Here is a 57,671-nt window from a genome sequence, read left to right as displayed (position 1 = left end):
AATAATTTACATGATTCGCTGAATTTAAATCTAAATAATTCTTCATTTCGAAAATATATAAAAAAAAGGCAAAAGCAACTTTCTGAAGAATACGAAGATAAACTAAAAGCATTAACAAAAACGGAGGGTAAAATATTTTCTAAACTCATGTATCGTTCTACCGGTAAAACCGTGTATGAGATAATTAAAGAATTAAGGAATGGATGGTCAGCTTTCTGGTGGAATGCGAAAGCAAGAGCTTTCGATATAGATTTAAAAGAGCCCTTTGATCCCTATCATATACGAGATGATGCATTTATAGAATCCATCCTTCAAAGAGCCTTCCAACGAGGAAAATTAACACCAACTAATGAAATTCCAGAATAAAAAATTAGAAATAAATTATGTTTTAACTGTTTACATTGTAAACATTTTGAATGTAGAGGTAAGTTAATGTATTTTTGAAAGTTTATAAAATAATATATAAAACCAATGAAGAAAATTCTTAACTTATTATTTTCTACTAAAACAACAGCGATTATGTTGGGCATTTATGCCTTGACAATGGCATGGGCTACCTTGGTAGAAAATGATTACGGAACCTCAGTAGCCAAGGCACTAATATATAATTCGGAATGGTTTGAACTGATTATGATCATTTTAGTATTAAATTTTATTGGAAATATTAAAAAATATAATCTCTGGTCTTTAAAAAAATGGCCCATTTTGGTATTCCATGTATCTTTTATCCTAATATTTATTGGAGGTGCAATTACAAGATACATTAGTTTTGAAGGGCAAATGCATATTAGGGAAGGAAATGCTAGTAATGAAATCATTTCAGATGCAACTTACTTTAAAGTTCAGATATCAGATTATAACGGAGAAACTAGAGTATATAAAGATATTCCTTTTACTTTAACTTCGGAAAATATACCTACGATACTTAAGCCTTTCCAAAAAAAGTTTTCTGCTACTTACGATTTTTTAGGTAAAAAAGTAAAATTAGAATCTCTTAAATTTATTCCGAGAGCTCAGGATTCTATACAATTAAGCCATTCAGGGAAACGTATTCTAAAAGTAATTTATTCAGGGAAAGGAGGGAGAGAAACTATTTATATAGAAGAAGGAACCGCAAGACAAGTTCAAAATTCTACGATAAGTTTTAACAATTATCTACCGGAAGCAATAAATATTACTACAGATAAAGAGGAAACATTCATTTCTTCCCCTATGATGGGTAAGCGTATGATCATGACTACCCGGGATGAGATTTCTGTGGAAGGAAACCAAAAAAAACAAGTTTTACATTTTGCAAGTCTCTATCAGTTTCCCCATGTCAGTTTCGTTATACCGACTCCTCCTCAATCAGGGAAAATCATTTATTACGAAGGGGATAAAAATAAAAATTCAGATGATCCCGATCTTATATACATGAAAGCCTCGACAAATCATGAATCTAAAGAATTTTTATTTTATGGAAAAAAAGGATTAACCGGCGTTCAAAAACAAGTAACTTTAGATAATTTAATTATTTCCCTAGGCTATGGATCTAAAATATATACAACTTCTCCATTTTATCTAAAGTTGAATAAATTCATTATGGAACATTATCCGGGAAGTAACAGTCCATCTTCTTATGAATCCGATATAGTAATTTTAGACGATGGAAAAGAAACTCCTTTTAAAATTTATATGAACCACGTATTGAATTATAAAGGATATAGATTCTTTCAATCCAGTTTTGATTCCGATTTAAAAGGAACGATATTATCAGTAAATCACGATTTTTGGGGAACGACCCTAACCTATATAGGTTATGCTTTATTAATAGTGGGAATGTTTATGACTTTGTTTTGGAAAGGGACCAGATTTTCAAAATTAAATAAACAATTAAAAAAAATAGCTGCTCATAAAAAATTATCCATATTACTGCTGTTTATTTTTTTTAGTCAATATGCCTTTACACAAAATTTGGAAAAGAATAATAAGGATAGAATTAAGATAAATAAACAAATACACGATACCGATAGGGATAAAAATTCCAATTCAAAATTAATTTATAAACAGGAGCATTCCCCTAGTTACAACTCAACTTATTCACAAGAATATGAGGGAGAATCATTTAGCAAAAGTATAGTCATTCCTAAATCACATTCGGATAAATTCGGTAAACTTTTGGTTCAATCATCGGAGGGAAGAATAGAACCCATAAATACGTTAGCTTTAGAAGTTTTACGAAAGTTATATAAAAGCGAAAAATTCTATGATTTAGATGCTAACCAATTTTTTATCTCCATATCAATTAATCCGATGATTTGGGCAAATGTACCTTTGATAAAAATTGGCAATAGGGGAGGTGATCAATTAAAAAAGCTAACTCGAGCTAATAAAAAAGGTTATACCTCTTTAATGAATTTATTTACAACCCAACCGGACGGATCACCCGATTTTATTTTGGCAAATGATTTCAAAAAAGCATTTAGAAAAAAAACATCCGAAAGAACCAATTACGATAAAGAAATCATTGAACTGAATGATAAGCTTCAAGTAATGCAAGGCTTAATCAGTGGTCAATATTTAAAATTAATTCCCATACCAAACGATAATAATCATACTTGGACGTCCTGGGTTTCACCGGATTTAAAAACAGATAGTACTGCTTTGAAATTAATTGGAGGGTATTTTAGAGCAGTAGTAATTTCAGAAAAAGATAGAAATTGGAATAAGGCTGATGTAGCACTAAAAAAAATATCGGATTATCAAGTTAAATGGGGTAAAAATATTATACCTCCTCAAGCTAAGATCGATTGGGAAATTCGATATAATCATTGGAATATATTTTTCAAAATAATGATCGGGTATGCTCTGCTGGGACTTTTGTTATTGGTACTTGCTTTTACAAAATTATTTACCGATAAATATAAATTATATAGTTGGTCAGAATGTATTTTATTGGGTTTTGTAATATTAATTGCACTTTTGCATGGAGTTGGACTAGCAGTACGATGGTATATTTCGGGACATGAACCTTGGTCGAATGGATATGAGGCGGTATTATTTATAAGCTGGATAAGTGTTCTGGCCGGCTTTTTATTATATCGAAACAGAAATGGATTTATACCTGCAGCAGGCTGTTGGGTAGCTGTCATTTTAATGGGGTTTGCTCACGGAGGAGATCAGATGAATCCACAAATTACTCCTTTAGTTCCTGTTCTAAAATCTTATTGGTTAATGATCCATGTTGCGGTAATAACATCTAGTTATGGTTTTTTTGGCTTGAGTGCTTTAATAGGAGTTGTAGTATTATTTTTATTTATAATTAACCATAAAAATATTTTCCATAAGGTTGAAAATTCAATTAAAGAATTAACTATAGTAAATGAAATATCACTTACCATAGGTATCTTTTTATTAACCGTCGGAACTTTTTTGGGAGGAATCTGGGCAAATGAAAGCTGGGGACGTTACTGGAGTTGGGATCCTAAAGAAACCTGGGCGTTTATCTCAGTAATTGTTTACGCTATTGTTTTGCACTTACGATTAGTTCCTAGTTGGAGGGGTAAATACTTGTTTAATTTTTTATCATTGATTGCTTTTTCAACTATAGTAATGACTTATTTTGGTGTTAATTATTACCTATCAGGATTGCATTCTTATGCTCAAGGAGATCCAGTACCAATACCGATATGGGTATATATTGTAATTTTACTAGTTATACTATTAGGAGTAATTTCATTTTTTTCGCAAAAAAGAAAATTTCATTCCTGAAAATATGTAAAGAAGACATATAAATATAATTATAAATAACTTTTGAGAACAATTTTTAATACTTTAAATAATGAATAGTTATTAAAAACATAGGATCGTAAAAATTATAAGTATATATAGATAACTCCAACTCGATTGGTTGTATAAAAGTTTTGATTATTTACATTAATTTTAATAAAAAAATACCTATAAGTTAAATAAATAGTAAAGACAGAGAAAATATCAAGAATTATAGCTACATTTGCATCCTACAAATAGTAGATTATTTACTAAAACTATTGTTCCTTTTAAAAAATATCCGATGACATAATATGGAAATTTATTATTAAATTAGGAGTTTTACAAATAATGCTTAATAGAAATAATTATACTTTAATGGCTAAAGTAGTTGCCTACAACATAAGTGAGCAAGAAATTATTTATCTTAAAATTTTCTTCCCAGCAATTTATTTTTATTAATTTAATTATGTTTTGTTATAGATAAATCTTTAACTTATCCATAAAGAAAGTCGGATTCAAAGGAGTTTTTTCTACAGTAAATTTTACACAATATAATGTTTGTAATATTAATTTTAAAATAAAATTATGGAGTATAATACTCAAAGAAAAAAATTGATTATTCCGGAATACGGAAGACATGTTCAACAATTAGTTGATCATTGTATGACTATTACGGACGATGATGAAAGAAATAAATTTGCCAGATCAATTATTGATGTAATGGGAGATTTAAATCCTCATTTGAGAGATGTGCCCGATTTTCAGCATAAATTATGGGATCAGCTTTTTATAATGGCTAATTTTGATTTAAAAGTAGAATCTCCTTATCCAATCCCAACCCAAGCAGAAATGAATACAGCACCTAAAAAAATGGGATATCCTTCCAACGAATCAAAATACAGATACTATGGTACTAATGTGAAAAAAATGATTGAAATTGCAAAATCATGGGAAGAAGGAGATAAAAAAGAAGGACTGAAATATGTAATAGCTAATCAAATGAAAAAAAATTACTTGAAATGGAACAAAGATCAGGTAGAGGATGAAGTCATATTTAATCATTTAGAAGAGTTATCTAACGGTTTATTAAAATTAAATTCCAAAGAAGCTTTAATGAATGTTACTGTTCAGAATAATTCGAATATATCCTATAAAAACAAGAATAGAAATAATAACAACTATAGAAATCTAAAGAAGAATAATTTTTCTAAAAACAAAAACAAATAATGAATACTTTTCAGATTTGCGGTGGAAAGCCTCTTCATGGTGAATTTTATCCGCAAGGTGCCAAAAATGAAGCTCTTCAAGTTATATGTGCAACTCTTCTTACCTCAAAACCTGTTAGGATAAAAAATATACCGGAAATACAGGATGTCTTAATTCTTATTGAAATTTTAAAAACAGTAGGTGTTAAAGTTGTGCGAAATGTTAAGGGAGACTATACATTTTGTTCTGAAAAAATTGATTTTGAATTTTTGAAAAGTAAAGAATTTAGAAAAAACGGAGCTCAGCTAAGAGGTTCTATCATGCTACTTGGTCCTCTTTTAAGCAGATTTGGAGAAGCCTATATTCCTGTTCCTGGAGGTGATAAAATCGGTAGAAGAAGATTGGATACTCATTTCAAAGGATTTATCGATTTAGGAGCCCAATTTAAATATGATGATGAAGAAAAATTTTATTCCGTTAAAGCAAAAAAGCTTAATGGAAATTATTTACTTTTAGAAGAAGCTTCAGTGACAGGAACTGCAAATATCATTATGGCAGCCGTTTTGGCTGAAGGAAAGACTCAGATATATAATGCTGCTTGTGAACCATACATTCAGCAATTATGTAAGATGCTTATAAAAATGGGAGCTAAGATAGAAGGAGTCGGGTCTAATTTTTTAACCGTTTACGGAGTATCCGAGCTAAACGGAGCCGAACATACAGTCCTTCCTGATATGATTGAAATTGGCAGTATTATTGGTTTGGCTGCAATGACTAAATCAGAAATTACAATTAAAGAGGTAAGCTGGGAAAATTTAGGAAATATTCCGGACACTTTTAGAAGATTGGGTATTTTAATCGAAAAAAAAGGAGATGACCTTTATATACCTTCTCAAGAACATTATAAAATTCAAAATTTTATAGACGGATCTATATTAACCATTTCGGATGCCCCTTGGCCTGGATTTACCCCCGACTTATTAAGCATCATTTTAGTAGTAGCTACTCAAGCTAAAGGTAGTGTTTTAATTCATCAAAAAATGTTTGAAAGTAGATTATTTTTTGTTGATAAGCTTATTGATATGGGTGCCCAAATTATTCTTTGTGATCCGCACAGAGCAACAGTTATAGGTTTAAATCACGAGATTCCTCTACGTGGAACAGTAATGACTTCGCCGGATATCAGAGCCGGTATTTCATTATTAATTGCCGCTATGTCTGCAAAAGGAACCAGCCGAATACATAACATTTTTCAAATTGACAGAGGGTATGAAAACATTGATGAAAGATTGAGGGTGTTGGGTGCCGATATCGTTCGGATTGACGTGTAACCATTAAAAAAAACTATGCATGGAGATTTACATTTAAAAATATCTATTATTATAGCTGTTTATAATAGAAAAGATGAACTTCAGGAATTATTATATAGTTTAATTAATCAAACAGATAAAAACTTCGAAATTGTTATTGTCGATGACGGGTCTGAAGATAAACTTGAACCAATTGTTTCGTCTTATACTGAAAAATTAGATATTAAATATTTTTACAAAAATAATTCAGGGGCAGGATTATCAAGAAATTATGGAGCTAAGTATACCTCAGGTAATTATTTTATTTTCTTGGATTCAGATTGTATCGCTCCCGTTCATTATATTAAAAACGTACGTAAAGAATTAAATATCAATTATGTAGATGCCTTTGGAGGGGCTGATTCAGCAGATAAAAATTTTACAGATTTACAAAAAGCAATATCGTATTCCATGACATCCCTACTTACAACCGGTGGAATTCGAGGAAATAAAAAGGTTATAAATAAATTCCAACCAAGAAGTTTTAACATGGGCATATCCAAAGAGGCTTTCGAAAGTGTTGGTGGATTTTCTGAATTAAGAGTGGGAGAAGACCCTGATTTAAGCCTTACCCTTTGGGAAAAAGGATATAATACCCGGTTTTTTCCTGAATGTAAAGTTTATCATAAAAGAAGGACATCACTTAAAAAATTTGCCAATCAAGTATATCATTTTGGAATAGCACGCCCCATATTAAATCAGAGACATCCTAACTATTCAAAAGTAACTTTTTGGTTGCCTTCTCTCTTTTTGATATTTACTATTTTATCTCTATTATTATCCTTATTAAACTATAGATTTATCTTACCTTTATTGTTATATTGTTTTAGTATCATAATGGATTCCGGTTATAAAAATAAAAGTATTAAAGTCGGAATTTTATCCTTAATTTCAACTTTTACTCAATTTTTTTCCTATGGTTTAGGATTTTTACATTCCTACATAAAATTAAATATTTTTAATATTGAGCCTAAAAAGGCATTTCCATCACACTATTATTAATTTTATTTAAATGAAGCATGATTACTGGTCTTAAGTAATTTCCCTTCTCCCATTACTTCCTTTTTACCATCAAAATAATAGGTATTATAGTATAAAATGTTTTTTTCAATTTTAACAGTCTTTACTTTTATCCCCCCATTCTTATTGATAAATTTTTTGAAGTTGTCCTTTTTAGCATCTTTATTAGAGAAAAATAATGTATAATCACAATCATTCAACCACTCTATTTTTTTATATGTTTCAACCCCATTGGTAACTTCCAATTGTCTATTTCCAGCTCTAATAATTATAGAACTTAAATTTGAATTTTCATTTATATTTCTGAATTCCCCTCGATTGAAATCTAAACAGGTAAGATTCTTATCCTGGGCATTACAGGTGAAAGAAATGTATAAAAATAAAAGTATTGTCAATTTTTTCATGTCTCAAATATAATAAAATATTATATCCAACTATCAATCGTTGTTAATAACTTTAATCACTAATTGCTGATCTTACAGAGTGAAGTTCTTTATTATTTTGACTGATCCATTTTTTACAATCTTTTGATTGATAATTGATATTTATATATAAATTTAAATAATAATATCATAACAAATATTTATGTTGAAAATTAAATTTATAAATAAAAAAGCGTAGTAAAAATAAGATTATCTTTGTAATACCATATGAAGCTTATGTCTAATACATTTCAAACAACAGAAAATAATTCTGTATCAATACCTCACTAAAGTATTGATAATTCAGTAACTACATCAATTAAAATAAGCATTATATTCTTGCTTCATAATAAACATTTGATGATTGATATAACTAAACTTATCTAACTATGATTAATTAATGGTTAATTCTAACTTAGATTAAAATATTTAAATTAAACATAAAATGATTCAGACAGTTATTAAAAGAGATGGACGCATTGTCGATTTCAATAAAAATAAGATTATAAATGCGATCAGCAAAGCTATGCAAAACACAAAAAATGGAGTTGATTCTCTTTTAATACAAAAAATTACTGATGATATATCTTACAAGGGTAAATTAGAGATGACTGTTGAAGATATTCAGGACATGGTGGAAATGGAATTAATGAAAAGTCCACGTAAAGAAGTTGCAAAAAAATATATAGCTTATAGAGACCAAAGAAATATTGCAAGAAAGGCTAAAACTTGCAATATGTTTTTGGAAATTATAGAAACCAAGTCTAATGAAGTTACAAGGGAGAATGCAAACATGAATGCAGATACTCCGGCGGGAATGATGATGAAATTTGCCAGTGAAACTACTAAACCCTTTGTAGATGATTATCTTTTAAATCCTGATACCAAAGAAGCAATTCTTTCCAATTATATACATATTCATGATAAAGATTATTATCCTACTAAAAGTTTAACATGCGTACAACATCCTTTAAATAAAATATTGGAAAACGGCTTCTTTGCAGGGCATGGAGAATCTAGACCGGCCAAAAGAATTGAAACCGCAAGTATGCTGGCTTGTATATCTTTAGAAACTGCTCAAAATGAAATGCATGGAGGACAAGCTATTCCGGCATTTGATTTTTATTTAGCACCGTTTGTAAGAAAAAGTTATATCGAAGAAATAAAAATTCTTGAGAATAGTAACGGTCAAAATTATGAACATCTGTATGATTATACAATTAAAGATTACTTAAAGGAAGAACTCAATCAAAAACAAGGAGACGAAAGAATTGTACAACACGCGATTAATCGAACTGTTAGTAGAGTTCACCAATCTATGGAAGCTTTTATTCATAATATGAATACCATTCATTCAAGAGGAGGAAATCAAGTAGTTTTCAGTTCCATTAATTACGGGACTGATAGTTCTCCTGAAGGAAGATGTGTGATAAGAGAATTATTAAGATGTACCGATGAAGGTGTGGGCAGCGGAGGAACAGCTATTTTTCCTATTCAAATATGGAAGAAAAAGAGAGGAGTTAGTTATTTACCGGAAGATCCTAATTATGATCTTTACAAGTTAGCATGTAAAGTCAGTGCTCGTCGTTTTTTTCCAAATTTTCTAAACTTGGATGCCACCTTTAATTATCATGAAAAATGGAATGCAAATGACCCCAAAAGATACCAATATGAAACTGCTACTATGGGTTGCCGTACTCGTGTTTTTGAAAACAGATTTGGAGAGAAAACATCTATCGGTAGAGGAAATCTTTCTTTTACCACCATCAACTTAGTCAGAATAGCATTAGAAAATCGCCAAATTGAGAATCAAACCGAGAGAATACATCAATTTTTTAAGAAACTGGATACTACATTACAAATCGTTGCAGAGCAGCTGCATCAACGTTTTGAGTTTCAAAAAACAGCAGCTCCCAAGCAATTTCCTTTATTGATGTCTACACTATGGAACGGTTCAGAAGAACTTAAATCAGAAAACAGTATAGAAAAAGTAATTAACCAGGGAACGTTGGGAATCGGATTTATAGGACTGGCAGAAGCCTTAGTGGCATTAATAGGAAAGCATCACGGAGAAGATGAGGGAGCCCAGCAACTAGGGCTGGAAATAGTAACATTTATGAGAGATAAGTCTTTGAGCTTTTCAGAAAAATATAAACATAATTACAGTGTTCTTGCTACACCGGCAGAAGGTATTGCAGGAAGATTTACTAGGAAAGATAAAAAAGATTTCGGAAAAATTAAAGGTATTACAGACAGAGACTATTATACCAATTCTAACCATGTTCCGGTTTATTATAAATGTAGTGCTCACTTAAAAGCTAAAATTGAGGCTCCCTATCATGATTTAACCAGGGGAGGACATATTTTCTATGTTGAGATAGATGGAGATGCTACTCACAATCCGGAATCGATTATGACTGTAGTTGATATGATGGATAAATATAATATCGGTTATTCTTCCGTGAATCATACTCGTAACCGATGTTTACAATGCGGATATGAAAATGCTGCTTCTAAACTGAATCAATGTCCGAAATGTGGAAGTAACCATATAGACCGTTTACAACGAATCACAGGTTATTTAGTAGGTACAACTGACCGATGGAATAATGCAAAATTGGCGGAATTAAATGATCGAATCATTCATGACTAAAATATCCATAGTAGATATAATACATGATACAACAGTGGACGGCCCCGGTTTTAGGACGTCTATTTATGCCGCTGGTTGCATACATAAGTGTTTAAAGTGCCATAATCCGGAATCTTGGGATATACATAAAGGAAGACACTATGTTGTCGATGAACTGGTAGACCTTGTAACACTTTCAGAATTTTCAAATGTTACCTTTACCGGCGGTGACCCGTTAATACAAGTAAAAGAATTTGCTGAATTAGCCGGAAAAATTAAAACTTCTACTCAAAAAAATATTTGGTGCTACACAGGATTTACATTTGAACAAATACATAAGTCCAAAAAATTATCACAAATTTTACCTTTTATAGACGTACTGGTAGACGGTAAATACATTCATACCTTATATGATGAAAATTTACGATTTAGAGGCAGTTCCAATCAAAGAATAATTGATGTACAACAGACACTTTTGCATAAAAATATTGTATTAAGAGAGGAATATTTTACATAATCAAATACATTATCATCATGGTATTAACAAGAAATAATTAGAAAGCAAAATTAATATAAAAAATTAAAAATAAACGTCGAAGATCATTAGAAGCTATGATTATACGTCTAATTGTGTGTTCGACAAAAATTCATTATCTTTACAGTCTTATATACTAAAGAAAAAATAAACAAGTACACTTATGATAGGAGAAGGGGAAAAATTAATTCCTATTAACATTGAAGATGAAATGAAATCATCATACATTGATTATTCAATGTCTGTGATAGTTTCCAGGGCTTTACCCGATGTGAGAGATGGTTTGAAACCTGTACATAGAAGGGTTTTATATGGGATGTATGAATTAGGAGTTACTGCCAACAGCTCTTACAAAAAATCAGCAAGAATCGTTGGGGAGGTTATGGGTAAATACCACCCTCATGGAGACTCATCTGTTTATGATACTATGGTAAGACTTGCTCAGGAATGGTCTATGAGATATCAGCTCGTAGACGGACAGGGTAATTACGGATCTGTAGACGGAGACCCTCCCGCAGCAATGAGATATACAGAAGCTCGTTTAAAAAAGATTTCTGAAGAAATATTATCTGATATAGATAAAGATACCGTTGACACTCAACTTAACTTTGACGATACACTAGAAGAGCCTAGAGTGATGCCAACTCGCATACCTATTTTGTTAGTGAATGGAGCATCGGGCATAGCGGTTGGTATGGCCACCAACATGGCTCCTCATAATCTTACTGAATCAATTAGCGCTATTTGCGCCTATATTGACAATAGAAATATCACCATTGATGAATTGATGCAACACATTAAAGCTCCTGATTTCCCTACCGGGGGTATCATATATGGTTATGAAGGAGTAAGATCTGCATTTGAAACCGGAAGAGGAAGAATCATTTTACGTGGAAAAGCAAATTTTGAAGAGGTGCATGGCAGAGAAGCCATAGTAGTTACAGAAATCCCCTATCAGGTAAATAAAGCTGATATGATTGCTCGTACTGCAGAGTTGATCAAAGAGGATAAATTACAAGGTATTTCCGAAATAAGAGATGAATCCGATAGAAATGGAATGAGAGTGGTGTATGAATTAAAACATGATGCCATTCCGAATGTAGTTTTAAATCTTTTATACAAATATACCGCATTACAAACTTCCTTTAGTGTAAATAATATCGCACTTGTAAACGGAAGACCGGTTCAACTTAATTTAAAAGATATCATTCATCATTTTGTAGAGCATAGACATGATGTAGTGGTAAGACGAACTCAATACCTTCTGAAAAAAGCTCAAGAACGAGCCCATATCTTGGAAGGATTTATGAAAGTTATTGCCACTCAAGATACTTTGGATTTAGCGATAAAAATAATCCGAGAAAGTTCCAGTCCCGGTGAAGCGAAAACCGGTTTAATTCAAGAATTTGAATTAACGGAAATACAAGCCCAAGCAATTCTTGATCTTCGTTTGGCTCGTTTAACCGGAATGGAGTTGGATAAAATCCGAGACGAGTATAATTCTATCATGAAAGAGATTGATAATCTTAAAACGATTTTAAATGATGAAGGATTAAGATATTCTATTATTAAAGAAGAATTAGAAGAAATCAAGCAAAAATATGGTGACGAACGTAAGACAGAGATAAACTTTGCCGGTGGTGAAATGAGTATTGAAGATATTATTCCGGATGAAAAAGTTGTCTTAACCATATCCAAAATGGGATATATCAAGAGAACTTCACTTTCAGAATATAAGACACAGTCACGAGGCGGAGTTGGAAATCGTGCAGCTTCTACAAGAGATGAAGATTTCCTTGAATATGTTGTCTCCGCAACCGCACATCAATATATGCTTTTCTTCACGGAGAAAGGTAAATGTTTTTGGTTACGGGTATTTGAAGTTCCCGAAGGATCTAAAATCTCCAAAGGAAGACCAATTCAGAATCTAATCAATATTGAATCTGATGACAAAATCAAAGCCTATATTTTAACTCATGATTTAAAAAATGAGGAATATATAAACAATACGTTTTTAGTAATGGTTACCCAAAAAGGGACCATCAAAAAAACAACATTGGAAGCTTATTCAAGACCTAGAGCCAACGGAATCAATGCGATAAACGTTAGGGAAGAAGACACCCTTGTTAGTGCGAGTTTAACCTCCGGCAACGATGAAATAATGATCGCTACCAAATATGGTAAAGCCATTCGCTTTCCTCAAGAAAAATTAAGACCTATTGGAAGAAATGCGTCGGGTGTGAGAGGTATAACTTTAGGAGATGAGAAGGACGAAGTAATAGGAATGGTTATTATTTCAGATTCTGAAAATGACACTATTTTAGTTGTTTCTGAACAAGGATACGGCAAACGTACTCATGCAGATGCCTATCGTATCACCAATCGAGGAGGAAAAGGAGTTATTACTTTAAATATAACTGATAAGACAGGTAATTTGATCGCCATTCAAAAAGTCACCGATGATAATGATTTAATGATTATTAATAAATCTGGCGTAGCCATTAGAATGTCTGTGGAGCAACTTAGAGTGATGAGCAGAAATACACAGGGGGTTAAATTAATCAATCTTAAAAAGAACGATGAAATTGCTGCTATAACTAAAATAGAAAAAGAAGAAGGGGTTGATGAAGAAGAATACGATGAAAATGGAAACAGTATCGAAAGAGACTCCATTCAAGATGCTGTTGAAAATAATGAAAATGTAATTGATTTAACCGACACAGTAAATGATTTTACTGAATCAGATGAAGAAGATAATCCATAATTTCAGGATTAAAAAAAACATCATATGAAAAAAATATCAGTTTCTGTGTTTTTATTAGTGAGTTTGTTGTCTTTTAGTCAAGAAAAAGAAATAAAACAAGCTTTTAATGCATTTGAAAGTGGAAATAAATCACTAGCAGAATCATTAATTCAGCCAATTGAATCTACTATAAGTTTTAAGAGTACCAATATAGATCCTGATATATACGCCAAATATTTATATGTAAAAGGAAATTCCTTATTAAAACAGGGAAAAACTATTGAATCTGCTAAAGTCTTTTCAAAATTAGCCCTTTATGAAAAAGGCCCGATTTATTCTTTAAAAAATAAAACTACTAAAGAAAAAGTTTTTGTTTTAACAAAAGATGAAGCGGAAAGATATAAATTAGAAGGATTTACAGAGTTAAAAGAAACTAAATCGGGTACAAATTACATTCAGAAAATAATATCTGTTTTAGAACAAAAAAGACAAGAATTGTCAAACACAGCGACTTCTGAATATAATGCCAAACAATTTTCTAAGGCAGCGGAGCATTTTTTAGAATCTTATTATTTAACTAAAGCGGCGGGAAATGCTGATGAAGTTTTTAAATATTATGCAGCAATTTCTTACCATGCAGGCAAGAATAATACAAAAGCATTAGAACTGTATTTGGAATTACTTAATAAAGGCTATACAGGTAAAACTATTACCTATACGGCTTTACAAAATGGCAAAAGAGTTAGTTTACGCGAAGAGCAATACAACTTATTTAAATCTACCTCCAATTCAGGGTTTTCTGATTTTAAAAAAGAGGAATCTCCTTCTGTAGAAGCAGATTTATATAATTATGCAATTTCCTTATTAATTGCTGATAAGAAATATAACGAAGCAATGACATTAGTTGAAAAAGGATTACAAAAATTACCGAATGATGCTAATTTGCAATCACAGATGGGAGAATTGTATTACCAAACCGGTCAAACCGATAAGTATATTGCTAAATTAAAAGAAATTATTCAAAAAAATCCTAATGATTATGTTTCTTATTACAATTTAGGAGTTTTATACAGTAAAGACCCCAAAACTATTTCTCAAGCTAAAGATAACTATAATAAGGCCTTAAGCATTAAGCCGGATTATCCGGAAGCATATTTGAACTTGGCAGCTCTATTATTATCTCCCGATAAGGATATTGTTCTAAAAATGAAATCTTTAGGATCTTCACAATCAGATCAACAGAAATATGATGTTTTAGTTGAAAAAAGAAGGGAAATGTTTAAACAAGCTTTACCTTATTTGGAAAAAGCATACGGTTATGATAAAAAAGATAAAGGAATTATACAGACTTTAAAAGAAGCCTATAGGGTTCTGCAAATGAAAGATAAAATGGAAGAAATGAAAAAAGCGGATTCTGCTTTATAAAAAATAATTTATTAAGACATAAATTTAGGGAAGTATATAAAACTTCCCTTACTTTTTAGGAATAATATTTGATATATTGGATACTATTGTAAATTAATCGTAAATATAAATTTAAGTTAAAATTATGAAAAAAGGATGTTTAATCGGAGGTGGTATTATAGGATTAATCGCTGTGATTGTTATCGGAATATTTATGTGGGGGATCGGCATTAATAATAATATGATTGAACTCAATAACGATGTCAATTTAAAATGGGGTTCAGTAGAAAGTTCTTATCAAAGAAGATCAGACTTAGTTCCCGGGTTAGTAGCGACCGTAAATAAAGCAACCAATTATGAAAAGGAAACCTTAACCTCTGTAATTGAAGCAAGAGCCAAAGCTTCCTCAGTACAGATTGATCCTTCCAATTTATCTCCGGAAAAATTAGCTGAATATCAAAAAGCTCAGTCCGGCTTAGGTTCTGCTTTAGGCAGATTATTGGTAACTATTGAAAAATATCCGGATTTAAAAGCTAATCAGAATATTTTAGGTCTTCAAAATCAATTGGAGGGTACGGAAAACAGAATTAAAATTGACAGAGATAACTTTAATCAATCAGTAACTGCTTATAACAATTATATCCAAAAATTTCCAGCAAGCATAGTAGCAAATTTTAGAAATTTCAAAGAAAAAGGTACTTTTAAAGCAGATGCCGGTGCTGAAAAAGCTCCTAATGTTGATCAATTGTTAAATGGTAAATAATTTGAAATAAAACTTCCAGTATGCTATTTACACCCCAAGACGAAGAATATATTATTGAAGCCATAAGACAAGCCGAAGCAATGTCTACAGGAGAAATTCGTGTACATTTAGACCAAAACCTAAAGGGAGATGCATTGGCGACGGCACAATCCATCTTTACTAAGTTAGGTATGGAAAAAACTAAAGATAGAAATGGGGTCTTATTTTATGTATCGGAAAATAAGAAAAAAATTGCAATTATTGGAGATATAAATATTCATAAATACGTATATCAGAATTTTTGGGATGAGCTTTTAAAAGAAATTACCCTCTCATTTAAAGATGAAAAATACAAAGAAGGATTAATTAATGCTATTTTAAAAACAGGAACTAAATTGAAAAAATTTTTTCCTACAGATGGAAAAAATATTGAAAATGAATTATCCAATGAAATCTCCCGTTAAATTTTTTTTAGTCCTATCTGGTTTATTATTTTTAAATAATTTTTTATATAGCCAACGTGAATTCAAAATTCCGGAAAAACCCCAATTAATTTATCCCGTAAATGATTACGCTACTGTTCTTACAGAAGAACAAAAGAATAATCTAAATGCCAAATTAATATCTTATAGTGATTCAACCTCTACAGAAATTATAGTTTGCATTGTTAAAACTTTAGGAGGAGACGATATAAATTATGTGGGTGCCAAATGGGGTGAAAAATGGCAAATTGGTCAAAAATATAAAAATAATGGAGTTTTACTATTAATAGCTTCCGATGATCATAAATTAACAATACAAAATGGTAGAGGCGTTGAAGATGTCATGACAGATTACACTTCAAGTATGATCATTCATCAATATATGATTCCCTACTTAAAACAAAATGATTATTATGGAGCTATTAATTTCGGTACGGATCAAATTATAAAAGTTCTTCAAGGGAAATTTAAAGCAGATAATCAAGAAGATTCGGATGATACTACATCAGGAATAATAATAGCCGTTTTTATATTTTTCATCATACTTTTATACATCTTAATGCATAAGAATAATAAAAATAATACCTTTTACGATCGAAATGGTAAGAGAAGAAATAATGATGATGATTTTTGGGGTGGATTAGGTGGATTTGTAGGAGGAAGTATTTTTGGCAGTGGTACTAATGGCAATTCTCGAGGTGGAGGTTTTGGAGGTTTTGGAGGAGGCGGAAGCTTCGGTGGAGGTGGCGCCAGTGGTAGTTGGTAAATATATATTGATAGAACAGCGTATGTAATTTACAAATTAACTTGTAAATACTGATTAAGCTTTTATTCATATTATATTAACTCAAAAAATATTTAAAATATATTTTTATTTAAGCATTTTTTGAGCTAAATATATACCTTTTACCAATTGATCAATATCTTCTTTGGTTGTATAAATTGCAAATGAAGCACGTATTGTACCTTTTATTCCAAAACGTTTCATAATTGGTTGTGCACAATGATGTCCGGTTCTTACAGCAATTCCCTGTTTATCTAAGATAAACCCGACATCAGAAGAATGAATATTTTCAAAATTTAAATTAAATGAAATTGCTCCTGAAGTATGTTGAGCATTTTGAGCATAGATAATTATATTATCAATTTGCGAAAGGTTTTCTTTAGCATATTTCATTATATCATCCTCATGCCTAACAATAGATTTAAAACCAATGGTATGTACAAAATCAATTGCATTTTTCAAAACAATATTACCGGCAATATTAGGTGTTCCTGCTTCAAACTTAAAAGGTAAATCTGCATAAGTTGTTTTTTCAAATGTAACTTCTTTGATCATTTCTCCACCGCCTTGGTAAGGCTTCATAGATTCCAAGATTTCTTCTTTACCATATAAAACACCCACTCCGGTAGGACCATAAAGCTTATGCGCAGAGAAAACATAAAAGTCAGCATTTAAAGCTTGTACATCCACTTTCCTATGCGAAACAGCTTGAGCTCCGTCAATAAGAACATATGCACCTACCTTATGTGCTTTTATTATAATGTCTTCAATAGGATTGACCACCCCCAAAGCATTAGAAATATGATTCACTGCAACAATTTTAGTTTTATTTGAAAGGAGCCGATCATATTCATCCATGATCAATTCTCCATTGTCATCCACAGGAATAACATTTAATTTTAAATTTTTTCGTTCTGCTAAAAATTGCCAAGGAACAATATTAGAATGATGTTCTAAATTGGATATAATAATTTCATCACCTTCCTTAATTAACGGTTCAATACCCGAGGCTACTAAATTTATGCTATCGGTAGTACCTTTAGTAAAAATAATTTCGTAATTCTTTTTTGCATTTAAAAATTGTTGAACACATTTTCTGGATTCTTCCATTTCCACTGTTGCTAATTGACTAAGTGTATGAATTCCTCTATGGACATTAGAATTTATAGTTTTATAATATTTCTCTTCTGCCTGTATTACAGAAATAGGCTTTTGGGTAGTCGCAGCATTATCAAGATATACTAAAGGTCTGTCATTAACAAATTGATTCAGTATAGGAAAATGGTTTTTTATATCTTTTAAATCTTCGGTCATGGGTAATGAAACTTATACATCAAAATTAAATCATTAAATTGAATTAAAAATTATTTTTTATTAGAATTTAATAAATGAAGATTTTTCAACAAATGGAATAGTAGGATCAGCTATTTCCAAAATCAGCTTCGCAACTTCTTCAAATAAAATCTTTGCTTGAGATTCATTTAATTTTTCAGATGAATCTATTTGTAAAATTTCTAATCCATGAAAAGGTTTTTTGAAACTCCAGATTCCCACCTTTACTGAATTTGACAGTTCTTCATGTAAAACCATATAAGCATAAAAAACAAGCTGAATAAAGAATTTAAAATTTTTGTTTTCTTGAATTCTGTCAAATTTATCTGATTCGAATTTAAGTTTGTCAATTGATGTTGTTTTATAATCTATAATACGATCCTCATTATTAAAGCTATCCCATCTATCTACAAATCCTTTTAATGTTAAAGTTCCTAATTTCGGTAAATCTATAGTGGAAACTAGTTCTTTTTCGATTTCTTTTAAAAAAATGATATTTCCGTTTTTTATGTCGGTTAAATCCCTTAATAATATTTTTTCTATGGTTTTTTCTGCAAGCAGCTTTTGTAAATAATTCTGTCCCTTTTTAAATAAATCGGGATTTAATTCTTTTTTAATATATTTATTCAAATGAATGGAATAATTTTTCAATGCTAAAAGTAAATCTTTTTCTGTTAGTTTATTTCCTTGTAAAGGAGAATAGATTGATTCTAAGGTATGATGAATTAAATTTCCATAATTTAATGCTGAAATTTCCTCTTCCATTTCTTGCTGTTCATTGATCTTTAAAATTTTGCGTAAATAGAAATTGATAGGATTATAATGATAGCCGGTTAAGTGGGTGGGTGAAATAGGATTTTTTAACCATTCATGAATTGAATTTATTATTGCCGGTGATTTTTCAATGATCAGTTCTTTCGATTGTTTTAAATTTCCTCCATAAGTGGCGACTGATTCGATAATAGTATGTTTGGATTCCAATTCCAATTGACTTATAAACCTACTTTTTTCACCGGAATTAATACCCTCTGTAAAATTATTATAAATTAAGGTAATGTTTTGGGCATGTTGCAATAATCTGTAAAAATGATAGGCATAGATGGCGTCATTTTCTAAAAATGTATTCATACCATAATTCTTCCTGACATCAAAAGGAATAAAGGAATTGTCGTTTTTTCCACCCGGTAAAATTCCTTCATTGACTCCGCTTATAATAACATTTTTAAAGTTTAATAACCTAGTTTCTAATACACCCATTATTTGAAGTCCATCAACAGGCTCACCTATAAAATCAATGCTTTCATTACTGATAATATGCTGATAAAACGTGTAAAGCAACGAATAACTTTGAATAGAAATATTTTGCGATAATTGGGTTTGTAAAACTGAAAAGAGATTTTTAAATTTTAAATAATTTTCTTTTAAAACTTGATGATCTGAATTTGTTTTCCAAAATTGTTCCGTACAGTATTCATATAACTGATGAACTAAATCAACGGGATTACCATATTCTTTAAATATAAAATAAAAGTAAAAACTACCCAAACGTTCATAAATGAGGGCATCTGATATATAAATAAGATTATTCTTTTTAATTTCAGAAATAAAATTGTTAACAGATAAAGTGGTATGAATTAATGGATTTTGGAGAAGAGATAAGATATCACGATAATAAAATCCTTTGACTTTATTTTTTTCCCTAAATATATGCAATTGAAATATTTGCTTAAAAAATGAAGCTAAAAAAGAATTTTTTAAGGGAAATCCCATAGTTATGTTAACTCTGGTTATATTTTCAGGTATACTCCCCAAAATTACCGGTAGGATAGATTCATCACTTAATACAAGCGCTGTATTGTGTAAATCTTCTTCTGGTATAGAGCTTAAAATTGAACTAATATATTTTCCTTGGGCTACATCCTGAGAGGTACTAACTACATGAATATTTTTTTTTTGGTTGAATTCATCACCTACCCATTTAAAATCACGAGTTGCATAATAATTCCAATTTTTATATTTCCTCAAAAAATAACCTGCTTCTTGATTACTATCATTTAAATAATAGTTATCGGCATCCCAATATAAATAAGTTTCAGAATGCGAAATATAATGTTTAATGAGCTTTTCTTCTTTAGGTGTTAATGCATTTAATCCGACAAAAACAAATATTTCATGATTAGGTATGTTTACAGTAGTTAAATTATTTATAACTCTATTTAAAATCATTCCATACGTTCCCAGTCCTTTATTTTCTAATGCTTCTGTTAATTTATTATATAGAATTAAATTATTCTCCCAAAATTTCAAGTTTTTATAATATAACTTTTTATCACGGTTAGAATCAAGCTTACTAACCCAATTTTCGATTCTTTCTATAGAGGCCATATGCTCTAAAACTCTTTGCGGATTTTCAGAAAAAATTTCAATATCGTTAAAATCTTTAAGCAGGGTGGGTATCCATTTTAAAAATTCATCCAGCCTTTCCTCTGCATTTATAAATTTTTTCTGTATATGAAATGCTTCTAACCAAAGGGGTATATTTTCAATTTTTACTAAAGTGGTATGTTTATATATAAAATCCTCAATGGTGTAGAAAGTAGGTAAAAATCCATTATAACCTTTTTTTATAAGGTAACTTTTAAAAAAAATAATAGGTCTTCGTCCCGGAATAATGATATTAAATTTAGATAAATCATTATTTTTTTCTAATAACTCTTCGATTACTTTTTCTATAAAGTTTGGATACATATAATTATAAAAGTATATAAAAACGGTTTAAAATGAAATATATTATTTAAAAAAATAATAATAGTAATAGGCTATAAATTCCCTTATTAATGATATATAATGATGTCTTTTACTATAATGATGAGAACTAGCCGAGCCTAAGTTATAAAAGCCAAGTTTATAATACATTAATTTAATACGGGATATGTGATAATATTGTGAAATTATAATTAATTTTCTGTAATTATTATCTTTCATTATTTTTAATGAATTTTCAACATTTTCTTCTGTATTTAAAGCTTTGTTATCTAAAATAATATCAGATAATAGTACTCCATGTTTCAGTAGATATTCCTGCATAAGATCTGCTTCACAAAAATTTTTATTAGCAAGACCGCCTGATACAATTAATTTTTGAACTTGGCCTTCATTATATAATTTTAATCCAATATTTAACCTACGAATTAATGACATAGGCATGGTGCCATCTATTTTATTTTTAGTTCCAAAAATTACACCTACATCTGCATCCCTGGTATCTTCCTGGTTGCCATCGATAATAATGGCAATAGTATGGAGAATAAACCATAAGAATAAAAGAATAATTCCTGTAACGATATATTTTATTAATTTCCTGTAATATGACATATTACAATATACTATTCCGAAAATTAAAATTCATTTATATATTTTTTATTAAATATATTATTTTTTTGCCAAAAAAGTTAAAAATTAATTACAAATATTAGTTAAAAAAAGTTTAGTTAGTACCTTTTATATACTATAATAACAAAAGACTACATCCTCTAATATCGGAATTATCCATTCTTCCTAAAATTTTAAAACAATTATTTCCCTCATCTTTTCCAATATCTTGGGTGGATATAAATGAGCAACTATAAATATTAACCAAATCAATTATATTGACCCCTCCTGATCTGTGTGCTTCAACATATTCAAAAGGATCATCCACATCTCTAATTAAAATTTTCATCCAGGGAGGACATTGGTAAATATTATTAGATAAAGAATAGGCTTGAGATAATAATTCCGTCATACTATATTCCGAATATATTTTATCGGTTTGAAAAGAAAATTTTAATTTTGACAGCAATTCATCTTTAGTAATTTCAACCTTTCTACCTTTCATTCCACCCGTTTCAATAATTATTGTATTATTTAGATCTATAGGATAAGAACTTGCAAAGTCCAATAAGGCATAAGAAACTCCAAAAAGAATCACTTTTTTATTTTCTTTTTCAAGACGATTTAATATAAGATATAATTCATTGAAATTATGTAAATAATAACCATTTTCAACCTTGTTAGATTGTTTCATTAAATGATCTACCATATAAATGAGTGAGGAATTATTTCTCTCCAGATAAGAAGGTAGCAAACCTAAATATATATACTCGGAAGGATCACCAAAAAACATAGAAAAAGATTTTAAGATACTTTTTTTATAAATAGCTTCATTTGCAATATAATGTTTGGACAGATTATCAGAAGTAGTTCCACTACTTTGAAAATATAATTCGGGTGAAAAATGTTTATCTATAATTTTATTTGTTTTAAAAAATTCAATAGGTAAAAAAGGTATTTGCCTATAATTATGTATTTTTTTACAATCTAAAGACAACAAATCAACAAATCTTCTATATACGAGATTATTATCATATTGATATAAAAATATTTCTATGGCAAGTGAATTAAACGCAGCCTCTGAATTAATTGAAAAAATATCAAAACTTTTCAACATTTTAATGTATTTACTTTTTATGCAAATTTAACAAGAAGTATTTAATTAATTTTTTTAAAACAGGTCGATTTGACAGCATTTTCAAAATGGCAATAAAATTGATAAATATCAGTAATCAATAAAGAATATAACCATGTCAATTCATAGTGATAACGAAGAAAACGAATTAATAGAAGAAAATAACAATCAAGAAAATGCAAATGATTCTGAAAATATGTCAGAATCAAGTAACAATTCTGACTTAACAGAAAAACTTGAAAAAGAAAAAGATAGATACATCCGTTTATTTGCTGAATTTGATAATTATAAAAAACGAGTAATTAAAGAAAGGCAAGATCTTCTTAAATATTCAGACAAGGAAATATTAGAATCACTACTTCCTGTTTTAGACGATTTTGATAGGGCCATAAATGAACTTGAAAAAAAAGAAGACAATCTTTCAGTTTTAGAAGGAGTGAAACTTATATATAATAAATTATTTAATACTTTAAAAGAGAGAGGATTGACTGTTGTTGATGTGAAACCCGGGGATGATTTTAATATCGACTTTCAGGAAGCCATTACTCAAGTTCCTTCACCTGATGAAAGTTTAAAAGGTAAAATTATAGATGTGGTTCAGAAAGGTTATTTATTGCATGAAAAAGTAATTAGATACGCAAAGGTGGTAATTGGAAATTAAGAACTCAAAGAGGTTTATATAAAATATTATGTCTAAAAGAGATTATTACGAAGTATTGGAGGTTTCTAAGAGTGTAACTGAAGTAGAATTAAAAAAGGCCTATAGAAAAAAGGCACTCAAATATCATCCGGATAAAAATCCCGGTGATAAAGAAGCTGAAGAAAAATTCAAAGAAGCTGCTGAAGCTTATGAAGTTTTAAGTGATCCTCAAAAAAGAGCTAGGTATGATCAATACGGTCATGCCGGAGTAGGAGGAGCTGCCGGTGGCGGCTTTGGGGGAGGTATGAATATGGAAGATATTTTTTCCCATTTTGGTGATATTTTTGGAAGTGCCTTTGGGGGAGGTTTTGGCGGATTTTCTTCAAGACCTCAACAGGTTCAAGGCTCCAATCTACGAATCCGTTTATCCCTTACTTTAAAAGAAATTATAAATGGTGTTGAAAAAACCGTTAAAGTAAAAAGATTTAAATTAGCTCAAGGAGCCACCTCAAAAAATTGTCCTACTTGTAACGGTACCGGGCAAACTAGAAAGATTATGAATACCCCTTTTGGTCAAATGCAAACACAATCAGTATGTAATACTTGTGGTGGTACCGGTAAAGTAGCTGATCATATACCTCCGGGAGCAAATAATCATGGATTGATAAAAGTTGAAGAAGAAGTATCCATTAAAATTCCGGCCGGTGTCAGAGAAGGGGTTCAATTACAAGTTAGAGGAAAAGGTAATGATGCACCTTTTGGAGGGATTCCAGGAGATTTAATTGTTGTGATTGAAGAAATCGAAGATGAATTTTTAAAAAGGGAAGGTGATAATCTTCATTATGAACTTTATATATCTGTACCCGAAGCTATTTTGGGTACTAAAAAAGAAGTTCCTACTGTTACGGGGAAAGTAAAAATTACTGTTGATTCTGGAACACAATCAGGAAAAATACTAAGATTAAAAGATAAAGGATTACCCCTGGTTCAAGGATACGGTTATGGAGATTTATTCATTCATATAAATGTCTGGACTCCTAATCTCAGTAAATTAACTAAAGAACAAAGAGAATTTTTTGAAACCATGTTAGATAATGAACACTTTCATCCTAAACCATCAAAAAATGATAAAACATTTTTTGAAAAAATTAAGGATATGTTTATGTAAATAAATTAAATAATATAAAAAATATTTGTTCTTCTTTTAGTACCTAAAGCAAGAAAAAAGCGAAAAAAATCAATTTCTAGCGCGTTTAAGGCTATTTTTATATAATTGGGAATGCAAAAGGTACCAAAAGGTTAATTTGGGTTAATTTTAGGTATATAATTTATTACTAAAAGGTAATTAGGGTTAAATAATAAAATACCTAATGTACTCTAGCCTCTACAAAAGGGTATTAAACCACGTAAAAACGGTATTTATTGCCGTTTTTTTGTTTTTCTTACATTCCCCCATATATTGTTTTTATCCAATACATAAGCGAATAATTGAAATTTGCGATTATTTATATTCTGATATATAATTATTTCATTAATAAGAACAAATCGTATGAAAAATGACACAAAAAATAGAATAGAAAGCGAATGTTTTCTACTACTTATCAGTAATTATTCGTAATTATCACATAAAGATATTTTTTATTTGTGGATATTTTTTAAATAGAAAAGGCATCAATTTTTAATTGATACCTTCTTATCAAAATAATATTTAAAATTATTTATACTATTCAGCTTTTTTCTTAGCAGTTGCTTTTTTCGTAGTTTTTTTATTTATATTATCTTCTTCTTCTTTATCATTAATCGACATTTTATTGGTATCTGCTTCTTGCGAAATATTGCTTTTTTCAGATTTTTCTTCTTCGCTATCATTTAATTTCTCCTCAGCTCTAGCAAGATTAACTTCATATGCTTTTACATTTTCTTCGGTTATAATCTCGTTTTTAACAAGTATATTATACCAAGTAAAAAGCTTTTTAAGATCTGAATTATATACTCTGTCTTCAGCATAATCTGATTGAGCATCTTTCATCAAAGATCTTAAAGTGTTAATATCATTTTTATCAAATTCAATTTCTTTAAAATTATGTTTTTTAGAAATTGAAACTAAAACTGAAATTAATGATACTTCAGATTCAAGGGTATAGATAGAAATGTTTTGTAACAAACTTACTTGACTATTTGCATTAATAGACAATTTCTTTTGAGCAACTAAATCCTTAACAATGAAACCTCCCTTAGTTTGAGTTAATAGTTCAAATAAACCAGATTTACCAGTAATTGCAATGATTTTAGTAAGATCCATATTAATTATGTATATTTTTAATTTATTTATTTTATTTTTAATGTGATGGAAATTTCATTCTATATTCAGTATCCACTTTACCTTTGCTAATATTAGCAAGTTTCCCTTTCAATAATTTTTTCTTTAGTGGAGATAATAAATCAGTAAATAAAATTCCTTCTAAATGATCATATTCATGTTGTATAATTCGTGCACGTACATCACTAAAATTTTCTGTTTTTTTATTCCAGCTTTGATCATAATATTCGATAGTGATATTTTCCAATCTCTTAACATCTTCCCTAATATCTGGAATACTTAAACAGCCTTCGTTAAATTTCCAAAGCTCTCCATCTCTTTTGGTAATTATTGGATTTATAAAAACTTTTTTACAATTTGCTAATTCCTCCTTTATATCAACATACTCTTCATCTTCTGCCAAAGGAGTTGCATCAATAACAAATAAACGTATATTCAATCCTACTTGTGGTGCTGCCAAACCAATCCCATGTGCTTTATACATGGTTTCATACATATTCTCTATTAATTGATCTAAATCGGGATAATCTCTATTGATTTCAACTGTTTTTTTTCTTAAAACAGATTCTCCATAGCCATAAATAGGTAAAATCATGATTTTATTTTTTCTCTAAATAGTTTTGTAAAATTAAAGTAGCACTTACTACATCCAATAAATGCTTATTTTCTCTATTTTTTTTGTTTTTTCCACTAAGACTAATGTAGTGTGAAGCAATTTTTGAGGTAAATCTTTCATCAATTCTTTCTACAGGTATATTGGGAAAAAGAAGGGTAATATTTTTAATTAATTTTTGTATTGAATTTTCAACTTCTGAAAGTTCACCATTCAATCGAATTGGTAAACCAATAATTATTTTTTCAACGGAATTTTCAGAAATATACTTTTCAAGAAATGAAATCAGATTAGAAGTCATAATTCCGGCCAACCCACTGGCGACAATTTGCATGTCATCCGTTTCAGCTAATCCGGATCTTTTTTCACCGTAATCAATGGCCAGTATTTTAGACATAAAATAATTTTAATTTAAAGATTAAAGGCTTCTTTAATTTTATCTACATAATCTAATTTTTCCCAAGTAAATAATTCTACTTCGATTTCCTTTATTTCCGTCTTCCCATTCTCACTATTTCTTTCAAATTTTTTTATGACAGTTTCGTTTTTTCTTCCCATATGACCATATGCCGCGGTTTCGGTATAAATTGGGTTTCTCAATTTTAGCCTTTTTTCGATAGCATAAGGTCTTAGATCGAATAATTTTTGAACTTTTAAAGCAATATCTCCGTCAGAAAGATTTACTTTAGAGCTTCCAAAAGTATTAATATATATTCCGCAAGGTTCGGTAATACCAATTGCATACGAAACTTGTACTAATACTTCATCGGCAACACCGGCTGCAACTAAATTTTTGGCAATATGCCTGGTGGCATAAGCAGCAGAGCGGTCCACTTTAGAAGGATCTTTTCCTGAAAAAGCACCTCCACCATGAGCCCCTTTTCCTCCATAGGTATCAACTATAATTTTTCTACCTGTTAATCCGGTATCTCCGTGAGGTCCTCCGATTTCAAATTTTCCGGTAGGGTTTATATGGTAAGTAATATTATCATCGAACAATGCTTTAATCTCATCTTTAGATTCGGCTTTAACTTCAGGAATAACAATAGTAATGATGTCTTTTGCAATTTTTTTTAATACAACCTGTTCATCTTCATCAAACATATCATGTTGTGTGGAAAGAACTATCGTATCAATTCGTATAGGCTTGTTATTATCGTCATATTCAATTGTGACCTGAGATTTTGCATCCGGACGAAGATAGGTCATAATTTTACCTTCTTTTCTTATTCGGGCTAAAACACGTAAAATACTGTGAGAAATATCTAACGCTAAAGGCATATAATTATCTGTTTCATTGGTAGCATAACCGAACATCATTCCTTGGTCACCAGCTCCTTGCTCTTCTTTATTCTGTTTATCTACACCTCTGTTTATATCTTGTGATTGTTCATGCAATGCGGATAAAATGCCACAAGATTCAGCTTCAAACTTATATTCACTTTTCGTATAGCCTATCTTTTTTATAATATTTCTAGTAACTTGCTGAACATCAATATAAGTATTCGATTTTATTTCTCCCGCTAATATAACCTGACCTGTGGTAACTAAAGTTTCACATGCTACCTTAGAATCAGGATCAAAAGCTAAAAAATTATCTAATATTGAATCTGAAATCTGATCTGAAACTTTATCTGGATGGCCTTCCGAAACCGATTCGGATGTGAATAAGTAAGGCATATTTTTTGATTTTATGATTTATAATCATTGCAAATTTAAGAACATTAATTAATAAATTTACTATATTTCAAAAATTATTACACAGAGTATATGAATTCAAAAAAATGTTTATTACTTTCATTAGTAACTTTATTAACAGTGTCTTGTGCAACTAATCCGTTAACCGGCAGAAAATCGTTAAATCTTGTTTCCAATGCTCAATTATTGCCATCTTCATTCCAGCAGTATCAGCAAGTTTTATCATCCAATAAAATTATAACAGGAACTGCTCAAGCAAAGCAAGTGGAAGAAGTAGGAAATAGAATAAAAAAAGCAGCAGAGAACTATTACAGGTCTATAGGGCAGTCTTCAGCTTTAGATGGTTATCAATGGCAATTTGTATTAATTGATGATCCAAAAATGATAAATGCTTGGTGTATGCCGGGAGGTAAAGTTGCTGTTTATTCCGGAATTTTACCTATATGTAAAGACGACACAGGATTAGCAGTTGTATTAGGCCATGAAATTGCACATGCATTAGCGGGTCATGGTGCTGAAAAAATTTCCCAATCTTATATTTCTGAAATCGGTGGTCAAGTTTTAGGTGGAGTTACTAACAATCAAGCATTACGACAAGCAATTAATCAATATTACCCGGTGGCCAGTGGCATAACTCTTTTAAAATATGGGCGTAAACAAGAATCAGATGCAGATGAAATGGGATTATATATTATGGCTTTGGCAGGATATGATCCACGACAAGCTCCTTTGTTTTGGCAAAGAATGATTGATGCAACAGGCAGTAGTGACACTCCTGAATTTCTATCCACACACCCGAATCCCGAAAATAGAATTGCTGATATAAATAAAATTATGTCTAAAGCATTGCAATATTATCAGTCATATAAAGCTAATTAAGAGGGTTTTCTCATTAATGGCACGTAAATTGGTTTAATATCTAACGATTTTTAATTTGAAGATAAGAAACAGATATATTAGAATTGATTACTAAGTACCCAAAACAAGAACCTAATTCTTTATTTTTGGAAATAGTAGTTAACACTTTATCGTTCAAAAGGAATTGAATAGAACTTTTGTCTGTTACGATTGAAAAACTATTCTTTTCCTTTTTTTTATATTTTTGAGTTTTCTGTTTATAATAAATTTTGGACATATCTTTTTTCTTACTTTCATAGGATATTAGCACTTCATTTTCAGCGTTAATTCCAAATAGAAGATAATTTTCAGGATATTTGTGATCATCAGCATGAAGTATAATGCCGGCTAGTCCATCTGGAGCGTAAAAATCATTAACTTGAATAGAAGTAGAATAAATTATATTTCGGTTAGAGACAGGAATGAAGAGTAAGGAATAATTAATAACATTTTTTAATTTTCCATGCATCAATAAATGACCGTTTTCTATCTTGGTTTGGATTGCTTCAGAAGATAGAGTATCCCAATGATGGGTATTTGCCCGAAAATCTTCTTTAAATAGTAGGGAATCATTTTTACATGAATTGATAATAAGCAGACTGAAAATAGTAAACAAGCTCCCTTTATAAAAATTTACACCTATCATTATTTTAAATTTTGTATCTAGCTGTAGCTACAGTTTTTAAATCAGAAAATTTATGATGCTCATATTTAATACTTCCAACAACGGCTATCATAGCAGCATTGTCCGTAGTATATTCAAATTTAGGTATAAAAGTCTTGCAATTTAGATCTGATTCTAATTTTATAATTTCTCTTCTTAATTCCGAATTAGCAGAAACACCTCCGGCAATGGCTACATTTTTTATTCCGGTTATTTTAATGGCTAGTTTAATTTTATCCAATAAGGCGGAAATTATTGTTTTTTGCACACTAGCACATAAATCTTCAAGATTATCCTTTATAAAGTTAGGATTTTTCTCTACTTCTTTTTGTATAAAATAAAGTACGGAAGTCTTGATACCACTGAAAGAAAATTTAATACCTTTCAACTTAGGTAAAGGAAATTTAAATTTATCTTTATTTCCTATTTGTGAAAGATTATCGATCATAGGTCCTGCCGGATATTCTAATCCCATTAATTTTCCAATTTTATCAAAAGCTTCACCAGCGGCATCATCCAACGTTTCACCTAACACTTCCATATCAAAATAATCGTTTACCTTAACAATCTGCGTATGTCCGCCACTAACTGTAAGACACAAAAAAGGAAAACAAATATTTTTTTTTTCATCTTCTTCTATAAAATGTGCAAATATATGTCCCTGCATGTGATTAACTTCAATAAGAGGAACATTCAAAGACATAGACAAAGATTTAGCAAAACTAGTTCCTACTAATAGGGATCCTAATAAACCGGGACCACGAGTAAAAGATATCGCATCAATTGCTTTTTTATTTATATTTGCTAATTGAATTGCTTGATGCACAACAGGTACAATATTTTGTAAATGTACACGTGAGGCTAGTTCCGGAACTACACCTCCATAATCTTGGTGTATTTTTTGGGTGGATACTACATTTGAAAGTATTTTTTTACCTTGTATGATTGCAGCTGATGTATCATCACATGACGATTCTATTCCTAATATAATGGGTGTTTTCATTTATGGCAAAGTTACTAATTAAAAAAATATTTTTTAAGTCATGCAAGGCTATTCTTTGTGCATTTTGCATTTTATTTTTTATACTTTTATCCCTTATTATTATTATTAATTTACCTTCAGTTCAAGATAAAATTGCAAAGCAGGCTCTTTCTTATTTAAATAAAGAATTTAAAACCAATATTTCTGCGCAAAGAATTGAGGTAGATTATTTTGGAAATCTTACCTTACATGAGGTGATTATTAAAGATCATCATCAAAACGATCTACTTATAGTTAAAGAATTAAAAGGATATTTAAATACAATATCCCTGGTTGAAAATTTATTAATTAAACATGTCGATGATATCAAAATTGATCAATTGCGCTTGCTGAATCCTATCATTAAAGTTATTACCTATAAGAATGAAGAACGGGATAATTTTTCTATATTCATAGATAATTTTAATTCCGATAAACCTACGCAAAAAAAAGATTTCAAATTAAAAGGTAGAGTAGATATTATTAATGGACAATTCTCTATTGTAAATCAAAATTTACCTCCAGAAGATCAGGTTTGGTTAGACACTTCTGAATTGAATTTAAAAGCTTCAAAAGTAGATATTTTTAATTCGGATGTAAAAGTTATGGTTGAACAATTTAATTTTAAAGCTAAAAGAAATAAAGAAAATTATATAGTTCATCATTTTTCTTCCCATATTCATTATTCAGAAACAGAACTTTCATTTAAAGATTTAATATTTGAGTCGGATACATCATTGCTTTTAGGTTCCTTATTTTTCAATTACACAAAAGAAAATGGAATGAGCAATTTTGTAGATCAAGTAATTTGGACTATGGATGTAAATAAAGGTAGTAAAGTATCCGGTAAAGACATTCGATATTTTGTAAAAAATTGGAATACCAATTCAATATTTAGTATTTCCTCAAAGGTTAATGGAACACTTAACAACTTAATTTTAACCCAACCTGTCTTATCGGTAAATGGAACCTTTTACTCTTCGCCGAAGTTGGAACTAAAAAATTTGGTAACCTCTGATGCCTCCCGATTTTTTAATGTAAATGCTAAAGAGGCGCATCTTCAATCTTCCTATGCCTCTCTCCAATCTTGGCTTCCAAAATTTATATCTACGGATATTCCGGAAATAGTTTCTGAATTTGGAACTTTAAATTATATGGGTTCATTTTTAATTGACAAAAAAAACCTGATTCTTAACGGGAAAATGATTAGCTCATTAGGTACGGTAACAGCAGATGCTCAATTAAATGAGTATACTTCCAAAAAACCTAAGTATAAGGGCACATTAGAAACGTACCATTTAAATTTGGCTTCATTCATTAAATCAACAACTTTAGGTCCCATAACGGCAAAAATTCAATTTGATGGTAGCGGCTTTGATCTGAATCATATGGATACCAAATTTGATGCGAAATTAAATAGCTTGGATATAAATGGTAAATCTATTAATGATATTTCAGCCATTGGTAATTTAAGAGATAAAATTTTTGAAGGTAAAATTGTATCTAATGACAGTTATGCAAATTTTAATTTTAATGGTAGTATAGACTTTTCGCAAAAAAATATTAAAACCAGCTTCGATGCGAATATACAATCCTTAAATTTAGGGTATTTTACTTCACAGGTTGATAAAAATAAATTGTTTAAAGGATTAGTAAAAGCGGATATTCAATTCAATTCCATTGATGATTTGATTGGAGAAATAACCATCAATTCAATTTCTCTTGAAGATAATGGCAAACTTACCAAATATAATGATATTCAAATAAAAACAAATTTTGAACAAGGAAATAGAAATTTAGATATTTTTTCCCCCAATATGATTACTGCCAATATTTATGGAAAATATAAATTAAAAGATATTCCTGATATGTTACAAAAAGGGATGGGTAATCTTGTATCTAATTTTAAAACTAAAAAACGATTCGATAATCAGGAGTTTTCATTTATATTAGATCTTCAAAAAGATTTATTTGATTTATTAATGATGGATGTAAATTTATCTCCGGGAACTACCATTACTGGCAGATACATTGGCAATGGAAATAAGTTACAGGCACAAATGATTTCGGAATATATATACTATAAAAATATCAAGTTAACTAATCCGAATATTTTTTTGAATACCGAGGATTCCTTACGTCAATTTATAGGCTCCTTATCTACTCTAAGTATAGACAATAAGGTTATAGATAGAATAAATTTTTCAGGATTCAATAGAAATGACTCTCTATTCGCTTCCACTAATTTTTACTATGGAAAATATAAAGACAAACAAACAAATTTCGATTTAAATTTGTATCAAACTCAAAAGAATAATGATTTAATTATTGGGTTTAAACCTTCCCATATTAATTTAGCACAAGCAAGATGGAAACTTAATCCAAATTTTAATTCGGATGAAGCAATCGCTAAATATAATTTATTAACGAATAAACTTGTACTACAAAAAATTGAATTAACTTCTGAAAATTCTGAAATTTTATTGTCTGGAGAGTACACAACTAAAAATGAATACACTTTTGACCTGAACTTAAAAGATGTTAAATTAGAAAAAATATTACCTCACAGTTTACTTAAAGATATGTCATTTGAAGGTATTGCTAACGGATCTGCTAAGGTTCTTAAGAATTCCAGTGAACTTAGACCGCTCATAGATCTTTATATTGATCAATTAAAATTTAATGGTCAAAATTTAGGTAATCTTGCCATGAGAGCTATTTATGATGCCAAAACCAACAGATATTTATTACAAAGTAAATTAGAAGATTCCGGACAAGATCGTTTTTTGGCTGATGGATATATAGTAAATAAAGAGGGAAAATCATCTCAATTAAATATTGATCTAATTGCCAATCAAATGAATATTGCCCCTATAGGTACTTTTTTACAAAGTATTTTTTCAAACTTCAGAGGTACTGCAACAGGAAATGTTCAAATTACAGGAGACGTAAACTCTCCTAAATATCAAGGTTCATTAACTATGTCTAAAGTTGGATTTAAGGTAAATTTTTTAGGAGTAGATTATCAATTGACCAAAGACCAAGACTTACAAATATCTGATGGTGTATTTTTATTTGATAATATTGAACTGATGGACACCCAGAGGAAAACAAAAGGTGTCGTTTTCGGTCCTTTAATGACTAAAAATTTTTCAGAATGGGGAATGAATCTTGATTTTACTTCGGATAAACTTTTAGTTTTAAATACAACTATAAAAGAAAATGACCTTTTTTATGGAACTATCTATGCCTCAGGAAATTTTTCCATAACCGGCACCACTGATAAAGGTATCGATATTTCAGCAAAGGCTATGGCTCTTGATGGAAGCAGTTTAACTATAAATAGCAGTAGCACTACTAATGCTACTGATATCCAATATATAAAGTTTATACCTGAACAGCATAAAGATGAGGATGAAAGTGAATCTAAACCTCCTACGGGATTGTCCATCCGTGCAGATATTAGTGCAGATAATAAATCAGTGGTAAATCTTATTATAAGTCAAGAAACCGGTGATAAAATAGTAGTAAGAGGAGATACCAAGCATCTTAAATTTGATATGTCGAAAGCAGGAGTTATTAATATGGACGGTACCTATACAATAACTGGAGATAGCAAATACTACTATAATATGTTTGTTAATAAGGATTTTACTATAATTCCCGGAAGTACCATCAGATGGGAAAATAGAGGTCCTACTGAAGCAGATTTGAACATACGCGCATCCTACACCAGATTAGTTAGTAATATTGGGGACTATTTGGGAATATCTACTGTACCCGCTACAAATGTTACCGTATCAGCATTATTAACCGGATACCTATCTAAACCTAGTTTAACATTTGATATTCAAGCAGATGCTTCTTCATCTGTTCGCGATCAGCTTAATACAAAATTAAATAATAATGAAGGGGAAAAATACAATCAAGTAGCCGGAATCGTTGTTTTCGGGAGCTTTTTATCCGACAAAATGGGGGGAAGCAGCTATGCCTCTTCTGCTTATGATGTAGTATTGAAGCAACTAACTTCAGCAATAAACAATATTAGTGGAGTATTTTCCTTAGATGCTAATTTTAATGCCGGTTCAAGAGTAGATGAAACAAGTGACAGAATATCCTTAGACCCCACTTTTAAAGTAAATCAAAGATTATCCATAGTAGGATCGGTTAATATGCCTTTGGAACAAAAAAGTGCTGCTGATGTTTGGACTTATGGAGCAAAAATTAATTATGATATATCAAAAAATAATGATAAATCTTTAATTATCAACGGTTTTTCAAAACCTTCCACTTTTGGCTTAGAAACATCTGTTTTATCCACCACAGGGGCAAACAACCAATCTTATGGGGGAGGCATCGTTTACAAAAGATCTTTTAATAAATTTAGTGAATTCTTTGGTAAAAGAAAGAAAAAAATAAATTTTAAGGAAAAAAAGGATTCTATTAACATTAAAAAATAATGGTAATAATTATTAACAATCTAACTATTTAGCTTTAATTCAATATTTAAAACCATCCTTTATGTCCCACTATATAGGTTTTATAAAAATCTTCATCAGATTTAGTTAGATAGGTTACTCCTTCTATAATACCTATAATACTCATAAAGAATGCACCTGCACCACAAGTAAGTAAAGAAACCAGTAACATAATTAGCCCTTCTTTAGTATATCCTAAATAAAGTTTATGAATTCCGAAACTACCTAATAAAATACCGCAAATACCGGAAATTAATTTTTTGTCATTTGCGATTTTAATTTGATCTTTCGAAATTTCGGATACATTATTATTAATTTGATTCATTTCTTCCATAATTTAATTTAAATTTTATACTTAATACTTATAAATTTACAACGTTAAAAGTATTAAAAAATGTTTTAACAAATATTATGCATTTTATAGCTTTATAAATATAAATATTCTTTTTGAAAAAAAAATAGTATTTTTGTCAACAAAATAATCTGTACAATGAATTATGATATTATAGTTATAGGTAGCGGACCCGGTGGATATGTTGCTGCTATTAGAGCTGCTCAACTAGGTTTTAAAACAGCTGTAGTAGAACGTGAAAATCTAGGAGGTATTTGTTTAAACTGGGGATGTATACCAACAAAAGCTCTCATTAAGAGCGCCCATGTATATGAAGAAATAAAGCATGCAGAAGAATTTGGATTAAATAAAACCGAAGCATCATTTGATTTTTCCCATATTGTAAAACGCAGTAGGGGAGTAGCCGATAAAATGAATAAAGGAGTTGGCTTTCTTTTGAAAAAAAATAAAATTGATGTAATAAATGGTAATGCCCAAGTTAAACCAGGAAAAAAAATAGAAGTTACTGATAAAGATGGTAAAAAAACGGAATATTCTGCTTCTCATATTATAATTGCTACAGGTGCTCGATCCAGGGTATTACCTAACTTACCTCAAGATGGTAAAAAAATAATTGGTTACAGAGAAGCCCTAACCCTTCCTACTATGCCTAAATCAATGATTGTTGTTGGTTCCGGAGCTATAGGTATTGAATTTGCTTATATATATGCAACTATGGGTACTAAAGTTACCGTTGTTGAGTTTTTACCAAATATTGTCCCTGTTGAAGATGAAGAAGTTTCCAAACATGTTGAAAAATCTATTAAAAAGCATGGTATAGATGTTATGGTTAATTCCTCCGTTGAAAGAGTTGAAACAAAAGGAGATGGTGTTAAAGCATTCGTGAAAACGGCAAACGGAGAAGTAACATTGGAAGCGGATATTATATTATCAGCAGTAGGTATTACCGCTAATATTGAAAATTTAGGCTTAGAAGAGGTAGGAATTTCTACAGATAAAGGAAGAATAATTGTTGACAGTTTCTATAAAACAAACATTCCAGGCTATTATGCTATTGGAGATGTAATTCCAGGACCTGCCTTAGCCCATGTAGCTTCTGCAGAGGGTATACTGTGTGTTGAAAAAATTAAAGGAATGAATGTTGAGCCTATTGATTATGGAAATATTCCCGGGTGTACTTATTGTTCACCTGAAATTGCTTCTGTAGGTATGACAGAGAAAAAAGCTAAGGAATCAGGTTATGAAATCAAAGTGGGTAAATTTCCTTTTATAGCATCAGGTAAAGCAACTGCAAACGGAGATACTGATGGTTTTATAAAGGTTATTTATGATGCTAAATACGGTGAATTATTAGGTTGCCATATGGTAGGTAACGGGGTAACCGATATGATAGCAGAAGCTGTTGCGGTTAGAAGATTAGAAGCAACTTCCCATGAAATTTTAACCACTATACACCCTCACCCAACCTTATCAGAATCATTTAAAGGTGCTACAGAGGCTGCTTATGGGGAAGCTATAGATTTATAAAAATATTAAATTTATATATTTCTTATTTGTTGATCAACTAAAGTAAATATAGATTTTAACAAAGTATTATTTAAAATAAAAAGACTATCTATTCAAAAGATAGTCTTTTTATTTTTTAACTTTAAACTTATTGAATTATATATGAACACATTTAAAATTATTTTAGCATCCCAATCTCCAAGAAGGCAAGAGCTTTTAAAAAGCTTAAACTATGAATTTAAGACTTTACATTTAAACATAGATGAATCTTATTCCCCTTTATTAAAAGAAAATCAAATTACAGAATATTTAGTAGAACAAAAATCGAAACACTATGGAAAAGTGGAAGATCATACAGTTGTTATAACCGCTGATACGATTGTTTGGATGAATGAACATGCTTTGGAAAAACCTAAAAATTCAGAACAAGCAAAAAAAATGCTTCAGGATTTATCGGGAAATTCGCACAAAGTTTATACTTCTGTGGGATTTACTACTAAAAATGATTTTAAAGTTTTTACTGATTGTACAGAAGTCCACTTTTTAGAAATGAATGATAATGAAATTGAATTTTACGTTAATAATTACAAACCTTTAGACAAATCGGGTTCATATGGAATTCAAGATTGGATTGGGTTGGCTAAAATCAATAAAATAAATGGATCATTTTTTACTATAATGGGTTTACCTACACATATTGTTTACGAATATCTTCAAAATCTAACATTTAAGTTTATGTAATAAAACCAACAATATAATATAAGTAAATTTTACAATATATCTACATTTTTTAAAAATTATTTTAAGAGTCCTGATTCTTTATATATTTTTGTATATAATAAAATAATTAATAGTGAAAAAATTCATAATTATCTGTTTTTATTTTTTTACAAGTATTGTATTCTCTCAGTCGGTTTTGATGTCCATTAATGATGAAGTTATCTACACAAGTAATTTTAAAAACAATTATAAAAAAAGTTTAGAGCTGCTTGGAACAAATAAGACCATAGACAATTATATAGATTTTAACCTTCTAAAACAATACGCACTTAAAAACAATATCGAAAATTCAATTGAATTTCAAAAAGAATTAGCTCATAAAGCTAGTTTATTAAAAGATAGTTTATTTTATCCGTCTGATATATTAGAACCTATATTACAAGATTATTATAAAAAGATTAATATTGAAAAAAAATTTCAACTTCTTGTTTTCAAAAATGATTATTTTACAAACAAAAAAGAAAAATATAAAAATAAATTTATAAAATCTATAATAAATGACATCGGAAACGATCCGTCGCGTTTTGAAGAAGTAGTTTCGAAGTATTCTTTAATATCTAATTTTAAAAATCCTTCTTATCTAAATATATTTTCATTAAATAAAAATTTGGTAGATGCAATATATAAAGCTCCGCTTAACAAGATAACTTCTTATGTTGATAGTTACTATAATACTTATCTTATACTAGTTTCAAATGAAAGAAAATATTTAGGTGAAGTTACATTAGATCAAATATATATTCCCGATACTACTCAATCGGGAAAAATTGAGATCGATAAAATATATAATGAACTTAAACAAGGAGAAAGCTTTTCTACAATTAAAGAAAAAGTTTATCAAAATTTCAATGTTACAAGAAAAAAAAATATTCTTAATAATGAGGAGGTATATAATTATGTTCTCAACCAAATAAAATCTGAACCTAATAATCTGGATTATTCACAACCGATTAAATTAGAAGATGGTTATACTATTTGTGAATATTACTTTAGAGAAAGCTATGAAACCTATTCTGTTGCCAGAAAAAAAATATACAATAGATTAATTAAATCCGTTGAAATTGAACAATTAAACGATATATTAATTTCTAGATTAAAAAATAATTCATTTTATAAAAAAAATATAAATAATCTGAATGATTTTATTTCTTCATTACCTACCTCTTATAATCAACTACTTAATCTTAAATTTTCTAATAATGAGATACTCGTTACTATTGGAGATACCTATATGTTAACAGAAAACGAAATGTTAAATGAACTAAAAACAAAATTAAATGTTGAAAATTATTATTTAAAAAATAGAATAATTTATGATTATATCCATAAATGGGAAAGAGAGAATATATTAGAGTATTATAATACACATTTTTTTGAACTTGATGTCGCTAAAGAAAAATTTGAAAATTTAAAAGATCAACTTCTCATTAAATATGCACTTAATTTGATTGCCTACCAAGCTCAAAATGATATATCCGGTCAGGAAAAATTTTTACATGATAAAGCTGATAAATTTACGTGGAAAGAAAGAATTGCAGGCACTTTTTACTACTGTCTTAATTCAGAAATAGAAAACAAAGTTCTCAAATGGTTAAAAAATAATAAAACTACTGAATTTATTAAAAATCAGTTTAAAGATAAACGTGAAGATTTAATTATTGTTGAAGGTAAAATGACTCGAGAATCGCTTAATCTTCCTATCAATGAAAAGCTGACCCAAGGTTTGTATGTCGTAGACAGTAAAAATAGAAGATTGATAATTAATATTACTAATATTATTAATAATGATCCCATGACTTTAGATGATCTTCAAAAATATTATTTAAATGAATTCATTGATTATAAAACAACACAAATAATTAAATCATTGAAAGAGCAAGCAGCTATTACTATTGATTCAAATCAAGTAAAAAGATTAAAAGATATTTATAATTGATAACGTTAAAAACTTATACAAACACGTATTACTAAATAAAAGAATTTTAAATTTGCAGAATATAAAAACTTAAAATGAATAGATTATTTTTAGTAGTAACCTTTTTTGTATCTACATCCATTTTTGCTCAGGAAACAAAATTAGATGGGATAGTAGCTGTTGTGGGAAATGAAATAATTACAGAAACAGATGTTAAAGAAGGCGAAAATTATGCTCGATCTGAAGGCCAAACCGTTACCGATAGATGTAGCTTTATAGAAAACATGATGAAAGAAAAAATTATTTTATATAAAGCTAAACATGATACACTAATTACTGTTAATAAAGATGAGGTTGCCAGAGAGGCTGAGTCACGAATTGAAGGATATAGAAATTACTTTGGTTCTGACGTAAATATTCTAACCAATTTCAAGTTTAAAACTATGGGAGAGTTGAGAAGTCTACTGGAAACTATGATTAAAAATCAAATGTATACTCAAAGGAAAATGGCAGAATTAACCAAAAACGTAGATGTTTCTCCCGAGTATTTAAAAGAATTTTACCGAGCTCATGAATCTGAATTTCCTACCTTAAATGAAGAAATCGAATATGGACAAATTTACATGTATCCTAAATTAACAGAGAGTCATAAGGAAGAATTGATAAATCAATTAAAATCAATAAAAAAACAAATTGAAGAAGGAGCAAGTTTTGCTGATATGGCTAAAATGTACTCTCAGGATCCCGGTTCTGCAGCCAATGGTGGTCAAATTTTAAATGTTAGAAGAGAGCAAATGGTGAAAGAATTTGATGCAGTTGCTTTTGGCTTGGAAGAGGGGCAAATATCTGAACCATTTGAAACTGAGTATGGTTTTCATATTGTTTATCTTGAAAAAAAGAAAGGTCAAGCTATAGATTTAAGACATATTTTATTAATGTCTATCCCTAATCAAGAAGAAATAAAGGCAGCCATAAAGAAACTAGAAGATATAAGAGAAGATATTAAAGCGGAAAAAATCACATTTAATCAAGCTGCTTTGAAATATTCAGATGACAAATATACTAAATACAATGGCGGTTTATTGTCAAATTCTCAAACCGGAGATAATAGATTTGAAAAAATAAAATTACCTACAAAAGTTCTATATAACCTTTCAGGGCTTGGAAAAGGTGACTTATCTGAAGTTTTTGAAGATAAAGAAAATAATAGAACTGTTGTTAAATTATTGAAAATTACAGATGTAATTCCGACTCACAAAATGAATTTGGTAATTGATTATAATAGAATTAAAGGTTTTGCACAGAAAACTAAGGAAAATGAAGTAATTGAAAAATGGGTGGAAGCACAAATTCCTTCAACATTTATAACTGTTCAAAATGAGTATAAAAAATGCAATTTTTCCATAGATTGGTTACAAATTAAAAATAGATAAAAATTAAATTATTTTTTGAGCAAAGCCTGGCAATACCGGGCTTTTCTTTTTTTGTTTTTGTTAAAACTTTAATTCCCTAACTTGAAAGATTCTATTTTATAATTTATTTGTTACCTATTTTATTTAAAATCAATCAATAATTATTTTCTAAAAAAAGTAATCTTATATTTGAAAGATATTTTAAGAATCAATATGATTTTAATAAAAGTGTTTTTAAATAAAATTTACATGTTACCATATTAACACATTTAACTTCATTTTAATTGTAATAATAAATAATGTTTGCTAATAAAGATTCCTTTACAATGCAAGCCAAAACCTTTTATGGTTTAGAAGATGTGCTTGTACAAGAACTAAAGCAATTAGGAGCCTCCCAAATTGTTAAAAAAAACAGAGCTGTTGAATACCTAGGAGATTTAGGTTTTTTATACAAAACGAATTACTCACTAAGAACTGCCTTGAAAATACTGGTACCCATATATCATTTTAAAGCCAAAAATGAAAATACTTTTGAAAGAGAAATAAACAAAATTCCATGGGAAAATTATTTTTTTAATTCACAATCATTTGCAATTGATTCAACGATATATTCTGATTATTTTAAACATTCTCAATACATCATGTTGAAAATGAAAGATGGAATAGTGGATCGCTTCAGAAAAAAATTTGGTAAAAGACCTGATATTGAAAGGTATAATCCGGATATTAAATTCCATTTACACATAAGTAATCAAGAGGTTACCATATCGTTAGACAGTAGTGGAGACCCTCTCTTTAAAAGAGGATATCGTAAATCTCATTTTGAAGCACCCATAAACGAAGTTTTAGCTGCAGGATTATTAAATTTAGCGGGATGGGACGGAAAAGGTAATTTTCTTGATCCTATGTGCGGTTCCGGTACTTTATTAATTGAAGCCGCTATGATAGCTTTACAAATTCCCCCACAACTACACCGGAATAAATTTGGTTTTATGAATTGGAAAAATTTTGATTTGGAATTATTTAATAAGATTAAAGATACTAGAATAAATAAAATAACAGATTTTTCAGGTAAAATAATTGGATATGATATTTTAGATAAAGCCATAACTTCTGCAAAAATAAATATTGAAGCAGCAGATCTATCAGAATTTATTGAGCTAAAAAAACAGAATTTTTTTACTTCTCAAAAAGACCTGTTTCCCTTATTAATAGTTTTTAATCCGCCTTACGATGAAAGAATACCAATTAATACAGATAATTTCTATAAACAAATCGGAGATACTTTAAAAAATAATTATAAAAATACGTTATCTTGGTTCATCACCTCTGACATCGAAGCCTATAAAAAAATTGGTCTACGACCATCAAGAAAAATTAAAATTTATAATGGAAAATTAGAATGTCGTTTTTTTCAATACGAAATTTATGAAGGAAGTAAGAAAAATAAGATAATAAGTTAAAAATTAGTAAAATTTAGCAATTTTAATACGATAATTTAAAGTATACGGTTAAATTTGCTCTATTTTTATAACTTAATAACGGTTTTTTTATATTTTTAAATTATGAAAGTCGCCTTAATATCTTTAGATTATTACGGATATGATAAATATATTATTTCTGCAATGAAAGAATTAGATATAGAAGCTATCCATATTGATATTTATGCTAACAGATATCGTTATCCAAATTTATGGGTACGTTTAAAAAATCTAATTAATAAATCATTTTTTAATTATAATATTAAAACCTCTCATCTAGATAAATTAATTAAAGATACTTTATCTAATTATTCCAAATTGGATAAGATTGTTATTATACATGCTGAATGGCTTTCTCCTGAAACTTTAAATTTTTGTCAATTTAAGAGCAATGAAATGATTGCTTATCATTATGATGGCATTCAACGCATGCCATCTATTATTAACACTTTTAAATATTTTGATAAAATTTACAGCTATGATAAAGAAGATGCTAAAAAATACAATCTAAATTTTATAACTAATTATATATACGAACAAGTAAAGGATATAAATTTTCATGAGGAAAGAAAAGCTTTTAATATTTCTTCTTTAGATAACAGAACACCCATTTTAGAAAAAATAGCTAAAATATTAGAAAAAAAAAATTATCCTTACGAATTTATGGTAGTAAATCGTAGACAATTTAATTTTTATACTCGGAAAATCAAAACCAAGATTAAATATTTAAATAGAATGGTTTCAAGAGAACAGGTTCTTGATAAAATCAAAAGGTCTAATCTTATGGTTGATATACAGAGACCTGAACAGACAGGGTTAACTTTTCGAGTCTTTGAAGCCTTAGGACTTAATAAAAAGTTAATCACTACCAATAAAGATATTATTAATTACGATTTTTATAATCCCAATAACATCCTAATCATCGATCCGGAAAACATTGAAATCCCAGATAAATTTTTACATACAAAGTATGAGATGGTTCCTGATCATATATTAAGTAATTATCATGTTAAAACATGGGTTAAGAAGATATTAGAATTAAATTAATCTAAATATTATTAGATTTTAGTCAATAATTTACATTTTATAAAAATATAAATAACTTTGCCTTATTAAAAATAACAGCGAATGCGAACAAAATCTGTGGGAAAAAAAAAAATTAACATTATAACTTTAGGCTGTTCTAAAAATATTTACGATTCTGAAATCCTTATAAATCAACTAAAGGCTAATAATAAGGAAGTTGTTCATGAACAAAAAGGAGATATTGTTGTAATCAATACATGCGGATTTATAGATAATGCTAAAGAAGAAAGCATCCATACTATTTTAGAATGTGTAAAACAAAAAGAAAAAGGAATTATAGAAAAAATTTTTGTTACCGGATGTCTTTCTGAAAGATATAAGCCTGATTTAGAAAAAGAAATTCCTAATGTAGACCAATATTTTGGAACTCGAGAATTGCCTTTATTATTAAAAGCTCTAGGTGCAGATTATAAACATGAGCTGGTAGGTGAAAAGCTGATTACCACTCCCAGGCATTATGCCTATTTAAAAATCTCCGAAGGTTGTGATAGACCTTGCAGTTTTTGTGCTATTCCTTTAATAAGAGGTAAGCATATTTCAACCCCTATTGAAGATCTGGTAAAAGAAGCTCAATCATTGGCACGAGGAGGAACAAAAGAATTAATTTTAATTGCCCAGGATGTAACTTATTATGGCTTGGATTTATATAAAAAAAGGGCGCTCGCAGATTTATTAAAAGAGCTAATTAAAGTTGAAGGTATTGAATGGATTCGTTTACATTATGCCTTTCCCACCGGATTTCCTATGGATGTATTGGAGCTGATGAAAAATGAGCCTAAGATTTGCAATTATATTGATATCCCTCTCCAACATATCTGTAGTGATATACTAAAGTCTATGAAAAGAGGAACTAATAAAGAAAAAACCAATAAATTACTAACTGAATTCCGATCCAAAGTTCCTGACATGGCAATTAGAACAACATTAATTGTTGGTTATCCCGGAGAGACTCAAGAACATTTCGAAGAATTAAAAAATTGGATAATTGAGCAAAGGTTCGACCGTTTAGGTTGCTTTTCTTATTCCCACGAGGAAAATACAGCCGCTTTTTCATTAGAAGATTCTTTATCTGAGAAAGAAAAAATGAATCGTGTGAATGAAATCATGGAAATTCAATCACAAATTTCTTGGGAATTAAATCAAGAAAAAATAGGTAAGACATTTACATGTATTATTGATAGAAAAGAAGGTGATTATTATGTTGCTAGAACAGAATATGATTCTCCGGATGTTGACAATGAAGTTTTAATATCAGCTCAAAATGTATATTTATCGATAGGCAGCTTCGTATCAGTTAAAATTAATCGAGCCGAAGACTTTGACCTTTATGGCGAATTAGTAAATTAAATATTTTTATTTTAATATTTCACCTAATTTCGACGGATTGCTTCCATAGAAAGTTATTATTGTTAATTCTGCTAACATACCTCTGCAGCTCATTTACTTTAGCAAACAAGTAACATTAAGATTACAAGTTAAAAAGGAGTAAATGATGTAAGCTCAGCTCTCATATAAAATGCTAAAATTTATAGGTTGTAAAAGCAGCTAATGGTACTCATAAAAAGGAAAAAGATTAATTTATTGATTTCATAACTTTTAACCAACAGCTATAAAAATGCATTTATTTATTAATTATATTGAATCATAACTCGTTGATCTGTAATGTAATACTCTTTAATTCTTAATCAATCATTTTATTACCATGTTCCGGTCTAAATACATGATCAATAAAAAAAACTTCGGTTTCAATAACCGAAGTTTACTAACTAATTATAATTAAGTTAAATATTTAATGGTCACTATTACAATATTTCATAATTAACATTTATAACCCCTGTAGTTAAGCTTGTTAACTCCGCAAAAGCTGCCTTGCTTAAATCAAATTCTCTTTTGGGAACAAATGGTCCTCGATCTGTAATACGTACAATAACTTCCTTACCATTTTTGGGATTTATAATTTTTACTTTTGTTCCGAATGGCAAAGTTTTATGTGCAGCAGTAAAATCGTTCATATTATATCTTTCTCCACTGGAAGTCAATCTACCATGAAATTTTCCTCCATACCAAGAAACACGACCTGAAAGAGTTGATTTTTCATTATTATCATTATCTTCCTTAAATACGTTACTTGTCAAACTGTCATTTTGGTTATTTATTTTAATAGTGTCACCAGGTACATTAGTTAGGGAAGGAGCTTTTACTAATTCTTCATTATTGAAAATAGTAAATGATAAAGACACTAATAAAATAATCATCAATGCTAATGTTACTTTCTTCATATTTTAGTTTTATTCATTGGTGTTGCAAAAGTACAATCTCAATATATAAATATATTATTCGATACGCTTAATACACCGGATGTGAACTATGTCAAACTCCTAAAGTCATTTTAAACAAAGGGTTTAGATAAGGTAGTTAAAAAAATGTTAAATTATATTGTTTTTGTTAATTTTTTTCACTTTTAACCATAAAATAAGTTTACTATATTAAAAACAAATGTTATATTGATAAATAAATATAAATTAATAATATTATTTTTGACAACTTAAAATTAAATTTATAATGAAAAAAATTGTTGCTTATTTTCTTTTCAGCTTGATTCTACTATCATGTAATTCTATTGAAAAAAAGAAAAATGTAAAAACTGTAGAGGAATTTTATAAAATATATGCTCAAAGAAATGATGCAAAACGACTTATGAACTTTTATTCAGACTTTAGGCCTAAATGGGTAGATGCGGTTTCTCAATCATTAATAGAAGGTAAAAATAATATACAGGATATGTATGAGAGTAGTTGGAATGATAAAAATTTTAAAAAACATCAAAACTATCCCGAAAGCATAACTATTAAAGAAATCGTATCCAATGACAGTATTGTCGCAGTCAGTGGGCAATATAATCCTTATTACTATAATGATAAATTAGTACCTGAAATGAAATTTACTTCTTGGCTCTATTTTGACAGAGATGGCAAGATAAAAAAACAAATCGAATGGATGCAATACACCATGAATGACCTAAAGGATATTATAAATTTTAAACAAAACGCAGAAATAAATTAATTTGTAATATAAAATTTTAAAATTCTTATTTTTGTAGCTCCAAAAACCAAGTAGTAAAATGACTTCTAAAGAAATACGAAAAACTTTTCTTGATTTTTTTCAATCTAAACAACACGTTATAGTTCCGTCAGCTCCGATTGTTTTAAAAGATGATCCTACTCTCATGTTTTCCAATTCCGGAATGACTCAATTTAAGGACTATTTTCTAGGATATAAAGAACCTAAAAATAAACGTACGGCTGATACACAAAAATGTTTACGGGTTTCAGGAAAACATAACGATCTGGATGATGTAGGTAAAGATACATATCACCATACCATGTTTGAAATGCTTGGAAACTGGAGCTTTGGAGATTATTTTAAAAAAGAAGCAATTGAATGGGCTTGGGAATTATTAACTGAAGTATTTCATATATCTAAGGACCGATTATACGTAACCATATTTGAAGGAGATGCAGAAGAAAGCTTAGAAAAAGATGTAGAAGCATACAACTTTTGGAAAGAGCATATAGCAGAAGATCGAATACTTCTAGGTAATAAAAAAGATAATTTTTGGGAAATGGGCGAAACAGGACCTTGTGGGCCTTGTTCTGAAATTCATGTTGACATCCGTTCGGATGAAGATAGAAAAAAAATCGATGGAAAAGATTTAGTAAATAATGACCATCCTCAAGTCATCGAAGTTTGGAATTTGGTTTTTATGGAATTTCTTCGTAAAGCAGACGGAAGATTGGAAAAATTACCTAAAAAAAATGTAGATACAGGAATGGGTTTCGAAAGACTTTGTATGGTATTACAAGGAAAAATTTCAAATTATGATACAGATGTATTTACTCCGATAATAAAAAAAATAGAAGAAATATCCGGGCTTAATTATGGTGAGACTACCCATGTGGATATAGCTATTCGTGTGTTAGCCGATCACATAAGAGCCATTACATTTTCCATAGCCGATGGTCAATTACCTTCCAATTCCGGTGCAGGATATGTAATTCGAAGAATTTTGAGAAGAGCAATTGGGTATGCATACAGAGTGTTGCATATAAAAGAACCTATTTTATATAAGTTAGTTTCGATCTTAAATACTCAAATGGGAGAGTTTTTTCCCGAGATTTCTAAGCAAGAAAGCCTGATATCTGAAATCATAAAAGAAGAGGAAATCAGTTTTTTGAGAACTTTGGATCAAGGATTAGTAAAATTGGCTCATTTTATGGAAAATAATCCCGGATTAAAAATTATACCCGGTAATGTTATTTTTGAATTATACGATACTTATGGATTCCCTTCGGATTTATCCCGAATAATTGCAGAAGATCATGGAAAATCTATTGATGAAAATGGTTTTAATGAAGAAATGAGCAAACAAAAAGCTCGTTCAAAATCTGCTACAACTTTTAAAAATTATGACTGGGTAATCTTAGAAGAGGATGATGTGGAAGAATTTGTAGGTTATGATTTTCTCGAAACTACTGTAAAAATAACAAGATATCGTAAAATTGAAAATAAAGAAGGAGAATTTTATCAATTAGTGTTTCAAATCACTCCATTTTATGCAGAGAGCGGGGGACAAGTAGGAGATATAGGATATATTGAAAATTTGAATGAAAAAATTGAAATTTTAAATACAAAAAAGGAAAATAATTTAATTATTCATACGGTAAAAGAGCTCCCAAAATACCCTGAATTTCCTTTTAATGCTATAGTAGAGAGCAAAAGGAGAGAGGCAATAACCAAAAACCATTCAGCAACCCATCTTTTACATGAGGCATTGAGGGAAGTATTAGGTAAACATGTGGAACAAAAAGGATCTTATGTAGGACCGGATTATTTACGCTTTGATTTTTCTCATTTCAGTAAAATGAGTGCTGAGGAGATACAAAAAGTAGAAATGAAGGTCAATACCAAAATATATGAAAGGCTAGAATTAGAAGAAAATAGAGCTGTTCCATTTAAAAAAGCTATTGATATGGGAGCTATGGCTTTATTTGGAGAAAAATATGGAGATTTGGTACGTGTTATCAAATTTGGAAATTCAGTAGAATTATGTGGAGGAACCCATGTAAAAAATACCCATGAAATTATATTTTTCAAAATTATGAGCGAATCATCCAGTTCAGCAGGAGTAAGAAGAATTGAAGCTATAACAGGCGAAACCGGAATAAATTTTCTTAAAGATCAATTCAGTCAATATGATCGTATAAAAAGCTTTCTAAAACAACCGGATGATCCTATTAAATCCATTGAAAAAATATATTTAGAGAATGACCAACTTAAAAAGCAAATTGAACAACTCAATAAAGAAAAATCAAATCATGAAAAAATACTCTGGAAAAATTCAATAACTCAAATTAATGAAATAAATTATATTGGATTAATAACCGATTTAGGTATTGCTTCAGTAAAAGATTTAATTTTTCAATTAAAGAAAGAAATTTCTAATTTGTTTATTATCATAGGTACGCAAACGGATCAAAGACCTACTCTTTCAATAGGAATATCTGAAGATTTATTAAAATCTAAAAACTTACATGCCGGAACTATCATAAAGGAATTATCCAAAGAAATAAAAGGAGGGGGTGGTGGCCAACCGTCTTTCGCTACTGCAGGTGGAAGTGATCCATCAGGATTGGAAAATGCTATTAAAAAGTCTTTAGACTATTTACAATAAAAAAATAATTAAAATAATTGTTTGTGCTCATTTATAATATAATTGAGCACTAATTATTTTATCAATGAACGTTATTTTTTCACCTATAGCTATTTATAAAAGTTTAAAAAAATTACTTATATATATTTATCATACTAACACCAACCCTAAAATTAAAAATTATAACAAAGAATCTAAAGCATTACTTAAATCCGAATAACGGAAAGTAAATCCGGTAGCACAAATTTTTTCCGATGATATCCTACTGCCCTCCAATAATAAGGAAGAAACTTCACCAAATAACATTCGCAATAAAAAACCGGGAATGTTGGGTAAAAATAAAGGCTTGTTTAACTTTCGGGCAATAGCAACAGTTAAATCTTTATTCGTTATATAGCAGGGAGCAACCCCATTGTAGGTACCTTGTAAACCTTCATTAACTATTGCATATTTATATAAAGAACATAAATCATAAATATGAATCCACGGAATATATTGTTTTCCTGAACCTAAACGAGCACCAACATAATAATTAACCATTTTTTTAATTTTATTTAAAACTCCTTTTTCATTTTTAGACAAAGATATTCCTGTCCTTATTTTAACAACTCTATCAGCAATGTTTTGATTCAAAAAGTCATCAGCAGCCAATTCCCATTGATAACATACCTCACTTAAAAAATCATTACCCTTAGAATCGGACTCCTTATATATTTTATCCGAAGTGATAGTACCGTAATACCCCGTAGCAGATCCACTGATAAAAGTTGAAATCTTTTGATCTCTATCCTTAAGATTTTTTAAGATAAGTCGAGCAGAATCAACACGGCTGGACATTATAACCTTTTTCCTTTCATCTGACCATCTTCCATCAGCAATACCTGCTCCGGCAAGATGTACAATATGTTTGACACCTTCTAAAGCAGATGGATCCATAATTTGCTTTTCAATATTCCATTCATATTCATTCGGCTTAGTTTTTTTACGAGTTAAATAACGTAGTGAATAATTTTCTAAAAGCGATGATAATTGATTAGCTACGGCACCATGTGATCCGGTTATCAGTATAATTTCTTTTTCTTCCATTTTTTTACTATTTAATATTATTATTAAGATCAATACAAACTAATATCATATTATTTATCAGTAAATTATATCAAATAATAGACCGCTTCCTATTTTAAAAATCTAATTGAGATCAATAATCATAATTATTGTAAATAAAAAATTTTAACATATAATAATAAGATAAATACTATTTTTACTATAATGCATTGAAATTAAACTTTTCTAATTACCTATTGTCTTAGCAATAAGAAACAAAAATGGACGAAACACAACTTTTACTTCTTTTAGAAAAAGATATTAATAGCGGATTCAGACAATTAATAAAAATGTATAGCCAGACAATCTATTGGCATGTACGTAAAATAGTCTACAGTCATGCAGATGCTGATGATATTACTCAAAATGTATTTATAAAAGTATTTCAGAATCTACAAGGCTTTAAAAGAAATTCGAGCTTAAAAACCTGGATTTATAAAATAGCTACTCATGAATCATTAAACTTTATCAACAGTGCTGCTCAGAAAAAAAATATAAGAAATGAAGAATTAGTAATTCTACTGTCATCCCAACTAAAAGATGATAATTTTTTTGATGGAGATGAAATTCAATATAAATTGCAACAGGCCATAGCCAAATTACCTGAAAAACAACGAATTGTATTTAATATGAAATATTTTGATAATATAAAATATGAAGATATGTCGGAAATTTTAGAAACTTCTGTAGGTGCTTTAAAATCATCCTATTATCATGCTACTAAAAAAGTAGAACAATTTCTTTTAGCCAACATTGAAAAATAGCTTATTAAAAAATATGTATGTATAACGACAGTAAAAACCAATTAAATCCTTTTAAAACTCCGGATCCGTATTTTTCACATTTGGAAAAATGTATAGTTTCCAAGATAGTAATTAAAAATAATATAAAATATTCATGGAAAACCCCAAACAATTATTTTGAAAGCCTAGAAAAAAATATTTTAACTGAAACTGTAAAAAAGGTAAATCCTAAAAAACCAAAAATTTACACTTTATCTCCTAAAAAAATATATTGGCTATCGGCAGCAGCCTGTTTATTTTTTGCAATTCTATTAGGGGTGTGTAGTATTAATAATCTACACACTAACCATTCATTAGTGTTAACAGATATAGAAAATCAAAAAACTCTTTCCGATGATTTATACACACCTAATCCTTTGGATTCGTCAATGTCTTCGCTTGATTGGTCATCAAGTACAAATAAAATAAGTTGCGAAATAACCAAAATTTCAAATCAAAGAATACAAAAACCAACTGAACTTACTAAAGAAGAATTTCTTGAACAAGAGATAGTAACATCTCATGTAATCTACGATTTGTATTTAGCCAATGATGAAACTACCAATTTATATGATGAAGAAATTTCCAAGGATAACTACATTTTGTTTTAATCAATGTAAAAGATTTAATTTTTTATACTTTACCATTAATGATGTGTATATTCAAAAAAGGCTTCTTCCAAACTTGAATATTTACCTTTGAAATCTTCTATACTTCTATCTTGAATTATATTTCCTTTATCTAAAAGTATAACTCGAGAACATAAAGCCTCTACCTCTTGCATAATGTGAGTTGATAAAATTACTGTTTTCATTTTGCCTAAATCTTGAATTAATTGTCTGATTTCAATAATTTGATTCGGATCCAATCCATTAGTAGGCTCATCTAAAATTAAAATTTCCGGATCAAAAAGGATTGCCTGAGCTAGTCCCACACGTTGTTTATACCCTTTAGATAATTGACTAATTTTCTTACTTTGTTCCTTTTGAAGACCTACTTTTTCAATAATGTTAGAAATTTTACCTTTTGGAGTATGATGGATATCTGATACATAGTTTAAATACTCCTTAACATACATATCCATATATAAAGGGTTATTTTCAGGGAGATAACCTATTAAAGATTTGGTTTTAAAAGGAAATTTCTGATTATCCATACCATTGATCCATATTTTTCCCTTTTCAAAAGATAACGAACCTGTAATTGACCGCATCATGGTCGTTTTACCTGCTCCATTAGGTCCCAACAATCCGACAATTTCTCCTTTTTCTATTTCTAAAGAGATATTATTTAAAGCAATTTGTCTCTTATATTGTTTATATAAATTTTGTATTTTTACAGACATTTTCTCAATTAAAATAAAGCTGTTATATTTAAAATTTATGTAAATATAATTAATAAAGTAAAAAATATTGAGTGTTTATTACCATTAATTTATGAAGTCAGTATCAATACAAGGGATTAGAGGGTCTTTTCATCATGAAGCCGTAAACCGATTTTTTCATGATCAAAAAATGGAAATAATTGATAGCCCGACATTTAAAACAGTAGTAATGGATGTAATTAATGGGAAAGCAAATTATGGGATGATGGCTATTGAAAACTCAATTGCCGGAGCTATTTTACCCAACTACAGCTTGATAACTAAATACGGGTTGCACATAATTGGCGAAGTTGTTTTACCAATTAAACATCATTTATTAGCTTTACCTGGAGAGACTTTAGATTCAATTAATGAGGTTCGAACTCATCCTATGGCACTATTACAATGTGAAAATTTTCTTGAAAAGTATCCTTCTTGGAAATTATTGTCAAAAGATGATACAGCTACCTGTGCTTACCATATCCATATTAAAAAAATGAAAGGTGTTGCTACTATAGGTTCCAAACTGGCAGCTCAAATGTATCAATTACACATTTTAGCAGAAAATATCCACGATGTTTCAGATAATTACACCCGTTTTTATTTATTATCTGCAACACCGGAAAAAATAGAAAATTTTACTAAAGCTTCTTTATACTTTACAACTGATCATACTATGGGAAGCTTGGCAAAAGTTTTAAATATTCTTGCCAAATACAAAATGAATATCACTAAAATACAATCCGTGCCCTTAACAGGTTCTATTTTCCAATATTCTTTTCATGCTGATATTAATACACCGGGTGGAGATGATACTAATTACCGCATGGCTTTGAATGAGATCAAAAACACCACCGGTTTTTTACATATTTTAGGTGAATATAAAGAAGATAAAATTAAAAAATGATATATGAGTATATTTTATTAGGAGGTACTATAATGGGTGCTATTGTAGGATATATTAAAGGCTTTCTTAAACAAATTTCTTCCATAGCAGGACTAACGGTCGGATACTTTTTTTCTTCTCTCTTTTTACCTCAATTGCATGAATTATTGCTTAGAAATAGAATTATATCTAAAGAAACATCTGTATGGGTTAGCTTTTTCTGTATTTTCTTAATACTATTTATTAGCATCCTATTTCTATCTCGATTTATAGAAAGAATTTTAAAAAAATTAGGATTGGGTTTTACCAACCAATTTGCGGGTATGGTATTGGGAGCGTTAAAATATTTCTTAATTATTATGATATTATATTGTTTATTTTATTTTTTAAATATTATAACAGAAGAAAATTGTTCAATAAATTTATTAAATTTTGTATCTTTATTCAAAGCTGTAATATTTAAGTATGTACAATGAAAATTAATTTTTTAGGTAAACAATTATATTTAGCAAATCTATTTAATTTCATATTATTAATTTTCTTAGGATTTAAATATCTGAAATATACTGAGAATTTATCCGGTTTTATTTCTTATTTTTTTATATTTTCTTCATTAGTTTCACATTTTTATTTACTTAATTGTATTCCGCTTTTAATAAGTCTTTTATTCTTATACTTGATTAAATCAACAACTATATCTAAAATTGTATTGGGCTTACTATCCATTTTTATTATACTATATCTTCAAATAGATGTCCTTGTGTTTAGCCAATTTAGATATCATTTATCACCTATAGTTTTTAAGTTGATATTTGGAAAAAGAGCAACGGATATTTTTCATTTTTCAACAATTAATATTCTAATTTCAATATTTTATATACTTGGACTGATAATCCTTGAAACAATAATACTTTATATTTCGTTTCAATTATCCCAAAAATTACCTGATTTGAAAATTAAGCCAGTTTTAAAAATTATAGTGTTTTTACTTGTATGTACACACTTTTTATACGCTTGGGCAGATGCTAATAGGTATAGACCTATTGCACAAATGAAAAATATATATCCTGTCTTTTATCCGTTAACCTCTGAATCACTTTTACGTAAATTTAATTTAATTGATAAAAGTGAAATAGAAAATAATACATTACTCAGCCACACCTATTCTAAATCATTGATAAACTATCCTTTAAAACCAATCATATCTGAAAATAGTCAAAAAAAGAACATTATTTTTATAATTATAGATTCCTGGAGATTCAATTGCATGACAGAGGATATTACCCCTCATATCTATCAGTTATCCAAAAGATCTCAGGTTTTTCAAAATCATAAAAGCGGTTCTAATATGACCACAGGAGGTATTTTTTCATTATTTTATGCAATACCTGCCACCTATTACGATAATTTTACAGGATTACAAATATCTCCCGTTTTTATCAATGAGATTCAAAAACAAGAGTACAAATTATCCATTTTATCCAGCTCCACACTAGAAAATCCTCCCTTTAATAAAAATGTTTTTTCAGGAATTCAGAATTTACGATTGGAATCTAATGGAAAGTCTCCTTCAGAAAGAGATAGAGATATCTGCAACGAATGGATGAAATTTATTAATAACTATGATCCTACAGAGAATCATCCTTTTTTTTGCTTTCTATTTTTTGATTCTGCCCATGGATTTGATTATCCCTCTGATTTTCCTATAAAATTTAAACCAAATTTAGATGAAATAAATTATCTTGCTTTAAGTGATGATTACAATCCAGTACCTTTTTTAAACAGATATAAAAATTCATTAAACTATACAGATAGTCTTATCGGAAACATAATCAATAAATTAGAAGATAAAAAGCTTTTAGATTCTTCTATCGTTATAATTACTGGCGATCATGGTCAAGAATTTAACGATAATAAAAAAGGCTATTGGCAACATGGGGGAAATTTTTCAGAATATCAGATAGGTACCCCCCTCATTGTATTTGATAAATCCAGAACCCCTAAAACGTATACCCATTTAACTTTACATTATGATATAATTCCTACTCTCATGAATTCGGTTTTGGGAGTGAAGAATAAATTTAGCGAATACAGTGTTGGTCAAAATTTATATGATTGTACCAATAGAAAATGGTTTATATGTGGATACAATCAAAAATATGCAATTATTGAAAATAATATGATTATTAACATATACCCATCGGGTATGTACGATATAGTAGATAAAAAGTTAAATCATATAGATGAAAGTGTAATGGATTTTACTATTGTAAATGAAGCCATTAAAGAAAATACCCGTTTTTACAATATTTATAAAAAATAATTAAATCAAAATTCTATCATATAAATAGTTGTTATTAATTTCAAAATGGATCATGAATCCAAAAATTCATCCTAAAAATTGTACATTTGTAGACATTAAAAATAGTATATGTCAGATTTATTATCCAAATTAGAAGCTATAAAGCAGAGATTTGATGAAGTTTCCGATTTAATTATACAACCGGATATCATTTCCGATCAAAAAAGATATGCACAATTAAATAAAGAATATAAAGATTTAGGAAAACTTGTAGAAGTATATCACCATTACAAGACACTCTTAAATACCATTACAGATGCCGATGAGATTATGAAAGAAGGAGCGGATGCAGAGATGGTAGAATTAGCGAGAGAAGAAAAAAACGAAGCATTAGGAAAAATCCCGGAAATGGAAGAAAGCATCAAATATATGTTGATTCCTAAAGACCCGGAAGATGATAAAAATATTACCGTAGAATTAAGAGCAGGAACAGGAGGTGATGAATCTGCTATTTTTGTAGAAGATGTTTTCCGAATGTATTCTATGTACTGGAGACAAAAAGGCTGGAATTTTGAAGTGGCAGATGCAACAGAAGGAAGTGTAAAAGGATATAAGGAAATGATTATTAATGTAAGTGGAGAAGGAGTCTATGGTATTATGAAATTTGAATCAGGAGTACATCGAGTACAAAGAGTTCCCGAAACAGAATCACAAGGAAGAGTACACACCTCTGCAATCACAGTAGCCGTTTTACCTGAAGCAGAAGAAGTGGATGTAGAAATTAATCCTGCTGATTTAGAGTTTCAGACAGCAAGATCCAGCGGAGCAGGGGGGCAAAATGTAAATAAAGTTGAAACTAAGGTCCAACTTACCCATAAACCTACCGGAATTATGATTCAGTGTCAGGTAGCACGTTCACAACATGCCAATAGAGAAATGGCATTACAGATGCTTCGTAATAAATTGTATGATATGAAATTACAGGAACATCTCGATAAAATTTCCGCACATAGGAAAACGATGGTTTCAACTGGGGACCGTTCTGCTAAAATTCGAACTTATAATTATCCTCAGGGTCGTGTAACCGATCATAGAATAAATAAATCTATTTATAATCTAGATAATTTTATGAATGGTGATATAGAAGAAATGATTGAAGCAGTCAAAATTGCAGAAAATGCAGAAAAATTGAAAGGTCAGGAGAACTGATTATAAATTCTAAATATATTTATAGGGTCAGTCTAAAAGAAACTAATGGAGATAATGATTATGATGAAAATTATTTCATAAGCGACCAATTCACAAAAAGAGAAAGTAAATTACTTAGAGATTTTTTGAAAGTATTTGATTTTATAAAGAATATAATTTAGTTACAAATTACTCTGTTATTATAAATAATATCAGTATATTTCTTACCTCATGCAAAATACCCATTACATAAGATATAGTGTATAAATTTATCGTATTTAATTATACTAAAATCAGTCAATCTACTGAGAATTTATATCATTTAATTTTGAAAATGTATCAATTTTAATATATATACATTAAAATCTATATCCACCGACCTTATATACCATTTATTATAACACGTTAGACCGTATATTATTTTTTCAACCAATTATAATCGGAAAAATGAATTGTACAATTTTTAAAAATGAATTGTACATAAAAACACACAAAAAAGCCTAAATATTAAAGGCTATTTTTAATAATGTTTTCGATGTTTTTTTCATTTTAATTTTATATTTTT

At 29.3% G+C, this 57,671-nt stretch carries 46 protein-coding genes (1 of these 46 running past the window's edge); 31 read left to right on the top strand and 15 right to left on the bottom strand.

Annotated features, from left to right (window positions below):
- From ASC36_RS08335 to ASC36_RS08315, 5 genes are all read left to right on the top strand, one after another.
- A protein-coding gene (locus tag ASC36_RS08335) for a DUF4294 domain-containing protein (RefSeq protein WP_055426040.1) crosses the window boundary here: on the top strand, positions 1-366 show its 3' portion. It extends 288 nt beyond the left edge of the window; the window shows 366 of its 654 coding nt (coding positions 289-654); its start codon lies off the left edge, out of view; its stop codon occupies positions 364-366.
- Between the two features lie 105 nt (positions 367-471).
- The gene (ccsB, locus tag ASC36_RS08330; protein WP_073961253.1) at positions 472-3,750 is read left to right on the top strand and encodes a c-type cytochrome biogenesis protein CcsB; all 3,279 of its coding nucleotides are present in this window, start codon (positions 472-474) and stop codon (positions 3,748-3,750) included.
- A 585-nt stretch (positions 3,751-4,335) separates the two neighbouring features.
- Positions 4,336-4,977, top strand: coding sequence for a DUF4290 domain-containing protein (locus ASC36_RS08325; protein ID WP_055426039.1), 642 nt, complete (start codon positions 4,336-4,338; stop codon positions 4,975-4,977).
- Positions 4,974-6,287 (top strand): UDP-N-acetylglucosamine 1-carboxyvinyltransferase, encoded by a 1,314-nt coding sequence (gene murA, locus ASC36_RS08320; protein WP_141656238.1) that lies wholly within the window; start codon positions 4,974-4,976, stop codon positions 6,285-6,287. Before ASC36_RS08325 ends, murA begins: the two co-directional genes overlap by 4 nt.
- A 15-nt stretch (positions 6,288-6,302) precedes the next feature.
- Positions 6,303-7,307, top strand: a complete 1,005-nt coding sequence (locus ASC36_RS08315; RefSeq protein ID WP_055426037.1) for a glycosyltransferase — start codon at positions 6,303-6,305, stop codon at positions 7,305-7,307.
- A gap of 2 nt (positions 7,308-7,309) precedes the next feature.
- Here the strand turns inward: ASC36_RS08315 and ASC36_RS08310 are convergent, their stop codons facing one another.
- A complete protein-coding gene (locus tag ASC36_RS08310; RefSeq protein ID WP_055426036.1) occupies positions 7,310-7,729 on the bottom strand; it encodes a hypothetical protein in 420 nt (139 codons plus the stop codon).
- Positions 7,730-8,192: 463 nt separating this feature from the next.
- On the opposite strand from ASC36_RS08310, the gene ASC36_RS08305 reads away from it, so the two are divergent.
- The 7 genes from ASC36_RS08305 (at position 8,193) to ASC36_RS08275 (ending at position 17,051) form a co-directional block, all read left to right on the top strand.
- The gene (locus ASC36_RS08305; protein WP_055426035.1) at positions 8,193-10,400 is read left to right on the top strand and encodes an anaerobic ribonucleoside triphosphate reductase; all 2,208 of its coding nucleotides are present in this window, start codon (positions 8,193-8,195) and stop codon (positions 10,398-10,400) included.
- On the top strand, positions 10,393-10,896 hold the full coding sequence (gene nrdG, locus ASC36_RS08300; protein ID WP_055426034.1) for an anaerobic ribonucleoside-triphosphate reductase activating protein: 504 nt from the start codon (positions 10,393-10,395) through the stop codon (positions 10,894-10,896). Before ASC36_RS08305 ends, nrdG begins: the two co-directional genes overlap by 8 nt.
- Before the next feature lie 181 nt (positions 10,897-11,077).
- Complete coding sequence (gene gyrA, locus ASC36_RS08295; RefSeq protein ID WP_055426033.1) at positions 11,078-13,678, top strand: DNA gyrase subunit A; 2,601 nt, start codon at positions 11,078-11,080, stop codon at positions 13,676-13,678.
- Positions 13,679-13,702: 24 nt separating this feature from the next.
- Positions 13,703-15,082: a tetratricopeptide repeat protein gene (locus ASC36_RS08290; RefSeq protein WP_082435428.1), complete on the top strand. Its 1,380-nt coding sequence runs from the start codon at positions 13,703-13,705 to the stop codon at positions 15,080-15,082.
- A 124-nt stretch (positions 15,083-15,206) separates the two neighbouring features.
- Positions 15,207-15,824 (top strand): LemA family protein, encoded by a 618-nt coding sequence (locus tag ASC36_RS08285; protein WP_055426031.1) that lies wholly within the window; start codon positions 15,207-15,209, stop codon positions 15,822-15,824.
- A 20-nt stretch (positions 15,825-15,844) separates the two neighbouring features.
- Entirely contained in the window at positions 15,845-16,267 is a 423-nt protein-coding gene (locus ASC36_RS08280; RefSeq protein WP_055426030.1) for a TPM domain-containing protein, read from the top strand.
- Positions 16,251-17,051, top strand: coding sequence for a TPM domain-containing protein (locus ASC36_RS08275; protein WP_073961254.1), 801 nt, complete (start codon positions 16,251-16,253; stop codon positions 17,049-17,051). Before ASC36_RS08280 ends, ASC36_RS08275 begins: the two co-directional genes overlap by 17 nt.
- Positions 17,052-17,156: 105 nt before the next feature.
- On the opposite strand, the gene ASC36_RS08270 is transcribed toward ASC36_RS08275, so the two are convergent.
- The 4 genes from ASC36_RS08270 to ASC36_RS08255 all read right to left on the bottom strand — a co-directional run bounded on the left by ASC36_RS08270 (position 17,157) and on the right by ASC36_RS08255 (position 22,890).
- Complete coding sequence (locus ASC36_RS08270) at positions 17,157-18,383, bottom strand: aminotransferase class V-fold PLP-dependent enzyme (protein ID WP_055426028.1); 1,227 nt, start codon at positions 18,381-18,383, stop codon at positions 17,157-17,159.
- A gap of 60 nt (positions 18,384-18,443) precedes the next feature.
- The gene (locus tag ASC36_RS08265) at positions 18,444-21,149 is read right to left on the bottom strand and encodes a PD-(D/E)XK nuclease family protein (RefSeq protein WP_055426027.1); all 2,706 of its coding nucleotides are present in this window, start codon (positions 21,147-21,149) and stop codon (positions 18,444-18,446) included.
- Between the two features lie 42 nt (positions 21,150-21,191).
- Positions 21,192-21,776, bottom strand: a complete 585-nt coding sequence (locus tag ASC36_RS08260) for a YdcF family protein (RefSeq protein WP_055426026.1) — start codon at positions 21,774-21,776, stop codon at positions 21,192-21,194.
- A gap of 133 nt (positions 21,777-21,909) precedes the next feature.
- The gene (locus tag ASC36_RS08255) at positions 21,910-22,890 is read right to left on the bottom strand and encodes a long-chain-fatty-acid--protein ligase (protein WP_055426025.1); all 981 of its coding nucleotides are present in this window, start codon (positions 22,888-22,890) and stop codon (positions 21,910-21,912) included.
- 133 nt (positions 22,891-23,023) lie between these two features.
- Between ASC36_RS08255 and ASC36_RS08250 the strand changes: the two genes are divergently transcribed.
- Positions 23,024-23,569: a nucleotide exchange factor GrpE gene (locus ASC36_RS08250; protein ID WP_055426024.1), complete on the top strand. Its 546-nt coding sequence runs from the start codon at positions 23,024-23,026 to the stop codon at positions 23,567-23,569.
- Positions 23,570-23,597: 28 nt separating this feature from the next.
- Positions 23,598-24,716, top strand: coding sequence for a molecular chaperone DnaJ (gene dnaJ / locus ASC36_RS08245; RefSeq protein WP_055426023.1), 1,119 nt, complete (start codon positions 23,598-23,600; stop codon positions 24,714-24,716).
- A gap of 555 nt (positions 24,717-25,271) precedes the next feature.
- On the opposite strand, the gene ASC36_RS08240 is transcribed toward dnaJ, so the two are convergent.
- From ASC36_RS08240 to metK, 4 genes are read right to left on the bottom strand one after another with little or no spacing between them, the layout of a single operon-like run.
- A complete protein-coding gene (locus ASC36_RS08240) occupies positions 25,272-25,850 on the bottom strand; it encodes a DUF5606 family protein (protein WP_055426022.1) in 579 nt (192 codons plus the stop codon).
- Positions 25,851-25,887: 37 nt separating this feature from the next.
- Complete coding sequence (def, locus tag ASC36_RS08235) at positions 25,888-26,463, bottom strand: peptide deformylase (protein ID WP_055426021.1); 576 nt, start codon at positions 26,461-26,463, stop codon at positions 25,888-25,890.
- Between the two features lie 4 nt (positions 26,464-26,467).
- The gene (gene ruvX, locus ASC36_RS08230) at positions 26,468-26,878 is read right to left on the bottom strand and encodes a Holliday junction resolvase RuvX (protein WP_055426020.1); all 411 of its coding nucleotides are present in this window, start codon (positions 26,876-26,878) and stop codon (positions 26,468-26,470) included.
- Between the two features lie 14 nt (positions 26,879-26,892).
- Positions 26,893-28,161 (bottom strand): methionine adenosyltransferase, encoded by a 1,269-nt coding sequence (gene metK, locus ASC36_RS08225; protein ID WP_055426019.1) that lies wholly within the window; start codon positions 28,159-28,161, stop codon positions 26,893-26,895.
- A 90-nt stretch (positions 28,162-28,251) separates the two neighbouring features.
- Between metK and ASC36_RS08220 the strand changes: the two genes are divergently transcribed.
- Positions 28,252-29,058: a M48 family metallopeptidase gene (locus ASC36_RS08220; RefSeq protein ID WP_055426018.1), complete on the top strand. Its 807-nt coding sequence runs from the start codon at positions 28,252-28,254 to the stop codon at positions 29,056-29,058.
- A gap of 40 nt (positions 29,059-29,098) precedes the next feature.
- On the opposite strand, the gene ASC36_RS08215 is transcribed toward ASC36_RS08220, so the two are convergent.
- Together ASC36_RS08215 and tsaD are read right to left on the bottom strand one after the other, a co-directional pair.
- Positions 29,099-29,722, bottom strand: coding sequence for a hypothetical protein (locus tag ASC36_RS08215; protein WP_055426017.1), 624 nt, complete (start codon positions 29,720-29,722; stop codon positions 29,099-29,101).
- Positions 29,723-29,726: 4 nt separating this feature from the next.
- Complete coding sequence (tsaD, locus tag ASC36_RS08210) at positions 29,727-30,743, bottom strand: tRNA (adenosine(37)-N6)-threonylcarbamoyltransferase complex transferase subunit TsaD (protein WP_055426016.1); 1,017 nt, start codon at positions 30,741-30,743, stop codon at positions 29,727-29,729.
- Between the two features lie 2 nt (positions 30,744-30,745).
- Here tsaD and ASC36_RS08205 point away from each other — a divergent pair, with 2 nt between their 5' ends.
- Positions 30,746-35,221, top strand: coding sequence for a translocation/assembly module TamB domain-containing protein (locus ASC36_RS08205; protein WP_055426015.1), 4,476 nt, complete (start codon positions 30,746-30,748; stop codon positions 35,219-35,221).
- A gap of 46 nt (positions 35,222-35,267) precedes the next feature.
- Here the strand turns inward: ASC36_RS08205 and ASC36_RS08200 are convergent, their stop codons facing one another.
- On the bottom strand, positions 35,268-35,564 hold the full coding sequence (locus ASC36_RS08200; RefSeq protein ID WP_055426052.1) for a TM2 domain-containing protein: 297 nt from the start codon (positions 35,562-35,564) through the stop codon (positions 35,268-35,270).
- 165 nt (positions 35,565-35,729) lie between these two features.
- Between ASC36_RS08200 and lpdA the strand changes: the two genes are divergently transcribed.
- From lpdA to rimO, 7 genes are all read left to right on the top strand, one after another.
- On the top strand, positions 35,730-37,118 hold the full coding sequence (gene lpdA / locus ASC36_RS08195; RefSeq protein ID WP_055426014.1) for a dihydrolipoyl dehydrogenase: 1,389 nt from the start codon (positions 35,730-35,732) through the stop codon (positions 37,116-37,118).
- A gap of 141 nt (positions 37,119-37,259) precedes the next feature.
- The gene (locus ASC36_RS08190; protein WP_055426013.1) at positions 37,260-37,838 is read left to right on the top strand and encodes a Maf family nucleotide pyrophosphatase; all 579 of its coding nucleotides are present in this window, start codon (positions 37,260-37,262) and stop codon (positions 37,836-37,838) included.
- Between the two features lie 112 nt (positions 37,839-37,950).
- Positions 37,951-39,813, top strand: coding sequence for a hypothetical protein (locus ASC36_RS08185; RefSeq protein WP_141656237.1), 1,863 nt, complete (start codon positions 37,951-37,953; stop codon positions 39,811-39,813).
- Between the two features lie 74 nt (positions 39,814-39,887).
- On the top strand, positions 39,888-41,225 hold the full coding sequence (locus ASC36_RS08180; RefSeq protein ID WP_055426011.1) for a peptidylprolyl isomerase: 1,338 nt from the start codon (positions 39,888-39,890) through the stop codon (positions 41,223-41,225).
- Positions 41,226-41,503: 278 nt separating this feature from the next.
- The gene (locus ASC36_RS08175) at positions 41,504-42,667 is read left to right on the top strand and encodes a THUMP domain-containing class I SAM-dependent RNA methyltransferase (RefSeq protein WP_055426010.1); all 1,164 of its coding nucleotides are present in this window, start codon (positions 41,504-41,506) and stop codon (positions 42,665-42,667) included.
- A 102-nt stretch (positions 42,668-42,769) separates the two neighbouring features.
- Positions 42,770-43,732: a hypothetical protein gene (locus ASC36_RS08170; protein WP_055426009.1), complete on the top strand. Its 963-nt coding sequence runs from the start codon at positions 42,770-42,772 to the stop codon at positions 43,730-43,732.
- Between the two features lie 81 nt (positions 43,733-43,813).
- Positions 43,814-45,118 (top strand): 30S ribosomal protein S12 methylthiotransferase RimO, encoded by a 1,305-nt coding sequence (gene rimO, locus ASC36_RS08165; RefSeq protein ID WP_055426008.1) that lies wholly within the window; start codon positions 43,814-43,816, stop codon positions 45,116-45,118.
- A gap of 455 nt (positions 45,119-45,573) precedes the next feature.
- On the opposite strand, the gene ASC36_RS11140 is transcribed toward rimO, so the two are convergent.
- The gene (locus tag ASC36_RS11140) at positions 45,574-46,050 is read right to left on the bottom strand and encodes a septal ring lytic transglycosylase RlpA family protein (RefSeq protein ID WP_221400574.1); all 477 of its coding nucleotides are present in this window, start codon (positions 46,048-46,050) and stop codon (positions 45,574-45,576) included.
- Positions 46,051-46,333: 283 nt separating this feature from the next.
- Here ASC36_RS11140 and ASC36_RS08155 point away from each other — a divergent pair, with 283 nt between their 5' ends.
- Both ASC36_RS08155 and alaS read left to right on the top strand, forming a co-directional pair.
- Positions 46,334-46,834 carry a hypothetical protein gene (locus ASC36_RS08155; protein ID WP_055426007.1) on the top strand — a complete coding sequence of 167 codons (501 nt, stop codon included), beginning with the start codon at positions 46,334-46,336 and terminating at the stop codon, positions 46,832-46,834.
- 58 nt (positions 46,835-46,892) lie between these two features.
- Complete coding sequence (alaS, locus tag ASC36_RS08150) at positions 46,893-49,502, top strand: alanine--tRNA ligase (RefSeq protein WP_055426006.1); 2,610 nt, start codon at positions 46,893-46,895, stop codon at positions 49,500-49,502.
- 159 nt (positions 49,503-49,661) lie between these two features.
- Here alaS and ASC36_RS08145 read toward each other — a convergent pair whose 3' ends face one another.
- On the bottom strand, positions 49,662-50,567 hold the full coding sequence (locus ASC36_RS08145; RefSeq protein ID WP_055426005.1) for a TIGR01777 family oxidoreductase: 906 nt from the start codon (positions 50,565-50,567) through the stop codon (positions 49,662-49,664).
- A 239-nt stretch (positions 50,568-50,806) separates the two neighbouring features.
- Between ASC36_RS08145 and ASC36_RS08140 the strand changes: the two genes are divergently transcribed.
- Together ASC36_RS08140 and ASC36_RS08135 are read left to right on the top strand one after the other, a co-directional pair.
- Positions 50,807-51,349: an RNA polymerase sigma factor gene (locus ASC36_RS08140; RefSeq protein ID WP_055426004.1), complete on the top strand. Its 543-nt coding sequence runs from the start codon at positions 50,807-50,809 to the stop codon at positions 51,347-51,349.
- Between the two features lie 17 nt (positions 51,350-51,366).
- Complete coding sequence (locus ASC36_RS08135) at positions 51,367-51,978, top strand: hypothetical protein (RefSeq protein ID WP_055426003.1); 612 nt, start codon at positions 51,367-51,369, stop codon at positions 51,976-51,978.
- Between the two features lie 35 nt (positions 51,979-52,013).
- Here ASC36_RS08135 and ASC36_RS08130 read toward each other — a convergent pair whose 3' ends face one another.
- Complete coding sequence (locus ASC36_RS08130; RefSeq protein WP_055426002.1) at positions 52,014-52,712, bottom strand: ABC transporter ATP-binding protein; 699 nt, start codon at positions 52,710-52,712, stop codon at positions 52,014-52,016.
- 91 nt (positions 52,713-52,803) lie between these two features.
- On the opposite strand from ASC36_RS08130, the gene ASC36_RS08125 reads away from it, so the two are divergent.
- The 4 genes from ASC36_RS08125 (at position 52,804) to prfA (ending at position 57,127) form a co-directional block, all read left to right on the top strand.
- On the top strand, positions 52,804-53,637 hold the full coding sequence (locus tag ASC36_RS08125; protein ID WP_055426001.1) for a prephenate dehydratase: 834 nt from the start codon (positions 52,804-52,806) through the stop codon (positions 53,635-53,637).
- Positions 53,634-54,092 carry a CvpA family protein gene (locus ASC36_RS08120; RefSeq protein WP_055426000.1) on the top strand — a complete coding sequence of 153 codons (459 nt, stop codon included), beginning with the start codon at positions 53,634-53,636 and terminating at the stop codon, positions 54,090-54,092. The genes ASC36_RS08125 and ASC36_RS08120 overlap by 4 nt, the downstream gene beginning before the upstream one ends.
- Complete coding sequence (locus ASC36_RS08115; RefSeq protein ID WP_055425999.1) at positions 54,089-55,939, top strand: DUF3413 domain-containing protein; 1,851 nt, start codon at positions 54,089-54,091, stop codon at positions 55,937-55,939. Before ASC36_RS08120 ends, ASC36_RS08115 begins: the two co-directional genes overlap by 4 nt.
- A gap of 108 nt (positions 55,940-56,047) precedes the next feature.
- The gene (prfA, locus tag ASC36_RS08110) at positions 56,048-57,127 is read left to right on the top strand and encodes a peptide chain release factor 1 (protein WP_055425998.1); all 1,080 of its coding nucleotides are present in this window, start codon (positions 56,048-56,050) and stop codon (positions 57,125-57,127) included.
- The last annotated feature ends 544 nt before the right edge of the window (positions 57,128-57,671 follow it).

It is taken from the genome of Apibacter mensalis (genome assembly GCF_001418685.1).
Classification (GTDB): Bacteria; Bacteroidota; Bacteroidia; order Flavobacteriales; family Weeksellaceae; genus Apibacter; species Apibacter mensalis.
Note: the sequence above shows the minus strand (reverse complement) of the source record. Positions and strands in the feature narration are given on the sequence as shown.

Bases quoted from the DNA above. Each gene is read 5' to 3' on its own strand.
- ccsB (WP_073961253.1), top strand. From the start codon at position 472: ATGAAGAAAATTCTTAACTTATTATTTTCTACTAAAACAACAGCGATT.
- ASC36_RS08325 (WP_055426039.1), top strand. From the start codon at position 4,336: ATGGAGTATAATACTCAAAGAAAAAAATTGATTATTCCGGAATACGGA.
- ASC36_RS08315 (WP_055426037.1), top strand. From the start codon at position 6,303: ATGCATGGAGATTTACATTTAAAAATATCTATTATTATAGCTGTTTAT.
- ASC36_RS08310 (WP_055426036.1), bottom strand. From the start codon at position 7,729: ATGAAAAAATTGACAATACTTTTATTTTTATACATTTCTTTCACCTGT.
- ASC36_RS08305 (WP_055426035.1), top strand. From the start codon at position 8,193: ATGATTCAGACAGTTATTAAAAGAGATGGACGCATTGTCGATTTCAAT.
- nrdG (WP_055426034.1), top strand. From the start codon at position 10,393: ATGACTAAAATATCCATAGTAGATATAATACATGATACAACAGTGGAC.
- gyrA (WP_055426033.1), top strand. From the start codon at position 11,078: ATGATAGGAGAAGGGGAAAAATTAATTCCTATTAACATTGAAGATGAA.
- ASC36_RS08290 (WP_082435428.1), top strand. From the start codon at position 13,703: ATGAAAAAAATATCAGTTTCTGTGTTTTTATTAGTGAGTTTGTTGTCT.
- ASC36_RS08285 (WP_055426031.1), top strand. From the start codon at position 15,207: ATGAAAAAAGGATGTTTAATCGGAGGTGGTATTATAGGATTAATCGCT.
- ASC36_RS08280 (WP_055426030.1), top strand. From the start codon at position 15,845: ATGCTATTTACACCCCAAGACGAAGAATATATTATTGAAGCCATAAGA.
- ASC36_RS08275 (WP_073961254.1), top strand. From the start codon at position 16,251: ATGAAATCTCCCGTTAAATTTTTTTTAGTCCTATCTGGTTTATTATTT.
- ASC36_RS08270 (WP_055426028.1), bottom strand. From the start codon at position 18,383: ATGACCGAAGATTTAAAAGATATAAAAAACCATTTTCCTATACTGAAT.
- ASC36_RS08265 (WP_055426027.1), bottom strand. From the start codon at position 21,149: ATGTATCCAAACTTTATAGAAAAAGTAATCGAAGAGTTATTAGAAAAA.
- ASC36_RS08260 (WP_055426026.1), bottom strand. From the start codon at position 21,776: ATGTCATATTACAGGAAATTAATAAAATATATCGTTACAGGAATTATT.
- ASC36_RS08255 (WP_055426025.1), bottom strand. From the start codon at position 22,890: ATGTTGAAAAGTTTTGATATTTTTTCAATTAATTCAGAGGCTGCGTTT.
- ASC36_RS08250 (WP_055426024.1), top strand. From the start codon at position 23,024: ATGTCAATTCATAGTGATAACGAAGAAAACGAATTAATAGAAGAAAAT.
- dnaJ (WP_055426023.1), top strand. From the start codon at position 23,598: ATGTCTAAAAGAGATTATTACGAAGTATTGGAGGTTTCTAAGAGTGTA.
- ASC36_RS08240 (WP_055426022.1), bottom strand. From the start codon at position 25,850: ATGGATCTTACTAAAATCATTGCAATTACTGGTAAATCTGGTTTATTT.
- def (WP_055426021.1), bottom strand. From the start codon at position 26,463: ATGATTTTACCTATTTATGGCTATGGAGAATCTGTTTTAAGAAAAAAA.
- ruvX (WP_055426020.1), bottom strand. From the start codon at position 26,878: ATGTCTAAAATACTGGCCATTGATTACGGTGAAAAAAGATCCGGATTA.
- metK (WP_055426019.1), bottom strand. From the start codon at position 28,161: ATGCCTTACTTATTCACATCCGAATCGGTTTCGGAAGGCCATCCAGAT.
- ASC36_RS08220 (WP_055426018.1), top strand. From the start codon at position 28,252: ATGAATTCAAAAAAATGTTTATTACTTTCATTAGTAACTTTATTAACA.
- ASC36_RS08215 (WP_055426017.1), bottom strand. From the start codon at position 29,722: ATGATAGGTGTAAATTTTTATAAAGGGAGCTTGTTTACTATTTTCAGT.
- tsaD (WP_055426016.1), bottom strand. From the start codon at position 30,743: ATGAAAACACCCATTATATTAGGAATAGAATCGTCATGTGATGATACA.
- ASC36_RS08205 (WP_055426015.1), top strand. From the start codon at position 30,746: ATGGCAAAGTTACTAATTAAAAAAATATTTTTTAAGTCATGCAAGGCT.
- ASC36_RS08200 (WP_055426052.1), bottom strand. From the start codon at position 35,564: ATGAATCAAATTAATAATAATGTATCCGAAATTTCGAAAGATCAAATT.
- lpdA (WP_055426014.1), top strand. From the start codon at position 35,730: ATGAATTATGATATTATAGTTATAGGTAGCGGACCCGGTGGATATGTT.
- ASC36_RS08190 (WP_055426013.1), top strand. From the start codon at position 37,260: ATGAACACATTTAAAATTATTTTAGCATCCCAATCTCCAAGAAGGCAA.
- ASC36_RS08180 (WP_055426011.1), top strand. From the start codon at position 39,888: ATGAATAGATTATTTTTAGTAGTAACCTTTTTTGTATCTACATCCATT.
- ASC36_RS08175 (WP_055426010.1), top strand. From the start codon at position 41,504: ATGTTTGCTAATAAAGATTCCTTTACAATGCAAGCCAAAACCTTTTAT.
- ASC36_RS08170 (WP_055426009.1), top strand. From the start codon at position 42,770: ATGAAAGTCGCCTTAATATCTTTAGATTATTACGGATATGATAAATAT.
- rimO (WP_055426008.1), top strand. From the start codon at position 43,814: ATGCGAACAAAATCTGTGGGAAAAAAAAAAATTAACATTATAACTTTA.
- ASC36_RS11140 (WP_221400574.1), bottom strand. From the start codon at position 46,050: ATGAAGAAAGTAACATTAGCATTGATGATTATTTTATTAGTGTCTTTA.
- ASC36_RS08155 (WP_055426007.1), top strand. From the start codon at position 46,334: ATGAAAAAAATTGTTGCTTATTTTCTTTTCAGCTTGATTCTACTATCA.
- alaS (WP_055426006.1), top strand. From the start codon at position 46,893: ATGACTTCTAAAGAAATACGAAAAACTTTTCTTGATTTTTTTCAATCT.
- ASC36_RS08145 (WP_055426005.1), bottom strand. From the start codon at position 50,567: ATGGAAGAAAAAGAAATTATACTGATAACCGGATCACATGGTGCCGTA.
- ASC36_RS08140 (WP_055426004.1), top strand. From the start codon at position 50,807: ATGGACGAAACACAACTTTTACTTCTTTTAGAAAAAGATATTAATAGC.
- ASC36_RS08135 (WP_055426003.1), top strand. From the start codon at position 51,367: ATGTATAACGACAGTAAAAACCAATTAAATCCTTTTAAAACTCCGGAT.
- ASC36_RS08130 (WP_055426002.1), bottom strand. From the start codon at position 52,712: ATGTCTGTAAAAATACAAAATTTATATAAACAATATAAGAGACAAATT.
- ASC36_RS08125 (WP_055426001.1), top strand. From the start codon at position 52,804: ATGAAGTCAGTATCAATACAAGGGATTAGAGGGTCTTTTCATCATGAA.
- ASC36_RS08120 (WP_055426000.1), top strand. From the start codon at position 53,634: ATGATATATGAGTATATTTTATTAGGAGGTACTATAATGGGTGCTATT.
- ASC36_RS08115 (WP_055425999.1), top strand. From the start codon at position 54,089: ATGAAAATTAATTTTTTAGGTAAACAATTATATTTAGCAAATCTATTT.
- prfA (WP_055425998.1), top strand. From the start codon at position 56,048: ATGTCAGATTTATTATCCAAATTAGAAGCTATAAAGCAGAGATTTGAT.